Source organism: Brachymonas sp. J145 (assembly GCF_036312245.1).
In the GTDB taxonomy this organism is placed as follows: Bacteria; Pseudomonadota; Gammaproteobacteria; order Burkholderiales; family Burkholderiaceae_C; genus Brachymonas; species Brachymonas wangyanguii.
The window spans coordinates 1-42,732 of record NZ_JAZDCI010000014.1; the positions used below are offsets into that span (position 1 = coordinate 1).

At 62.4% G+C, this 42,732-nt stretch carries 46 protein-coding genes; 19 read left to right on the top strand and 27 right to left on the bottom strand.

The genetic code is table 11. The features are described 5' to 3' along the window. The 9 genes from tuf to V1261_RS10860 form a co-directional block, all read right to left on the bottom strand. The coding region (tuf, locus tag V1261_RS10820) for an elongation factor Tu (RefSeq protein ID WP_329771776.1) at nucleotides 1-1,187 on the bottom strand (1,187 nt) is incomplete at its 3' end. A 146-nt stretch (nucleotides 1,188-1,333) separates the two neighbouring features. Next, nucleotides 1,334-3,436: an elongation factor G gene (fusA, locus tag V1261_RS10825; RefSeq protein ID WP_329771777.1), complete on the bottom strand. Its 2,103-nt coding sequence runs from the start codon at nucleotides 3,434-3,436 to the stop codon at nucleotides 1,334-1,336. Nucleotides 3,437-3,582: 146 nt separating this feature from the next. Further along, nucleotides 3,583-4,053 carry a 30S ribosomal protein S7 gene (rpsG, locus tag V1261_RS10830; protein WP_018714927.1) on the bottom strand — a complete coding sequence of 157 codons (471 nt, stop codon included), beginning with the start codon at nucleotides 4,051-4,053 and terminating at the stop codon, nucleotides 3,583-3,585. Nucleotides 4,054-4,219: 166 nt separating this feature from the next. Further along, complete coding sequence (rpsL, locus tag V1261_RS10835; RefSeq protein ID WP_018714926.1) at nucleotides 4,220-4,597, bottom strand: 30S ribosomal protein S12; 378 nt, start codon at nucleotides 4,595-4,597, stop codon at nucleotides 4,220-4,222. Nucleotides 4,598-4,819: 222 nt separating this feature from the next. Then, nucleotides 4,820-6,097 (bottom strand): D-alanyl-D-alanine carboxypeptidase family protein, encoded by a 1,278-nt coding sequence (locus tag V1261_RS10840; protein ID WP_329771779.1) that lies wholly within the window; start codon nucleotides 6,095-6,097, stop codon nucleotides 4,820-4,822. Nucleotides 6,098-6,147: 50 nt separating this feature from the next. Further along, on the bottom strand, nucleotides 6,148-6,798 hold the full coding sequence (locus tag V1261_RS10845) for an alpha/beta hydrolase (protein ID WP_329771780.1): 651 nt from the start codon (nucleotides 6,796-6,798) through the stop codon (nucleotides 6,148-6,150). 1 nt (nucleotide 6,799) lies between these two features. Beyond that, a complete protein-coding gene (locus tag V1261_RS10850) occupies nucleotides 6,800-7,177 on the bottom strand; it encodes a (2Fe-2S) ferredoxin domain-containing protein (protein ID WP_329771781.1) in 378 nt (125 codons plus the stop codon). A 58-nt stretch (nucleotides 7,178-7,235) separates the two neighbouring features. Then, nucleotides 7,236-8,378 (bottom strand): VanZ family protein, encoded by a 1,143-nt coding sequence (locus tag V1261_RS10855; protein WP_329771783.1) that lies wholly within the window; start codon nucleotides 8,376-8,378, stop codon nucleotides 7,236-7,238. Between the two features lie 32 nt (nucleotides 8,379-8,410). Next, complete coding sequence (locus tag V1261_RS10860; RefSeq protein WP_329771784.1) at nucleotides 8,411-8,848, bottom strand: CopD family protein; 438 nt, start codon at nucleotides 8,846-8,848, stop codon at nucleotides 8,411-8,413. Between the two features lie 367 nt (nucleotides 8,849-9,215). Here V1261_RS10860 and hemB point away from each other — a divergent pair, with 367 nt between their 5' ends. Together hemB and V1261_RS10870 are read left to right on the top strand one after the other, a co-directional pair. Next, nucleotides 9,216-10,244, top strand: a complete 1,029-nt coding sequence (hemB, locus tag V1261_RS10865; RefSeq protein WP_405198051.1) for a porphobilinogen synthase — start codon at nucleotides 9,216-9,218, stop codon at nucleotides 10,242-10,244. 16 nt (nucleotides 10,245-10,260) lie between these two features. After that, entirely contained in the window at nucleotides 10,261-11,388 is a 1,128-nt protein-coding gene (locus V1261_RS10870; protein WP_329771786.1) for a magnesium transporter CorA family protein, read from the top strand. A gap of 199 nt (nucleotides 11,389-11,587) precedes the next feature. On the opposite strand, the gene V1261_RS10875 is transcribed toward V1261_RS10870, so the two are convergent. From V1261_RS10875 to V1261_RS10885, 3 genes are read right to left on the bottom strand one after another with little or no spacing between them, the layout of a single operon-like run. Next, nucleotides 11,588-12,910, bottom strand: coding sequence for an ammonium transporter (locus tag V1261_RS10875; RefSeq protein ID WP_329771787.1), 1,323 nt, complete (start codon nucleotides 12,908-12,910; stop codon nucleotides 11,588-11,590). Nucleotides 12,911-12,937: 27 nt separating this feature from the next. Next, a complete protein-coding gene (glnK, locus tag V1261_RS10880; RefSeq protein ID WP_329771788.1) occupies nucleotides 12,938-13,276 on the bottom strand; it encodes a P-II family nitrogen regulator in 339 nt (112 codons plus the stop codon). A gap of 57 nt (nucleotides 13,277-13,333) precedes the next feature. Next, on the bottom strand, nucleotides 13,334-14,092 hold the full coding sequence (locus V1261_RS10885; protein ID WP_329771790.1) for a TorF family putative porin: 759 nt from the start codon (nucleotides 14,090-14,092) through the stop codon (nucleotides 13,334-13,336). A gap of 286 nt (nucleotides 14,093-14,378) precedes the next feature. Here V1261_RS10885 and V1261_RS10890 point away from each other — a divergent pair, with 286 nt between their 5' ends. The 4 genes from V1261_RS10890 (at nucleotide 14,379) to V1261_RS10905 (ending at nucleotide 17,578) form a co-directional block, all read left to right on the top strand. Continuing rightward, a complete protein-coding gene (locus tag V1261_RS10890; RefSeq protein WP_329771791.1) occupies nucleotides 14,379-15,086 on the top strand; it encodes a dienelactone hydrolase family protein in 708 nt (235 codons plus the stop codon). A 155-nt stretch (nucleotides 15,087-15,241) separates the two neighbouring features. Then, nucleotides 15,242-15,460 carry a CsbD family protein gene (locus tag V1261_RS10895; RefSeq protein WP_329771834.1) on the top strand — a complete coding sequence of 73 codons (219 nt, stop codon included), beginning with the start codon at nucleotides 15,242-15,244 and terminating at the stop codon, nucleotides 15,458-15,460. A gap of 139 nt (nucleotides 15,461-15,599) precedes the next feature. After that, the gene (locus V1261_RS10900; RefSeq protein ID WP_329771792.1) at nucleotides 15,600-17,132 is read left to right on the top strand and encodes a YifB family Mg chelatase-like AAA ATPase; all 1,533 of its coding nucleotides are present in this window, start codon (nucleotides 15,600-15,602) and stop codon (nucleotides 17,130-17,132) included. Beyond that, nucleotides 17,129-17,578, top strand: a complete 450-nt coding sequence (locus V1261_RS10905; protein ID WP_329771794.1) for a BLUF domain-containing protein — start codon at nucleotides 17,129-17,131, stop codon at nucleotides 17,576-17,578. The genes V1261_RS10900 and V1261_RS10905 overlap by 4 nt, the downstream gene beginning before the upstream one ends. A gap of 9 nt (nucleotides 17,579-17,587) precedes the next feature. Here V1261_RS10905 and metH read toward each other — a convergent pair whose 3' ends face one another. Further along, complete coding sequence (gene metH / locus V1261_RS10910) at nucleotides 17,588-20,341, bottom strand: methionine synthase (protein WP_329771795.1); 2,754 nt, start codon at nucleotides 20,339-20,341, stop codon at nucleotides 17,588-17,590. Nucleotides 20,342-20,385: 44 nt separating this feature from the next. Continuing rightward, on the bottom strand, nucleotides 20,386-21,432 hold the full coding sequence (locus V1261_RS10915; protein WP_329771796.1) for a homocysteine S-methyltransferase family protein: 1,047 nt from the start codon (nucleotides 21,430-21,432) through the stop codon (nucleotides 20,386-20,388). A gap of 112 nt (nucleotides 21,433-21,544) precedes the next feature. Between V1261_RS10915 and V1261_RS10920 the strand changes: the two genes are divergently transcribed. Next, nucleotides 21,545-21,970: a universal stress protein gene (locus tag V1261_RS10920; protein ID WP_329771797.1), complete on the top strand. Its 426-nt coding sequence runs from the start codon at nucleotides 21,545-21,547 to the stop codon at nucleotides 21,968-21,970. Between the two features lie 104 nt (nucleotides 21,971-22,074). Beyond that, nucleotides 22,075-23,364 carry a solute carrier family 23 protein gene (locus tag V1261_RS10925; RefSeq protein ID WP_329771799.1) on the top strand — a complete coding sequence of 430 codons (1,290 nt, stop codon included), beginning with the start codon at nucleotides 22,075-22,077 and terminating at the stop codon, nucleotides 23,362-23,364. A gap of 70 nt (nucleotides 23,365-23,434) precedes the next feature. On the opposite strand, the gene V1261_RS10930 is transcribed toward V1261_RS10925, so the two are convergent. The 5 genes from V1261_RS10930 to mnmG all read right to left on the bottom strand — a co-directional run bounded on the left by V1261_RS10930 (nucleotide 23,435) and on the right by mnmG (nucleotide 28,412). Beyond that, a complete protein-coding gene (locus tag V1261_RS10930) occupies nucleotides 23,435-24,376 on the bottom strand; it encodes a ParB/RepB/Spo0J family partition protein (RefSeq protein ID WP_329771801.1) in 942 nt (313 codons plus the stop codon). 11 nt (nucleotides 24,377-24,387) lie between these two features. Then, a complete protein-coding gene (locus V1261_RS10935; RefSeq protein ID WP_329771803.1) occupies nucleotides 24,388-24,918 on the bottom strand; it encodes an RBBP9/YdeN family alpha/beta hydrolase in 531 nt (176 codons plus the stop codon). Between the two features lie 9 nt (nucleotides 24,919-24,927). Beyond that, on the bottom strand, nucleotides 24,928-25,698 hold the full coding sequence (locus V1261_RS10940; protein WP_329771804.1) for a ParA family protein: 771 nt from the start codon (nucleotides 25,696-25,698) through the stop codon (nucleotides 24,928-24,930). 99 nt (nucleotides 25,699-25,797) lie between these two features. Beyond that, nucleotides 25,798-26,454, bottom strand: a complete 657-nt coding sequence (rsmG, locus tag V1261_RS10945; protein ID WP_329771805.1) for a 16S rRNA (guanine(527)-N(7))-methyltransferase RsmG — start codon at nucleotides 26,452-26,454, stop codon at nucleotides 25,798-25,800. Next, on the bottom strand, nucleotides 26,451-28,412 hold the full coding sequence (gene mnmG, locus V1261_RS10950) for a tRNA uridine-5-carboxymethylaminomethyl(34) synthesis enzyme MnmG (RefSeq protein WP_329771806.1): 1,962 nt from the start codon (nucleotides 28,410-28,412) through the stop codon (nucleotides 26,451-26,453). The genes rsmG and mnmG overlap by 4 nt, the downstream gene beginning before the upstream one ends. Nucleotides 28,413-28,569: 157 nt before the next feature. On the opposite strand from mnmG, the gene V1261_RS10955 reads away from it, so the two are divergent. The 7 genes from V1261_RS10955 to V1261_RS10985 all read left to right on the top strand — a co-directional run bounded on the left by V1261_RS10955 (nucleotide 28,570) and on the right by V1261_RS10985 (nucleotide 32,428). Beyond that, complete coding sequence (locus tag V1261_RS10955; RefSeq protein WP_329771807.1) at nucleotides 28,570-28,902, top strand: YkgJ family cysteine cluster protein; 333 nt, start codon at nucleotides 28,570-28,572, stop codon at nucleotides 28,900-28,902. A 247-nt stretch (nucleotides 28,903-29,149) separates the two neighbouring features. After that, on the top strand, nucleotides 29,150-29,806 hold the full coding sequence (locus V1261_RS10960; protein ID WP_329771809.1) for a trimeric intracellular cation channel family protein: 657 nt from the start codon (nucleotides 29,150-29,152) through the stop codon (nucleotides 29,804-29,806). 222 nt (nucleotides 29,807-30,028) lie between these two features. Beyond that, a complete protein-coding gene (locus tag V1261_RS10965) occupies nucleotides 30,029-30,667 on the top strand; it encodes a flavin reductase family protein (RefSeq protein WP_329771811.1) in 639 nt (212 codons plus the stop codon). A gap of 141 nt (nucleotides 30,668-30,808) precedes the next feature. Further along, nucleotides 30,809-31,021, top strand: a complete 213-nt coding sequence (locus V1261_RS10970; RefSeq protein ID WP_329771812.1) for a heavy-metal-associated domain-containing protein — start codon at nucleotides 30,809-30,811, stop codon at nucleotides 31,019-31,021. Beyond that, a complete protein-coding gene (cueR, locus tag V1261_RS10975; RefSeq protein ID WP_329771813.1) occupies nucleotides 31,014-31,475 on the top strand; it encodes a Cu(I)-responsive transcriptional regulator in 462 nt (153 codons plus the stop codon). Before V1261_RS10970 ends, cueR begins: the two co-directional genes overlap by 8 nt. 136 nt (nucleotides 31,476-31,611) lie before the next feature. After that, nucleotides 31,612-32,028 carry a Spy/CpxP family protein refolding chaperone gene (locus tag V1261_RS10980; RefSeq protein WP_329771814.1) on the top strand — a complete coding sequence of 139 codons (417 nt, stop codon included), beginning with the start codon at nucleotides 31,612-31,614 and terminating at the stop codon, nucleotides 32,026-32,028. Between the two features lie 178 nt (nucleotides 32,029-32,206). Continuing rightward, nucleotides 32,207-32,428 (top strand): DUF2788 domain-containing protein, encoded by a 222-nt coding sequence (locus V1261_RS10985; RefSeq protein ID WP_329771816.1) that lies wholly within the window; start codon nucleotides 32,207-32,209, stop codon nucleotides 32,426-32,428. Between the two features lie 48 nt (nucleotides 32,429-32,476). Here V1261_RS10985 and V1261_RS10990 read toward each other — a convergent pair whose 3' ends face one another. Further along, nucleotides 32,477-32,785, bottom strand: a complete 309-nt coding sequence (locus tag V1261_RS10990) for a ferritin-like domain-containing protein (protein WP_329771817.1) — start codon at nucleotides 32,783-32,785, stop codon at nucleotides 32,477-32,479. A gap of 101 nt (nucleotides 32,786-32,886) precedes the next feature. Then, nucleotides 32,887-33,528, bottom strand: a complete 642-nt coding sequence (locus V1261_RS10995; protein WP_329771819.1) for a DUF2238 domain-containing protein — start codon at nucleotides 33,526-33,528, stop codon at nucleotides 32,887-32,889. 73 nt (nucleotides 33,529-33,601) lie between these two features. Here V1261_RS10995 and V1261_RS11000 point away from each other — a divergent pair, with 73 nt between their 5' ends. Then, nucleotides 33,602-34,204 carry a P-loop nucleotide/nucleoside kinase family protein gene (locus tag V1261_RS11000; protein ID WP_329771821.1) on the top strand — a complete coding sequence of 201 codons (603 nt, stop codon included), beginning with the start codon at nucleotides 33,602-33,604 and terminating at the stop codon, nucleotides 34,202-34,204. Between the two features lie 54 nt (nucleotides 34,205-34,258). Next, nucleotides 34,259-35,131, top strand: a complete 873-nt coding sequence (locus tag V1261_RS11005; RefSeq protein ID WP_329771822.1) for a pirin family protein — start codon at nucleotides 34,259-34,261, stop codon at nucleotides 35,129-35,131. A gap of 82 nt (nucleotides 35,132-35,213) precedes the next feature. On the opposite strand, the gene V1261_RS11010 is transcribed toward V1261_RS11005, so the two are convergent. The 4 genes from V1261_RS11010 to V1261_RS11025 form a co-directional block, all read right to left on the bottom strand. Further along, nucleotides 35,214-36,437 carry an MFS transporter gene (locus V1261_RS11010; protein ID WP_329771824.1) on the bottom strand — a complete coding sequence of 408 codons (1,224 nt, stop codon included), beginning with the start codon at nucleotides 36,435-36,437 and terminating at the stop codon, nucleotides 35,214-35,216. Between the two features lie 57 nt (nucleotides 36,438-36,494). Then, complete coding sequence (locus tag V1261_RS11015) at nucleotides 36,495-37,019, bottom strand: retropepsin-like aspartic protease family protein (RefSeq protein ID WP_329771826.1); 525 nt, start codon at nucleotides 37,017-37,019, stop codon at nucleotides 36,495-36,497. Between the two features lie 18 nt (nucleotides 37,020-37,037). Next, entirely contained in the window at nucleotides 37,038-37,391 is a 354-nt protein-coding gene (locus tag V1261_RS11020) for a zinc ribbon domain-containing protein YjdM (RefSeq protein ID WP_329771827.1), read from the bottom strand. Between the two features lie 64 nt (nucleotides 37,392-37,455). Next, entirely contained in the window at nucleotides 37,456-38,856 is a 1,401-nt protein-coding gene (locus V1261_RS11025; protein WP_329771829.1) for an aspartate kinase, read from the bottom strand. Between the two features lie 216 nt (nucleotides 38,857-39,072). Between V1261_RS11025 and V1261_RS11030 the strand changes: the two genes are divergently transcribed. Together V1261_RS11030 and V1261_RS11035 are read left to right on the top strand one after the other, a co-directional pair. Next, entirely contained in the window at nucleotides 39,073-40,194 is a 1,122-nt protein-coding gene (locus V1261_RS11030; RefSeq protein ID WP_329771831.1) for a beta-ketoacyl-ACP synthase III, read from the top strand. Nucleotides 40,195-40,347: 153 nt separating this feature from the next. Beyond that, the gene (locus V1261_RS11035) at nucleotides 40,348-40,503 is read left to right on the top strand and encodes a DUF1328 domain-containing protein (protein ID WP_329771832.1); all 156 of its coding nucleotides are present in this window, start codon (nucleotides 40,348-40,350) and stop codon (nucleotides 40,501-40,503) included. A 194-nt stretch (nucleotides 40,504-40,697) separates the two neighbouring features. Here the strand turns inward: V1261_RS11035 and V1261_RS11040 are convergent, their stop codons facing one another. After that, a complete protein-coding gene (locus V1261_RS11040) occupies nucleotides 40,698-41,132 on the bottom strand; it encodes an organic hydroperoxide resistance protein (protein WP_329771833.1) in 435 nt (144 codons plus the stop codon). A gap of 317 nt (nucleotides 41,133-41,449) precedes the next feature. Then, nucleotides 41,450-42,681, bottom strand: a protein-coding gene (locus tag V1261_RS11045) for an IS3 family transposase (protein ID WP_405197982.1) whose coding sequence is annotated in 2 segments (ribosomal slippage) — nucleotides 41,450-42,414 and nucleotides 42,414-42,681 — 1,233 coding nt in all. Because the reading frame shifts where the segments join, the coding sequence is not laid out codon by codon here. Nucleotides 42,682-42,732 lie beyond the last annotated feature (51 nt).

The following is a 42,732-nucleotide window of genomic DNA, read 5'->3' on the forward strand; positions in this document are numbered from 1 at the left end:
GCGATGATCTTGGCAACCACGCCAGCGCCCACGGTACGGCCACCTTCGCGGATGGCGAAACGCAGGCCTTCTTCCATGGCGATCGGGGCGATCAGCTTCACGGTGATGGACACGTTGTCACCCGGCATCACCATTTCCTTGTCGGCCGGCAGCTCGATGGAACCGGTCACGTCCGTGGTACGGAAGTAGAACTGGGGACGGTAGTTGTTGAAGAACGGCGTGTGACGGCCACCTTCGTCCTTGGACAGCACGTACACCTCGGCGGTGAACTCGGTGTGCGGCTTGATGGAGCCCGGCTTGCACAGCACCTGGCCGCGCTCGACGTCTTCACGCTTGGTGCCACGCAGCAGGATACCGACGTTGTCGCCAGCCTGACCCTGGTCCAGCAGCTTGCGGAACATTTCCACGCCCGTGCAGGTCGTCTTCTGGGTGTCCTTGATACCCACGATCTCGATTTCCTCGCCGACCTTGATAATGCCGCGCTCGACGCGACCGGTCACCACGGTACCACGGCCGGAGATGGAGAACACGTCTTCCACCGGCATCAGGAAAGTGCCGTCCACGGCGCGCTCGGGCGTCGGGATGTAGCTATCCAGGGCTTCGGCCAGCTTCATGATGGCGCCTTCGCCCAGGTCGCCGGTGTCGCCTTCCAGCGCCATCTTGGCAGAACCCTTCACGATCGGGGTGTCGTCACCCGGGAAGTCGTACTTGCTCAGCAGCTCGCGCACTTCCATCTCGACCAGCTCCAGCAGCTCCTCGTCGTCCACCATGTCGCACTTGTTCAGGAACACGATGATGTAGGGCACGCCAACCTGACGGGACAGCAGGATGTGCTCGCGCGTCTGGGGCATCGGGCCGTCAGCAGCGGAACAGACCAGGATAGCGCCGTCCATCTGGGCCGCACCGGTAATCATGTTCTTCACATAGTCCGCGTGGCCGGGGCAGTCCACGTGTGCGTAGTGGCGGTTGGCCGTTTCGTACTCGACGTGGGAAGTGTTGATAGTGATGCCGCGGGCCTTTTCTTCGGGCGCGTTATCGATCTGGCTGTAGTCGCGGGCGTCGCCGCCGAACTTCCTGGCCAGCACGGTAGCGATCGCTGCCGTCAGGGTGGTCTTGCCGTGGTCCACGTGACCGATGGTGCCTACGTTGACGTGCGGCTTGCTCCGTTCAAACTTTTCTTTTGCCATGATTGGCTTCCTTTCAAATAAATGAGCTATGCCCGTGAACTGGTTTTACGTCTGCATGCTGTCACGGTATCTCTGGCCACGGGCAGCCGGAGGTGCAGCATCACAGACAAACGGAAGCCCGGCTACAGGTAGCCGGGCACTTGTGCTTACTTGGAACGTGCAGCGATGATCGCTTCGGACACGTTGCGCGGAGCTTCAGAGTAGTGCTTGAACTCCATCGTGTAGTTGGCACGACCTTGCGTCATGGAGCGCAGTGCCGTAGCGTAGCCGAACATTTCGGACAGCGGAACTTCAGCCTTGATCGCCTTGCCGCCGCCTACCATGTCGTCCATGCCCTGCACCATGCCGCGCTTGGAAGACAGGTCGCCCATCACGGTACCAGCGTACTCTTCAGGGGTTTCCACTTCCACGGCCATCATGGGCTCCAGGATCACCGGGTTGGCCTTCTTGCAGGCTTCCTTGAAACCGAAGATGGCGGCCATCTTGAACGCCTGCTCGGACGAGTCCACATCGTGGTAGGAACCGAAGGTCAGGGCGACCTTCACGTCAACCACCGGGTAGCCTGCCAGCACGCCGGCGTTCAGGGCTTCTTCGACACCCTTCTGCACCGCAGGGATGTATTCGCGCGGAACCACGCCACCCTTGATCTCGTCCAGGAACTCGAAGCCCTTGCCGGTCTCGTTGGGTTCGACGCGGAACACCACGTGACCGTACTGACCCTTACCACCGGACTGACGCACGAACTTGCCGTCGACATCGACCACCTGCTTGCGGATGGTCTCGCGGTAGGCCACTTGCGGCTTGCCCACGTTGGCTTCCACGTTGAACTCGCGCTTCATGCGGTCCACGATAATCTCGAGGTGCAGCTCGCCCATGCCGGCGATGATGGTCTGACCGGATTCTTCGTCGGTACGGACGCGGAAGGACGGGTCTTCTGCAGCCAGGCGGGACAGGGCGATACCCATCTTTTCCTGGTCAGCCTTGGTCTTGGGCTCGACGGCCTGGGCAATCACGGGCTCGGGGAACACCATGCGCTCCAGGATCACCGGGGCAGACAGGTCACACAGGGTTTCACCGGTGGTGACTTCCTTCAGGCCCACGCAAGCAGCGATGTCGCCGGCGCGGATCTCTTCGATTTCCTGACGCTCGTTGGCGTGCATCTGCACGATACGGCCGATACGCTCTTTCTTGCCCTTGGTGGAGTTCAGCACCGTGTCACCCTTGTTCAGCACGCCGGAGTAGACACGCACAAAGGTCAGCTGGCCGACGAAGGGGTCGGTCATCAACTTGAATGCCAGGGCAGAGAACTTCTCGTTGTCGTCGGCTTCACGCGTGACGGGGTTCTCGTCTTCGTCGGTACCGGCAACCGGGGGGATGTCCTTCGGAGAGGGCAGCAGGTCCAGCACGGCGTCCAGCATGCGCTGCACACCCTTGTTCTTGAACGCGGAACCGCACAGCATCGGCTGGATTTCGGTAGCGATGGTACGCTGGCGCAGACCGGCGATGATGTCTTCTTCGGACAGGTCACCTTCTTCCAGGTACTTGTTCATCAGCTCTTCAGTGGCTTCCGCTGCGGACTCGACCATCTTTTCGCGCCATTCCTTGGCGGTATCTTCCAGCTCAGCAGGGATGTCGATGTACTCGAACTTCATGCCCTGGGAAGCCTCGTCCCACAGGATGCCCTTCATCTTGATCAGGTCGATCACGCCCTTGAAGCCGTCTTCGGCACCAACGGGAATAACGATCGGCACCGGGTTGGCCTTCAGGCGCAGCTTCATCTGGTCCACGACCTTGAAGAAGTTGGCACCAGTACGGTCCATCTTGTTCACGAAGGCCAGACGCGGCACCTTGTGCTTGTTGGCCTGACGCCACACGGTTTCGGACTGCGGCTGCACGCCACCCACGGCACAGTAGACCATCACGGCACCGTCCAGCACGCGCATGGAACGCTCCACCTCAATGGTGAAGTCCACGTGGCCAGGAGTGTCGATGATGTTGATGCGGTGTTCGGGGCGAGACAGGTCCATGCCCTTCCAGAAGCAGGTCACGGCAGAGGAGGTAATCGTGATGCCACGCTCCTGCTCCTGCTCCATCCAGTCGGTAGTAGCAGCGCCATCGTGCACTTCACCCAGCTTGTGGGTCACACCGGTGTAGAACAGGATACGCTCGGACGTGGTGGTCTTGCCGGCGTCAATGTGCGCAGAAATACCGATGTTGCGGTAGCGCTCGATAGGAGTCTTGCGGGCCATGATGAACCTTTGGATGTACTTGAGAAAAAGATATTTTACTAGAACCGCCGTACGGCGGCATGACGATCCCATGATGCAGCACAGGGCTTGCGGCAGCCATGCCGCCGAAGCCCTGTTCCTGGATCGTCTTCCGGACGAAAATCCGATTAGAAGCGGAAGTGCGAGAAGGCCTTGTTGGCTTCGGCCATGCGGTGCACTTCGTCACGACGCTTCATGGCGCCACCGCGGCCTTCGCAGGCTTCCAGCATCTCGTTGGCCAGGCGTGCGGCCATGGACTTCTCGCCACGCTTGCGGGCGGCGTCCTTGATCCAGCGCATCGACAGGGCCAGACGACGCACCGGGCGCACTTCGACCGGCACCTGGTAGTTGGCACCACCCACGCGGCGGGATTTCACTTCCACCATGGGCTTGACGTTGTTGATGGCGGTGTTGAACAGCTCCAGCGGATCCTTGCCGGCCTTCTTTTCCATCTGCTCCAGAGCGCCGTAGATGATGCGCTCGGCAACCGCCTTCTTGCCGCCTTCCATGATCACGTTCATGAATTTGGACAGCTCTACGCTACCGAACTTGGGATCCGGCAGGATTTCACGTTTAGGGACTTCACGACGACGTGGCATTTTCTTAACCTCTTGCTTCAGTTGGCACCATTTCAGGTACCGCGAGTGCCATCAGGACACCCACTTACTCGACCCGCATGCACGAAAAAACGGTTGGCACGCTTTCCGGGTCACTACGCCTGTTGCAGCCTGCCTGGCCGCACAAGCACCGAATGACGAAAACCTATCAGGCCTTCTTGGGACGCTTGGCACCGTACTTGGAACGGGACTGCTTGCGGTCCTTCACGCCCTGCAGGTCCAGGGAACCGCGGACGATGTGGTAACGCACACCGGGAAGGTCTTTCACACGACCGCCGCGAACCAGCACCACGCTGTGTTCCTGCAGGTTGTGGCCTTCACCACCGATGTAGGAGATGACCTCGAAACCATTGGTCAGGCGCACCTTGGCAACCTTACGCATGGCGGAGTTGGGCTTCTTGGGAGTGGTGGTGTACACACGGGTGCACACGCCACGGCGCTGCGGGCAGTTCTCCATCGCAGGGCTCTTGGATTTGACGACTTCGACCGTACGTCCTTGACGCACGAGCTGGTTGATAGTTGGCACTGATGCCTCCCTCTCAGGATGTGTAATTCCCTAAACGTGAACGAATTACGGGTTGATGAACGTGAATTCTCCGGCGGGCGCACAGGGCATGACCCCGGCAATATTCCGCGGAGCCTGACAGTTTAGCCTGCATGTTGTTGTCTTGGCAAGCCCTTTTGTCTGGCGCAGACAGCAGAACGCCCCGGCTGGCGGGGCGTTCTGGCTGGAAAACAACACTGCGGCTTACTTGAACCACAGCATGATGGTGTCCCAGAGGCGACGGAAGAAGCCGGCTTCGTTGACCGCCTGCAGCGCCAGCAGCGGACGCGTGGCGAGTACCTGATCGCCCAGCTTCACCTGCAGCGTGCCGACCTGCTGGTCCTTGGCGACTGGCGCCAGCAGCGGATCGGGGCGTTCGACCTGGGTGCTCAGCTCGCCGGCGCGGCCAGTCGGTACGGCAACGGCAATCGCCTCGTGACGACCAAGTCCGACTTCGCTCTGCTCGCCCTTCCAGATGCGCGCCTGCACCGCCGCCTGTTCGGCACCGAACAGCTGGATGCCCTCGAAGGCGGTGTAGCCCCAGTTCAGCAGCTTCTGCGTCTCGTTGGCGCGGGCCGCTTCGCTGGCAGTGCCGAACACGATGGCCAGGATGCGGCGGCCTTCGGGCATGTTGGGGAAGTCACGCTTGGCGGTGGCGATCAGGTTGTAGCCGGCCGCATTGGTGTGGCCGGTCTTCAGGCCGTCCACGGTGGGATCACGGAACAGCAGGCTGTTGCGGTTGTTGGCGTTGGATTCGGGCGTGCCGGGATAGCTGTACTGCTTGATGGCGTAGTAGTGCACGTATTCCGGAAAGTCGTTCAGCAGACGCGTGGACAGGATCGCCATGTCACGCGCGGTGGTGGTGTGGCCTTCGGCCGTGAGGCCCTCGGCGTTGCGGTAGCCGGTGTTGTTCATGCCGAGCGTGCGGGCCGCATCGTTCATTTTCTGCACAAAGGCTTCCTCGCTGCCGGCCAGGCCTTCGGCCAGGGCCATGGTGGCATCGTTGCCGGACTGCACGATCATGCCCTTGATCAGGTCTTCCACGCGGACCTGCATGCTGGGCTCGATGAACATGCGCGAACCGGGCATCTTCCAGGCCTTCTGGCTGACGCCAAAGGTCTGGTCGAGCGTGATCTGCTTGTTGCGCAGCGCGTCGAACACGATGTAAGCGGTCATCAGCTTGGTCAGCGAGGCCGGCTCCATCGGTACGTCCATGTCCTTGGCGGCCAGCACCTGGTTGCCGGCGCTGATATCGATCAGCATGTAGCTGCGCGCGGCGATTTCGGGTGGCACCGGAAAGCCCTGGGTGGCACCCACCGCGGTAGCGGCAGAAGCTGGCAGGGCGGGCTGGCTGGCCGCAGCAGAGGCGGTGGCAGCTGCCGGGGCGGTCTGGGCGATGACGGTGCCGCTGGCGGCAAACAGGCTGGCCGCTGCAATCAGGGCGGCCTGGCAGCGGAGGGAACGGAATCGGGACATGGACATGGGAATGGCTGTGGCGCCCATCAGCATGACGGGCGCCAGAAGGAAAGGACTCAGGACTGGACAGGGACAACTTGCAGATGGCGCAACACGATCTGCCTCAGCAAGGGCAATTGTCCATGAAAGAAGTGGCCGACACCGGGAACAACGGTGACAGGAAGTGACTGCGGGCGCGCCCAGTCCATGACGGAAGCGAGTGGCACGACATCATCTTCCTCGCCGTGCACCACCAGGGTGCGGGCGTGCCAGTCGGCAGCGACCGGCTCGACCGGGAAACGGCTGGTGGCCGGACCGACCAGCACCAGCTGCTCGGGCAGGCGCGGGGCGGCTTCAGCAGTCAGGCGTGCCATGGCGTTGGCCGTGACAAAGGCGCCGAAGGAGAAGCCGGCCAGTGCCAGTGGACCTTGCGGTGCCACCTGCTGGATCACCTGCAGCAGGTCGTCGAGTTCGCCGCGGCCATCGTCATGCGTGCCGGCGCTGGCGCCGACACCGCGGAAATTGTAGCGCACCGCATTCCAGCCAGCCAGCACGAAGGCGCGCGCCAGCGTCTGCACCACCTTGTTCTGCATGGTGCCACCAAACAGCGGGTGCGGGTGGGAAATCACGGCCGTGCCCTTGGGCGTGGCGTCTGCAGGACGGTCCAGCAGGGCCTCGATCAGGCCGGCAGCACCCTGCAGCTGCAGGGCTTCGGTCTTGGCGTTCATCTCAGCGTCCTACAGTGGGCGGCAGCAGCAGGCGCTCGACCACCTGGCCATCCTGCAAATGGCTTTGCACGATCTCGTCGATATCGCTCTGGTCGACAAAGGTGTACCAGACGGCTTCGGGATAGACCACGGCGACCGGGGCACCGGCGCAGCGGTCCAGGCAACCGGCCTTGTTGACGCGCACCTTGCCGGCACCAGCCAGCCCCAATTCCTTGACGCGCTGCTTGCAGTAGGCGAAGGATTCCTCGGCCTTGTGGTCGGCGCAGCAGGCCTCTCCGTTGTCCCGCTGGTTGAGACAGAAGAAGATGTGGCGCTGGTAGTAGGAGCCCGGCTGGGAGGATTCTGCCGGTGCGGCGGACGGCGTTTGCGGTGTAGTCATGCAGGGAATTGTATGTGCTTGCGGCCACTTGCACAGGGGCAGCGGCACGGATCTGCACTCAACGCGGGGGCTTGAGCGTACGTCGGGCCAGCAGCAGCAGGGCCAGCCAGGGCCAGCACCAGCCCAGCCACTGCGCCATGCCGTAGAAGCGGCGGAAATCGGCACGCATGGCGGTGGACAGCATCCAGTCGTGGTAGACCGGAATGGCGGCCTGGTTGAGCAGGTAGAGCTGTGCCAGCAAGAGCAGCAGCGCCAGCGCAGCACACAGGCGCGGCGGCAGCCACAAGCAGGCGATGGCGGCGGCGACGGCTGCCGCCAGACTGATCTGCAGCGGCTGCCAGCTCCAGGCCCAGCTGACATCGGCACGCAAGGACAACTTGAGCGCCAGTCCGGTGGCCAGCACGCCGGCCAGCGCCAGCAGCAGCAAGGCCAGCAGGCGCTCCGCGCGCCCACGCAGGATGCCAAAGGCGAGCAGGCAGACGGCCAGCAGGCCCAGCGCCATCACCACGTACTCGATTTCCGGCAACATGGGCTGGAACTCAATGGCGCGCATCGGCAGCCAGTCGAGGAACGGCGTGTCCTGCAGCCATTCGGCCAGCAGTTTTTCCAGTCGCTCCAGGATCTGGCCGAGACCGAAAGGTACCGGTAGCGGGTAGAGCAAGGCCAGCGGCCAGACCAGCAGCAGTGCCAGTTCGCCCTGGTAGCCCGGCACCAGCCCCTCGCTGGCCCAGCGCTGCCAGCGGCCAAAGACGCCGAGCTTCTCGATCAGCCAGGCCAGCAGGCCGCCGCTGAGCGCACCCGCGCTATTGAGCGCCAGATCCAGATTCGAGCTGGTACGCTGCGGCAGCCAGCACTGGGTGGTCTCCATGGTGAAGGACATGGCGACACCAGCCAGCGCGGCCAGCAGCGGCCCCCAGCGGCGCAGTTCTGGACTGTCGCTGCGCAGCATGGCCAGCGCCAGCAGGAAACCGAACGGGATATAGCCTAGGTAGTTGGTGATGATGTCGAACCAGGTCCAGTAGCGCGGCGGCGATGCCAGCAGGTAGGCGGTACAGGACAGGCCGCTGTCACGCCAGCCGGTAAAGGGATAGAGCGACAGGTAGAGGATCAGCGCCAGGCACAGCAATGCCAGCGGCCAGGCCGTGCTCCCGCCCGGCCTGGCGGTCTGCGTGGCAGCTGGCTTGGCGGGGCGCTGTGTCATGGGTGTCTATCCCGTGGCGTGACGGGTCGGGTTCAGAAGGGCTTGAGGACGACCAGCAGCACGATGAACAGCATCAGCACGATCGGTGCCTCGTTGTACCAGCGATACCAGACGTGGCTGCGGTGGTTGATGCCGGCCTGCCAATTCTTGAGGATGCGCACGCAGCTGACCTGGTAGGCCAGCACCAGTGCCACCAGCGTGAGCTTGGCGTGCATCCAGCCGTTGCCCGGGCCGCGCAGGCCGATGCCGTAGCCCAGCCAGAGCCAGAGGCCGAAGGCCACGGCCACCACCATCAGGATGTGGGTGAAACGCAGCAGCTTGCCGGCCATCAGCAGCAGGCGATCACGTTCGGCATGGGAATCGGCCGGCACCATGGCCAGGTTGACGAAGATGCGCGGCAGGTAGAACAGGCCGGCAAACCAGCTGGCGATAAAGATGATGTGAAAGGCCTTGGCCAACAGATATCCCATGCGACTTCCTTGGGCAGCAGCACGACGGACTACCCCATGGCGGCCTTCTTGCACTGCAACAGATAACGCCAAATGATAGCGCGCCCGCTGCGGGCAGCGCCCGATCCGAAAAAAAACCCCGGCAGCAATGTCCGGGGTGCAAGTGCATTCCGCTACCAGGGGCAGCGAAATCCCGCCCAGGGAGGAAGGCGGGGAAGCCCGAAAGCTCCGGGAACCAATCTAGCACGGGCCGGCTGGCCCGGGGCGCCGGATTTGCGTCTGCAAATGCAACTTGCAAGCTGTTGCAGGATGCCGCACCTGGCTGCCGGCTTGCCGGTGGCGGTTCAGGTCCTAGAATGTCCGCATGCCCGATCCGGGCCTGTTCCTGATGATTCCTGTGAGCGACATGACCACTCCCTACGCCTCTTTTCCCGCCGGCCGTCCGCGCCGCCTGCGTTTTGATACTGCCACGCGCAACCTGGTGCGCGAGCACAGCGTCACGGCGCATGACTTCATCTACCCGGTGTTCGTACACGAAGGCACGAACCTGCGCCAGCCGGTAGCCAGCATGCCGGGCGTGGAGCGCCTGAGCATCGACCTGCTGCTGCCGGTGGCCGAGCGCTGCCTGAAGCTGGGTGTGCCCTTTATCGACCTGTTCCCGGCGATTGACGCCTCGCTGAAAACCGAAGACGGCAGCGAAGCGCTGAACCCGGACGGCCTGATCCCGCGCACGATCCAGGCGCTGAAGCGCGAGTTTCCCGAGCTGGGCGTAATGACGGACGTGGCGCTCGATCCCTACACCAGCCATGGCCAGGACGGCGTGATCGACGAGACCGGCTATATCCTGAACGACCGCACGGTCGAGATCCTGACGCAGCAGTCAGTGCTGCATGCACAGGCCGGCGCTGACATCATCTCGCCGAGCGACATGATGGACGGTCGCATTGGCGCGATCCGCCAGGCCTTCGAAGCCCAGGGCCTGATCAACACGCGCCTGATGGCCTACAGCGCCAAGTACGCCAGCAGTTTCTACGGCCCGTTCCGCGATGCCGTGGGCTCTTCGGCCAACCTTGGCAAGAGCAACAAGAAGGTCTACCAGATGGATCCGGCCAACTCCGACGAGGCGCTGCGCGAAGTCGCCATGGACATCGCCGAGGGTGCCGACATGGTGATGGTCAAGCCCGGCCTGCCGTATCTGGACGTGCTTTACCGCGTGAAGCAGACCTTCCGCGTGCCGACCTTTGCCTACCAGGTGAGCGGCGAATACGCCATGATCAAGGCGGCGGCTCAGAACGGCTGGATCGATCACGATGCGGTGATGATGGAATCGCTGCTGGCGTTCAAGCGCGCCGGTGCCGACGGCATCCTGACCTATTTTGCGCTGGATGCGGCCGAATGGCTGCGCCAGCAGGCCTGATGCGCTGAGACCTGCCATGGTGCCTGCGCACGTTACCGCGGTCGAGTTCCACGGCAACACGCTGCGTTTTCTGGAGGCGCTGCCCACGACAGCGCCGGAGCAGGGCTTTGTCTGGATTTTCCTGGGACGCGAGCAGCTGCCGGACACGCTGCCCTGGCTGCAACAGGCCGCCAGCCGCCTGGGCGGCTCACCGATGCTGGACCTGCACTGCCAGGACCTGGCTACCGAGGAGCATCCCTCGCGCTACGACTACACCTCGGTCTATGACCTGATCGTGTTCCGCCGGCTGCCGTTTGCTTCCGAGCTGGCGGCACAGGGACAGCTGCCCAGCCACGGCACGGCCGATCCGCTGGTCTGGGGCCAACTGCATTCGCTGGCGGTGGGTTTTGTCGTCTACGACCGGTTGCTGATCAGCGTGCATCCGGACGGCTGCCAGTCGGCACGCCAGTTCGTGCAGCGCTTTCTGGCGGATGTGCAACTGGGCGTGGACGTGAGCACGGCGCGGAATCGCATGCCGCTGAACCCGAGCGACCTGGTGCTGCGCATGATCAACCAGATGGTGGACAGCTACCTGGACCTGCGCAAGCAGCTGGCCGACCGGCTGGAACGCTGGCAGCAGCAACTGTTGCAGACCAACGCCGGCTTTGCCAACTGGAATGCGCTGATGGCAGCGCGCAACCAGCTGCATGCGCTGGAAGACCTGTGTGAGGAACAGCACGATGCGATGCAGGAATGGCTGGACAGCCTGGCCGAACACCTGCCAGCCGCGCAGGCCGGCCTGTCGGGCAAGGAGCTGACCGCGCACCACGACCTGCTGATTGCACGCGGACGTGACGTGATCGAGCATATCCAGCGTGTGCTGCACCATGTGCGCCGGCTGGAACAATCGGCCGAAACTGCAGTGCAGATCCATTTCAGCGCACAGGGCAATCGCACCAACGACATCATGCGCGTGCTGACCACGCTGACCGCGATTTTCCTGCCGCTGAACCTGATCGCCGGCATTTTCGGCATGAACTTTCTGGAGATGCCGCTGCTCAAGCTCAACATCGGCTTCTGGATTGCCATTGGCAGCATGCTGTCGATTGCGGTGCTGCTGAGCCTGTGGTTCTGGCGCAAGCACTATCTGCGTAGCGACGATTGATGCCTGGCGGGTGTAATTAATAGCATTTCAGGGTTTTACCTAGGATGGTTGCGAGGGCAATCTCGCTATAGTTCCGGGACACGCTGATGCACACGCTGCAGCAGCACAGAGGCCGAGGAGACACAGCCCAAAAAATAGTGCAACAGCACACCCGAATGCCGACAGCTAGCGCTGTCGGCATTTTTCATGGGCGGCTGGATCAACGGCTGTAGGCAGATTCGCCATGGCTGCTGATGTCCAGCCCCTGGCGCTCGTCCTCTTCACTGACGCGCAGGCCGATGGTCATGCCGATCAGCTTGCAGAGCACGACCGTGACTACGCCGGACCAGACGATGGTGATCAGCACGCCTTCGATCTGGACCCAGAGCTGGTGCAGCATGTCAAAGTCTGCCGCGCCCATGCCACCCAGCGCCGGCGCAGTGAACACGCCCACCAGCACGGCGCCAACGATGCCGCCAACCCCATGGATGCCAAAGGCATCGAAGGCATCATCGACCTTGAGCAGGCGCTTCAGGCCGGTCACGCCCCAGAAACAGATCGGGGACACTAGCAGACCCATGGCGATGCCACCCATCACGCCTACGCTGCCGGCTGCAGGGGTAATCACGACCAGGCCGGCGATGGCACCAGAGGCAGCGCCCAGCATGGAAGGCTTGCGGCCCAGCACGACTTCGGTCAGCAGCCAGCCCAGCACGGCAGCAGCCGTAGCCATCAGGGTGTTCACGAAGGCCAGTGCCGCCGTACCATTGGCTTCCAGGGCAGAGCCACCATTGAAGCCGAACCAGCCCACCCACAGCAGGGCAGCGCCCACCATGGTCAGCGTCAGGCTGTGCGGCATCAGCGCCTCACGGCCATAGCCGATACGCTTGCCCAGCACATAGGCTGCCACCAGGCCGGCAACACCGGCGTTGATGTGCACCACGGTACCACCGGCAAAATCCAGTGCGCCCTTGCCGAACAGGTAGCCGTTGCCGGACCAGACCATGTGCGCGATCGGCAAGTAGCTGAGCGTGAACCACAGGCCGATGAAGGTCATCAGCGCGGCAAAGCGCATGCGCTCGGCTAGCGAGCCGACGATGATGGCGCAGCTGATGGCGGCGAACGAACACTGGAAGGCGACAAAGGCCAGTTCCGGGATCTTGGCATCGGCACTGAAGGTATCACCCAGGGCGTCCACACCGACACCGCTCAGGAACAGCTTGCCGAAATCGCCGTAGATGGCACCACCACCGCTGAAGGCGAGGCTGTAGCCGTAGAAGGCCCACAGCACGGCAACCATGGAAAACACGGCAAAGACCTGCATCAGCACGGACAGCATGTTCTTGCTGCGCGCCAGGCCGCCGTAGAACAGCGCGATACCGGGCAGGCTCATCATGATCACGAGTAGGGTGGAGGTGAGCAGCCAGGCCACGTCACCCTTGTTGACGGTAGCTTCGACGGCCGGGGTCTGGGCCAGTGCGCTGGCACTGGTCAATGCCAGCGCCATGACAGCGGCCAGCCGGGAGGGAAGGGACTTCATCATGGAGATTCTCCTGTTGGGGGGATGGCCTCAGAGGGCGATGCTGCCGGACTCGCCGGTACGGATGCGGATGACCTGTTCCAGCTCAGTGACGAAAATCTTGCCGTCACCGATCTTGCCGGTACGGGCGCTGGCCTGGATGGTCTCGAGTACCTGCTCGACGATGGCATCGTCCACCGCAGCTTCGAGCTTGATCTTGGGCAGAAAATCGACGACATATTCGGCGCCGCGGTAGAGCTCGGTATGGCCTTTCTGACGGCCAAAGCCTTTCACTTCGGTGACGGTGACGCCGCGCACACCGATGTCTGACAGGGCTTCACGCACGTCGTCGAGCTTGAAGGGTTTGATGATCACGGTGATGAGCTTCATGTTCGGGTACTCCTGGTGAGGGTCTGCAGGTGACGCGTATGGCGCGTCGCACAGGAATCAAAAAGCATATTTCATGCCAATAATGGCCTTGGGCTTGTTCACATAGCCCCAGGCATCGTCCTGGTTGGCACCCGCCACGGCTGCCGTCACGGTCAGCCCGGGCTGAGCCGTCCAGGCCAGGCCCAGGCTGTAATCGGTGTAATCGGGCAGGCCGCTGGCCTGGCGCGCACCGCCATCCAGCATGGTGTGACCGACACTGGCCTGCAGCGCCACGGCCTCGCTGACCGGGTAATTCACAGCCAGGTTGAGATAGCCGGTGTTCTTGCCACCCTCCAAGCCGAAGTAGCGGTCGGACACGGTATGCGAATACTTGAGCGTGGCCGGGCCATAGGTGGCACCGGCATAGACCTCGGTGGTGTTGAGCACGCCGGAGCCGGGATACTGGTAGCGCAGCGCGCCTACGTCCCAGGCCAGCAGGCCGGTCTCGAAACGGTAGCCACCGTAAAAGTCCATTTCGAGATGGGCGGTGCCGCTGCTACTGGGCAAGCGCACGCTGGAGTTCCAGTTGCCCACGTAAAAGCCGTTGCCGAAGTCATGGTCCAAGCCGGCTTGCAGGGCCGGGCGCAGCTTCTTCTCTTCGCCGCTGTGGTTGATGTACTGGTCCTGGCCACGGTACTTATACAGTGTGACCGCACCCATATTGGCACTGAGGCCGCCAGCCGACGGTGCGGCCTCCTGGGCCAGGGCCCTGGTGGCAGACAGGCCGGACAACAGTGTGATGACCAGAACCGCAGGGATTGCAGGGATAGTGCGCATGATGATCCTCCCGATCGCGTATGAGTGAATGACTGCATGCGATATCAAGCAAGATATGTGCCAAGTCTGTAAGCAGGCGTTTTTTGCCGCGATGCAGCAAGAGGCACACGAAACATGCACTGCATTGGTGCGTTTCGCCCGGGTTTGGTGCTTTTCCCGACACACTCTGACACATGGCAGCGGGAAGCTGTCATGTTGTCGGCAAGTTTCCCCCGTCATAATCGATCGGGACAACCTGCCATGTGCCTGGTGGCGGGTCCTTACCAAGAACCATGAAGGAGACAGCATGAGCTACACCATCGAGATCCAGTCCACCGACGGCACCGGCACTTTCAGCGCCTATGTCGCCGAACCTGCATCGGGCAAGGGCCCGGCCCTGGTCATCTGCCAGGAAATCTTTGGCGTGAACGAGACCATGCGCCAGGTGGCCGACCGCTATGCCGAGGAAGGCTATGTGGCCATCGTGCCGGACCTGTTCTGGCGGCTGGAGCCGGGCGTGGAGCTGGACTATTCGCCGGAAGGCTGGGAGAAGGCCTTCGGCTTCTTCAACAACTTTGACCAGAATGTGGGCGCACAGGACATTGGCACCGTGCTGATGACGGCGCGCACCAGCCTGGAGGCCTGCAATGACTACCCCAAGGCCGGCGTGGTGGGCTACTGCCTGGGCGGCAAGATGGCGTATCTGGCGGCCTGCCGCACCGATGCCGACGTGTCGGTGGGCTATTACGGTACCGGCATCGAAGCCAGGCTGGACGAGATGGTCAACATCAAGGGCCAGCTGGTGCTGCACTTTGCCGGCCAGGACGAATACTGCCCGGCCGAAGCGCAGGAGCAGATCAAGGCTGCTGCCGCCCAGCACGACAACGTGCAGGTGTTCGAGTACCCGGGCGTGCAACACGCCTTCGCGCGCCCAAACGGCAACCACTATGATGCCGCAGCCGACGCCATCGCCATGGAGCGCACGCTGCAGGCGCTGTCGGCCCTGAAGGCCTGATCCTACGTCTGCTTGCAAGCTTGTCCCACCCGCCGCAAGTCAGGGCTTTTCTACACTGAACCCAGTGCTGCTGCAGATGACAGACGTCACCGCAGCAGTCCTTTCACCCGGATGCACTGACATCCCTATTGAATGGAGATAAAGCAATGACCGCCATCAACAAGGACACCATCGAAGGCAACTGGAAGCAATTCAAGGGCAAGATCAAGGAACAGTGGGGCAAGCTCACCGACGACGATCTGGACGTGATCGACGGCAAGCGCCAGCAGCTGGTCGGCAAGATCCAGGAGCGCGCCGGCATTGCCCGCGACGAAGCTGAAAAGCAGCTGGCCGACTGGGAAGCGCGTCACCCTGACGCCCGTTTCCACGACTAAGTCCTGCTGACGACGGTACCCGCTGCCGTCTGCATGACAACCGTCCTGCTGCTAGCAGGGCGGTTTTTTCTTGCCTGGCGCAGATCAGCTTGGCAAGAATCATGGCATGATATAGTTATTTAGTATTCATATTATCGCCATGTCCCTCGCCTTTGTCCCCAGTCGTGCCCTGCTCGGGCTGGAAGCGCCACCGGTCATGGTCGAGGTGCATCTGGCACCCGGCCTGCCCAGTTTCACCCTGGTCGGGCTAGCCGATACCGAGGTCAAGGAAGCGCGTGAACGCGTGCGTTGCGCGATCCAGAATGCCGGACTGGACTTTCCGCACAACCGGCGCATCACGGTCAATCTGGCTCCGGCCGACCTGCCCAAGGATTCCGGCCGCTTCGACCTGCCGATCGCCATGGGGATTCTGGCGGCCAGCGACCAGGTCGATGCGAGTCGGCTGGCGGATCATGTGTTTGCCGGTGAGCTGTCGCTGTCCGGCGAGCTGAAGCCGGTACGCGGCGCGCTCGCCATGGCGGCCGCGCATTGCCAGCAGGGCGATTCCGCCGCGCTGGTCCTGCCGCACGACAGCGCCTGCGAGGCCGCGCTGGTGCCCGGCCTGCAGGTCTATGGCGCCCGCACGCTGGGTGATGTGGTGCAGGCCTTTGCGCCCGCTGGATCACAACAGGAACTGCCTGAAGGCTGGTACCGCATGCAGCCGGATCCGGCACGCCAGTCCACGCCGCGCTATCCGGATCTGGCCGATGTGAAAGGCCAGGCCGCAGCGCGCCGGGCATTGGAGATTGCCGCCGCCGGCCAGCATTCGATGCTGCTGCTGGGCCCGCCAGGATCGGGCAAGTCCATGCTGGCACAGCGCTTTGCCGGCCTGCTGCCACCGATGCAGCCGCAACAGGCGCTGGCTGCCGCGGCCGTGGCCAGCCTGGCCGGACACTTCACGCCAGAGCAGTGGGGGCAGCGGCCGATGCGCTCGCCGCACCACACTTCCAGTGCGGTGGCATTGGTCGGTGGTGGCTCACCCCCACGCCCTGGCGAGATCTCGCTCGCTTGCCACGGCACACTATTTCTCGACGAGATCCCCGAATTTCCACGCCCCGCACTGGAGGCCTTGCGCGAGCCATTGGAGACCGGAAAAATCCATATCTCGCGCGCCGGCCGGCAAGCGGTGTTTCCGGCGCACTTCCAGCTGATCGCCGCGATGAATCCCTGCCCCTGCGGCTATCTGGGCAGCCGCATCCGGCCCTGCCGCTGTACGCCAGACCAGGTACGGCGTTACCAGGGCAAACTTAGCGGCCCCTTGCTGGACCGGATCGACCTGCAACTGGAAGTGCAGGCCTTGCCACCCGAAGAGCTGCTGACCGCCAGCGCCGGAGAGAACAGTGCCACCGTGCAGCAACGCGTGGTGGCAGCACGCGAGCGCGCCCTGCAGCGTCAGGGCAGCCCGAACCAGTTGCTGGAGGGGCTGGCACTGGAAGCCAGTGCGCAGCTCGATGGCGCCGCCAGCGGCTTTCTGCAGAAGGCGGCACGCCAACTCGGCTGGAGTGCGCGCAGCACGCATCGCACCCTGCGCGTGGCGCGCACGATTGCCGACCTGGCCGAAAGTGACAGCATCTCGATTCCGCATCTGGCCGAGGCCATGCAATTGCGGCGCGGATTGCTGCACCAGCATTGACGGGGCGCGAATGTCGGGCAAAATCAGGGCTTTACACGACCCATACCAGACCCTGCCCCATACATTGCATTCTCTACATCAGCGACATGGCCCCAGACGAATCGGCCCTGTGCGTTCCCGACATCCTGAAAGTGGCCCGCAAGGCCAACCAGGACTTCCAGATCACCGGCGTGCTGCTGTTTGACGGCGAACACTTCATCCAGTATATCGAAGGCCCGCCCGAAGCCATCCACCAGCTGATGGACAACATCCGGGGCGATGCACGACACCAGCAGGTCGAAGTGCTGGTCGATGCGCCACTGCAAGGCCTGCGCCGCTTTGCCGACTGGCGCATGGGCTATGTCTATCGCGAAGATGGCAGCATCCACAACCGGCTGAAGCAGGCCAACGCCGAGCAGGCGCTGCAGCAGTTCGCAGAGGACATCGCCGACTGCGATCTGCTGTAAGGCAGCGCCTTACAGGCCCAGGTTGGGCGACAGCGCGCGCTCGACCTCTGCCAGCGGTGCGCCGCTGCGTGCGGCCATGTCCTGCACCTGTTCCTCGTTGATCTTGCCAACGTTGAAGTAGGTGCTGTCCGGGTGGCTGAAGTAGAAGCCGCTGACGCTGGAAGCCGGCGTCATGGCATAGCTGTCGGTCAGGCCCATACCGATGTCCTCGGCGCGCAGCAACTCGAACAGCGGGCGCTTGACGCGGTGGTCCGGGCAAGCCGGATAGCCCGGTGCCGGGCGGATGCCGACGTACTTTTCAGCGATCAGCTGGGCGTTGTCCAGCGTCTCGTCAGCAGCGTAACCCCACAGGTCGGTACGCACGCGCTGGTGCAGGCATTCGGCAAAGGCCTCGGCCAGGCGATCGGCCAGCGCCTTGAACATGATGCTGCTGTAGTCGTCATGGGTGGCGGCAAATACCGCTTCCTGCTTCTCGGCACCGATACCGGCGGTCACGGCAAAGGCGCCAATGTAATCTGGCGCCACGCCCTGCGGCGCGATGAAATCGGACAGGCAGCGGCTCGGACGCATCACGCCGTCCACCGCCTGCTTCTCGGCCTGCTGGCGCAAGCCATACCAGGTCAGCACGGCCTGCTCGCGCTGCTCGTCGGCGTACAGCTCGATATCGTCATCGCGCACGGTGTTGGCCGGCCAGAAACCCATCACGCCATTCGCGGTCAGCCATTTCTGTTCGATGATCTGCTTGAGCATGGCCTGCGCATCGGCATAGACCTTGCGCGCTTCCTCGCCCACCACCTCATCGTCGAGGATGTTGGGAAACTTGCCGGCCAGATCCCAGGTCTGGAAGAACGGGCCCCAGTCGAGGAAACGCACCAGTTCGGCCAGATCGAAATTGCGGAATTCGCGGCGGCCGATGAACTTGGGCACCGGCGGCTGGTAGCCGTTCCAGTCAATCGCCGTCTTGTTGGCACGCGCCTGGGCCAGCGGCCACAGCGGCTGCTGCTTCTTGCCGGCGTGCAACTGGCGCACGCGCTCGTAGTCGGTGCGCACCTCCTCCAGGTAGCTGTCCAGCGATTCGCCCAGCAGGTTCTGCGCCACGCCCACGCTGCGCGAGGCATCGGGCACATAGACCACCGGGCCTTCGTACTTGGGCGCAATCTTGACCGCCGTGTGCACGCGGCTGGTGGTGGCGCCGCCGATCAGCAGCGGAATGCCACGCGTGCGGAAGTAGTCGTCCTTCTGCATCTCGCCAGCCACGTACTGCATCTCTTCCAGGCTCGGCGTGATCAGGCCGCTGACACCGACGATATCGGCGCCTTCTTCCTTGGCCTTGGCCAGGATCTCGTGGCAGGGCACCATCACGCCCATGTTGACCACGTCAAAGTTGTTGCACTGGAGCACCACGGTGACGATGTTCTTGCCAATGTCGTGCACGTCGCCCTTGACCGTGGCCATGACGATCTTGCCGCGCGACTTCACGTCCATGCCGGCGGCTTCCTGCTGGCGCTTTTCTTCCTCGATATAGGGCACCAGGTGCGCCACCGCCTGCTTCATCACGCGCGCCGATTTCACCACCTGCGGCAGGAACATCTTGCCGGCACCGAACAGGTCGCCGACCACGTTCATGCCGTCCATCAGCGGACCCTCGATCACGTGCAGCGGACGGCCACCGTCGGCCTGGATCAGCTGCCAGGTTTCCTCGGTATCCTCGACGATGAAATCGGTGATGCCGTGCACCAGCGCGTGGCTCAGGCGCTGCTTGACCGGCAGATTGCGCCATTCCAGCTTCTTGCTGTCGTCCTTGGCCGCGCCCTTGGCACGCTCGGCGATTTCCAGCAGGCGTTCGGCGGCATCGGGGCGGCGGTTCAGTACCACGTCCTCGACGCGCTCACGCAGTTCGGCATCAAGCTCGTCATAGACACCCACCATGCCGGCGTTGACGATGCCCATGTCCATGCCAGCCTGGATCGCGTGGTACAGGAACACGGTGTGGATTGCCTCGCGCACCGGCTCGTTGCCGCGGAAGCTGAAGCTCACGTTGGAGACACCGCCGCTGACCTTGGCACCGGGCAGGCTCTGCTTGATCCAGCGCACCGCGTTGATGAAGTCCACCGCATAGTTGCTGTGCTCCTCGATGCCGGTGGCAATCGCGAAGATGTTCGGGTCGAAAATGATGTCCTCGGGCGGGAAGCCGACCTCGTCGACCAGCACGCGGTAGGCACGTTCGCAGATCTCGGTCTTGCGCTCGAAGGTATCGGCCTGGCCCTTCTCGTCAAACGCCATCACCACGGCGGCCGCGCCATAGCGCTTGATCAGCCTGGCCTGGCGCTTGAACTCGTCCACGCCTTCCTTCATGCTAATCGAGTTGACAATCGGCTTGCCCTGGATGCAGCGCAAGCCAGCCTCGATCACCGACCACTTGGAGCTGTCCACCATGATCGGCACGCGTGCGATATCGGGCTCGCTGGCGATCAGGTTCAGGAAGCGCACCATGGCGGCCTCGCTGTCCAGCATCGCCTCGTCCATGTTGATGTCGATCACCTGCGCGCCGTTCTCGACCTGCTGGCGTGCCACGGCCAGCGCTTCCTCGTACTGGTCGTTCAGGATCATGCGCGCGAAGGCCTTGGAGCCGGTCACGTTGGTGCGTTCACCGACGTTGATGAACAGGCTGCTGGCATCGACCGACAGCGGCTCGAGGCCGGACAGGCGCATCGGCGGCAGCGGGGCAGACGGGTTGGCGGTGGGCAAATCGGAGGCAGACATGGCGAAACTTTCAGGCATACAGGCGGCAGGAGGACGGCGGAAGGTCAGGCAGCATCGCTGGCAAAACGCGCCAGCATCACGCCGCGCGGACGCAGCGGCTGCACTTTCTCGCCGATCGCGGCGATGTGGTCCGGCGTGGTGCCGCAGCAGCCGCCGACGATGTTGACCAGGCCTTCGGCCGCAAATTCATGCACCAGGCGGCTGGTGACTTCCGGCGTCTCGTCAAAGCCGGTCTCGCTCATCGGATTGGGCAGGCCGGCGTTGGGGTAGCAGCTGATGAAGGTATCGCCGGCAATCTGGTTCAGCTCCTGGATGTAGGGACGCATCAGCGCCGCACCCAGCGCGCAGTTCAGGCCGATGGACAGCGGCTGCACATGGCGCACGCTGTACCAGAAGGCGGTCACAGTCTGGCCGCTCAGCACGCGGCCGGAGGCGTCGGTCACGGTACCGCTGATCATGATCGGCAGGCGTTCGCCGGAATCGTCGAAGAACTCCTCGATGGCGAACAGCGCCGCCTTGGCGTTGAGCGTGTCGAAGATCGTCTCGACCAGCAGCACGTCGGCACCACCATCGACCAGGCCCTTGACCTGCTCGTAGTAGGAGGCCCGCAGCGACTCGAAGGTGACATTGCGTGCTGCCGGATCGTTCACGTCCGGGCTGATGCTGGCGGTCTTGGGCGTGGGGCCTAGGGCACCCGCCACATAGCGTGGCTTGTCCGGTGTGCTGTACTTGTCGCAGGCAGCACGTGCCAGCTTGGCCGATTCCAGGTTCATCTCGTAGGCCAGCTCACCCATGCCGTAGTCGTCCTGGGCGATGCTGGTGGCACCAAAGGTGTTGGTCTCGATGATGTCGGCACCGGCGGCCAGATAGCCTTCGTGGATCTGGCGGATGATGTCCGGCTGCGTCAGGCTGAGCAGTTCGTTGTTGCCCTTGACGTCACGCGGGAAATCCTTGAAACGCTCGCCACGGTACTGTTCCTCGGTCAGCTTGAAACGCTGCACCATGGTGCCCATCGCTCCATCCAGGATGACGATGCGCTGGCGCAGGATATCGGGCAGGGCTTGGGCACGGGTATAGCGGGGCAGATTCATGCCCGAATTGTAAGCTGCCGGGCATGTGCGGGCTTGCAAGCGGTCATTTATCTCCTACACTGAAAACAGGTCCTGCGCGGACGTCTTGCTTCCCCCTGTTCAAGGAGTCGCCATGAAGATCCTGCTGGCTGTCGATGGCAGCACCTATACCAAGAAGATGCTGGTCTATCTGGTCCAGAACCGCGACATGTTCGCCACGCACAACCAGAGCCACACGCTGCTGACCGTGCTGCCAGCCCTGCCGGCACGCGTGCGCAACGCCCTGAGCAAGGAACAACTGCTGCAGTACCAGGCCGAGGAAACCGACAAGGTGCTGGAGCCGGTGCTGACCTACCTGGCGCGCCACGACATCCGTCCGCACGTGCTGAGCCGGGTCGGCGATCCGGGCAGCACGATTGCCGAGATTGCCAGGGAAGAAAAATTCGGCATGGTGATCATGGGTTCGCACGGCCAGGGCGCTTTAGGCAACCTGCTGATGGGCTCGGTCGCCACGCGCGTGCTGGCCGAGTGCGAGGTGCCGGTACTGCTGGTGCGCTGATTCCCCAACCGCACCAAAAAAATCTGCACGCCCGTACGGGCCAGGCACCACGGCAGCAGCCGGAAAAGTTACCATGTGCAACATCTCAGCACAAGGACATTCCCATGGGACTTTTTCAATGGACAGAACGCAGCAGTGAGGTGCTGCGTCAGGGTGGCAGCATTGCCCCCGATGAACGCCTGCCCTGGCCGCAGACCGGGCTGATGGGCATCCAGCACGTGATCGCCATGTTTGGCTCGACCGTGCTGGCCCCCATCCTGATGGGTTTCGACCCGAACCTGGCGATCTTCATGAGCGGCATCGGCACGCTCATCTTCTTCCTGTTTACCGGCGGCAAGGTGCCGAGCTATCTGGGCAGCAGCTTTGCCTTTATCGGCGTGGTGGTGGCTGCCACCGGCTATGGTGGCAGCGGGCCCAACCTGAACCTGGCGGTGGCGCTGGGTGGCATCATCGTCTGCGGCCTGGTCTACATGCTGATCGGCCTGCTGGTGCAACTGATCGGCACGCGCTGGATCGAGAGCCTGATGCCGCCAGTCGTCACCGGTGCCGTGGTGGCGGTGATCGGCCTGAACCTGGCCGCGATTCCGGTGAAGAACATGGCTGCCAGCAACTTTGACAGCTGGATGCAGGCCGTCACCTTCATCTGCGTGGCGCTGGTCGCCGTGCTGACGCGCGGCATGCTGCAGCGCCTGCTGATCCTGTTTGGCCTGCTGGTCGCCACCGTGGTCTACGTGATGCTGACCAACGGCCTGGGCATGGGCAAGCCGATGGATTTTTCCGGCATCGTCGCCGCGCCCTGGTTCGGCCTGCCGCAGTTCACCGCGCCGGTGTTTGACAGCCGGGCGATCCTGCTGATCGTGCCGGTGGTGTTCATCCTGGTGGCAGAAAACCTGGGCCATATCAAGGCGGTGAGCGCCATGTCCGGGCGCAATGTGGACGGCTACATGGGCCGCGCCTTTATCGGCGATGGCATTGCCACCATGGTCAGCGGCTCGGCTGGTGGCACCGGCGTCACCACCTATGCCGAGAACATCGGCGTGATGGCGGCGACCCGCATCTACTCCACTGCGGTGTTCGTGGCGGCTGCGCTGATCGCGCTGCTGCTCGGCTTCAGTCCCAAGTTCGGTGCCGTGATCCAGGCGATTCCGCTGCCGGTGATGGGCGGCGTCAGCATCGTGGTGTTCGGCCTGATTGCCGTCTCCGGCGCCAATATCTGGGTGCGCAACCAGGTCGATTTCGGCAATACCAGCAACCTGATGGTGGCCGCCATCACGCTGGTGCTGGGCACCGGCGACTTCACGCTGGCCTTTGGCGACTTCAGGCTCGGCGGCATCGGCACCGCCACCTTTGGCGCGATCTTGCTGCACCAGCTGCTGCGACTGCGGCGCAACTGAGGGGCGTCACCCCCCAATGCAAGAGGCTGCCGATTTGCATCGGCAGCCTCTTTTTTCCTGTTCCGGCGGATCAGCCGCGCAAACGGTCGATCAGGCCGTTCAGCGCTTCCAGCGAGCCGAAGTGGATCGCCAGCTCGCCAACCTCCTCGATACGGCCGTTGCGCTTGACGCGCTTTTTCACGCGTACTTCGACCTCGGCCGCCAGCAGGTCCGACAGCTCTTCTTCCACGCTACGCACATCACCGGATTTTTCACGGCGCACACGCTGCGGCTTGAGCTCGAATTCCTCGCCCAGCTTCTTCACCAGCTTCTCGGCCTCGCGCACCGACAGCTTCTTGTTGGCAATCTGCTGCGCCGCCGTGATCTGGTGCGCCTTGTCCAGACTCAACAAGGCACGTGCATGGCCCATGTCCAGGTCGCCGGCCATCAGCATGGTCTGTACCGGATCGGCCAGCTGCAGCAGGCGCAGCAGGTTGCTGGCGGCGCTGCGGCTGCGACCCACGGCCTGCGCCGCCTGCTCGTGCGTCAGGCCAAACTCGCGCACCAGGCGCTGCAGGCCCTGGGCTTCTTCCAGCGGGTTCAGGTCCTCGCGCTGCATGTTCTCGATCAGCGCCATCACGGCAGCCGCTTCGTCGGCCACCTCGCGTACCAGCACCGGCACGCTGTCCAGGCCAGCCAGGCCGGCGGCGCGGAAACGCCGCTCGCCAGCGATGATCTCGTACTTGCCGGCATTGTCGCCACCAATCAGCGGGCGCACCAGAATCGGCTGCATGACACCTTGCGACTTGATGCTTTCGGCCAGCTCGTAGAGCGCGCCTTCGTCCATGTGCGTGCGCGGCTGGTAGACGCCGGGCACCAGCTGTGTCAGCGGCAGGGTACCGGGCTGGCCATCGGCCAGCACCGTCGTGCTGTCATCGGTGGTCAGGTCGATACCGGCCTTGCCACTGACCTTGGGGCCCAGCAGTGCCTCCAGACCACGTCCCAGACCCTTGTTGCGTTTCGTCGTTGCCATTTCTTGTTCCTTCAGGCTGCTGCCAGCAGTTGGCGCAGCAGCAGCTGGCCCTGCGGCCAATCTCCCAATCCACTGTCGGCATTCACATGCCCCAGCGCCCCGACATCCTGCCATTGGCTGCCCCATTGCCGCGCCAGATCGCGTGAACGCTCCAGCGTGCAGAAGGGATCATCGCGGCTGGCCAGCAGCAGGCTGGGAAAAGGCAAGGCCCGGGTATCGGTGCCTTTCCAGCTGTGCAGCTGCGGTAGCGGCTGTTGCTGCAGATCCGGCGGTGCCACCAGCAGCGCCGCCTTGACGCGCGCCGTGTGCTGCGAATGGCCGGCCCAGGCCGCCACCAGCCAGCATCCCAGGCTGTGCGCCACCAGCACCGCAGGCTGTTCCGACTGCAGCAGCTGTTCTTCCAGCTGCATCATCCAGTCGCCACGCAGCGGCTGTTCCCAGTCATGCTGCTGCACGCGCTGGTAACCAGACTGCTGTTCCCACAGCGTCTGCCAGTGCTCCGGGCCACTGCCATGCCAACCGGGGAGTGTCAGGACGCGCATGCCACTGCCTCAGTCATTCTGCACGCGCTGCACCATCTCCCGGGCAAACTCGACAAAGGCCTTGCTGCCCTTGGCCGAGGCATCGAACACGACGCCAGGCAGGCCATAGCTGGGCGCTTCGGCCAGACGCACGTTGCGCGGGATCACGGTCTCGAACACCTTGTCGCCAAAGTGTTCCTTGAGCTGTTCGCTGACCTGCTGCTGCAGCGTGATGCGCGGATCGTACATCACGCGCAACAGGCCGATCACCTTGAGCTCCGGATTCAGGTTGGCGTGTACCTGGCGGATCGTGTTGACCAGATCGGTCAGGCCTTCGAGCGCAAAGTATTCACACTGCATCGGCACGATCACGCCATGGGCACAGCACAAGCCATTCAGTGTCAGCAGCGACAAGGCCGGCGGGCAGTCGATCAGGATGAAATCGTAGTTCTTCTTGACCTTGGACAGCGCCAGTTTCAGGCGCTTTTCACGGCGGTCCTGCGTCACCAGTTCCACTTCGGCACCTGCCAGTTCACGGTTGGCACCCAGTACATCGTAGCCGACCTGCTCCGGACTGACCACGGCATCAGCCACCTTGCAGTCTTCCAGCAGCACGTCGTACACGCTGTGTTCGAGCTGGCGCTTGTCCACGTTCGACCCCATGGTGGCATTGCCCTGCGGGTCCAGGTCAATCAGCAGTACCCGCTGACCCAGTCGTGCCAGTCCAGCCGCCAGGTTGACGGTCGTGGTGGTCTTGCCTACTCCACCTTTCTGGTTGGCAATACAGAATATGCGGGCCATGGGGAATGCTCTTCCTTTGAATGCTGGGATGAGGGGATTGTACGGGTCAGCTGCCGCAGCCCGATGAAAGCTGCGTCATGCTGGTACGCTTCGCTGCGATTAAGCTGCAGTATTGTCGGCCTGCAACCGCATCCAGACGATGCAGCGCTCGGCATCAAGCTGCGGCACCTGCAGTTGTTCCACGTGAAACACGGCGATACCCTGCGGCAGCGCATCGATCTCCGGCTGCGGATGCTTGCCCTTGAGCGCCATCCAGCAACCATTGTCTGCCAGCGCCTGGCGCGACCAGGCAGTGAAATCGGCCAGCGTGGCAAAGGCACGACTGCTGATCAGGTCGTAACGATCCTGCAGCTGCTCGACGCGGGCATGGATGGATTTCAGATTCGGCAGGCGCAGCTGGGTCGCGGCGGTCTGGATGAAGGCAGCCTTCTTGCCGACAGTGTCCACGCAATGCACCTGCAGCTTCGGGCAACAGATGGCAAACACCACGCCCGGCAGGCCACCACCGGAACCGACATCCAGCAAGCTGCTGGCTGCATACTGCTGATGATATGCCAGCAAGGACGGTACGGCGGCCAGGCTGTCCAGCAGGTGGTGCGTCAGCATTTGCTGCGGATCGCGTACTGCCGTCAGGTTGTAGACGCGGTTCCATTTTTGCAGCAGCTCCAGATAGGCCAGCAGCTGGCTCACCTGTTCATCGCTCAAGGGCAGGGACAGCGCTGCCAGACCCTGGCGCAGCTCGGCTTCCATGCTCATGCCCGATCCTCCTGCTGTTCCGGCAGTTGCCGGGATTTTTTCAGATGGATCAGCAACAGCGAAATCGCCGCCGGGGTCACGCCACTGATGCGCGAGGCTTGGCCCAAGGTAGCCGGCTTGTGCTGGTTCAGCTTCTGGCGCACCTCGAAGCTCAGAGCCGGCACCTGCATGTAGTCGTAATCCCGTGGCAACGCCAGATGCTCGTAGTAGGCAGCGCGCTCCACCTCGGTCTTCTGGCGATCGATATACCCGGCGTACTTGATGCCGATCTCGACCTGCTCGATGATGGCGGCCTGGTCATCCGCTGCCGCTGTTTCACGTGAAACAGGCAGCTCGGGATGGGCGTACTTGCCGCCATCCAGCGACATCAGGCTGGCATAAGTCACTTCAGGTCGTCGCAACAGGTCGGCCAGGTTGTATTCATGGTCGATCGCCTTGCCCAGCACGCGCACCGCTTCTTCTGCCGGCAAGGTCTTCGGATTGACCCAGGTCGACTTGAGACGCTCTGTTTCACGTGAAACAGCATCGCGCTTGCGGTTGAAGGCATCCCAGCGGGCATCGTCCACCAGGCCCAGTTCACGGCCTGTTTCAGTCAGGCGCATGTCGGCATTGTCTTCACGCAACTGCAGGCGGAATTCGGCACGGCTGGTGAACATGCGATAGGGTTCGGTCACGCCCTTGGTGATCAGGTCATCAACCAGCACACCGAGATAGGCCTGGTCACGACCCGGCAACCAGGCCGGCTTGCCCAGGCATTGCAGCGCGGCATTGCAGCCGGCAAACAGGCCTTGCGCCGCTGCCTCTTCATAACCGGTGGTGCCATTGATCTGGCCGGCAAAGAACAGGCCGTTGATCTGCTGCGTCTCGAAGCTGGCCTTGAGGCTGCGCGGATCGAAGTAGTCGTATTCGATGGCGTAGCCAGGACGCAGGATGTGCGCATTTTCCAGGCCCGGCATGGAACGCACCAGCGCGTACTGGATATCGAAAGGCAGGCTGGTGGAGATACCGTTGGGGTAGATCTCGTGCGTATCCAGGCCTTCCGGCTCCAGGAAGATCTGGTGGCTGTCCTTGTCGGCAAAGCGGTTGATCTTGTCTTCCACGCTCGGGCAGTAGCGCGGGCCAACCCCTTCGATCTTGCCGGTGAACATCGGGCTGCGGTCAAAACCACTGCGGATGATGTCGTGCGTGCGCGCATTGGTATGCGTGATCCAGCACGGCACCTGGCGCGGGTGCATGGCGACCGAGCCCATATAGCTGAACACCGGCAGCTGCGGATTCAGGCCACCTGGCATGCCATCACCCGGCTGTGCCTCGAGCTTGTTGTAATCGATGCTGCGGCCATCCAGGCGCGGCGGCGTGCCGGTCTTGAGGCGACCTTGCGGCAGCTGCAGTTCCTTGAGGCGCGCCGACAGCGACACCGCCGGCGGATCACCGGCACGGCCGGCCTGGTAGTTGTTCAGGCCCACGTGGATGCGGCCATCCAGGAAGGTACCAGCCGTCAGCACCACGGTACGACCGCGGAACTGGATGCCGACTTCAGTCACGGCACCGGTGACGCGATCACCTTCCACCATCAGGTCGGTCACGGCCTGCTGGAACAGCGAGAGATTGGGCTGGTTTTCCAGCACGCGGCGGATGGCCGCCTTGTACAGTGCACGATCCGCCTGGGCACGCGTGGCTCGCACGGCCGGGCCCTTGCTGGAATTGAGCGTGCGGAACTGGATACCGGCTTCGTCCGTGGCCAGTGCCATGGCGCCACCCAGCGCATCTACTTCCTTGACCAGATGGCCCTTGCCGATACCGCCAATGCTGGGGTTGCAACTCATGGCACCCAGGGTATCGATGTTGTGCGTGAGCAGCAGGGTCTGACAACCCATGCGGGCCGCAGCCAGCGCCGCTTCGGTACCGGCATGGCCGCCACCGACCACGATGACGTCGAATTCCTGTGGATAAATCATGTATAACCGCTTGACAAGGACTGGACAAAAAAGCACGCCAACACACCGGACCGGGTTGCCGGAGAGGGGACGTGCCTGGAAAAAAAGCTTCCGGGACGCCATTTTAGCGGCTGGGGCTGATCCTGTCTGCACACCGACTGTTCACTCTGGAACTCCGATGACCAATCAACAACCTGCGATAGCCTGCCGGCCTGGCTGTGCTGCCTGCTGCATCGCGCCCAGCATCAGCAGCCCGATTCCGGATCCGCAGGGTGGTCCGGCCAGGCCCAAACCGGCTGGCATTCCCTGTGGACAACTGGATGAACAACTGCGCTGCCGCCTGTTTGGCCAACCCGGCAGACCGGCCGTCTGCAGCCAATTGGCCCCGGCTGTGGATATGTGCGGCAGCGATCCCGATCCGGCGCGCGCCCGGGTCCATGCCATGCAGTTTCTCGACCAACTGGAGCGACTTACTGCCCCATCCTGGGCACGTCAAGGTACAACCCTGTAGACAAGTTTTGCATAAGCAGGGACTTATCCACAGATTCCGGATCGGGGTGACAATTGTTGTCGGTGACTCCACAGCCCGGATACGCGATCATGCACCTGTTGTGGCAAAGGCCAAGCTATTGAATCAGAAAGCAAAAAAGTGCTTATCCACAGGAACCGTCTGCCCTCTATTACTACTACTACTTATATATATAAGATTCTTTAAAAGACAGGGGACAAGTTCGCCCTGAACAAAAAGACGCCACGCCATGTTCTCCGTACCTGTTCCAACCATCCCCATCGACGTAAAGACCGTGTTCTTTGCGTTCGAAGTCATTGCGACCTTTGCCTTTGCCTTGTCGGGCCTGTTCGTCGCGCGTGACAACAAGCTTGATGCCGTCGGCACCTTCATCGCCACCTTTCTGGCAGCCTTTGGTGGTGGAACCCTGCGCGACATCATGCTGATGCAGCGTCCGTTCTACTGGGTCACGCAAAGCGAACTGCTTTGGGGCATCCTGTTCATGTCGGTGCTGTCCAGCGTGACGCTGAAAGTCACGAAACTGCTGTCGAACCGCATCATCATGGTGGCTGATGCCATCGGCCTGGGCATCTTCAGTGCCACCGGTACGCACCTGGCCCTGCTGATGGGCTGGCCACCCATGCCTTGCGTGATGATTGGCGTGATCACCGCCACCTTTGGTGGCCTGCTGCGTGATGTCGTCTGCAACCAGAAGCCAATGCTGATGAGCGATCCCTCGCCTTATGCCAGCGTGGCCTTTGTCGGCAACTGGCTGCTGCTGGGCCTGATCCATCTGAACTGGATGAATACCTTCTGGAACATCGTGGTGGCAGCCAGCGTGATTGCCGGTGGTCGCCTGCTGCTGGCCTTCTTTGGTGTCAAGCTGCCGCAGCTGGATGGCCACTGACCCGGTCTGATCCTGGCTTGCAACGCCTCCGGCAGGCCGCTGGAGGCGTTTTTTCATGCTGATGCTGGCATGGATGGCCTGACAGGCCAAAAAACGCGCCAGGGAGCTGGAAAGGCTGCAAGCAGCTTTCAGGCTGTCTGCTCTGGCCGAAATCCACTGATTTGCCTGTTTATTAGGCAATTTCAGATGTTATATTGATGGATATATTAAGAGAGACCCACCATGTTTTTTGATCTGACCCAGGCGGATGCCCCGCTGGCTCCGCGCCATGTCTACCAGCTGCTGGTTGGTGGCATCGTTCCTCGCCCGATTGCCTGGATCAGCACGCGCAGTGCTGCCGGCATCGCCAACCTGGCACCGTACTCCTTCTTCAACGTGGCCAGCGTGAATCCGCCAGTGCTGTGCGTCACCCAGGTGAATCCGCCCAACGCAAGCGAAGCACGACCGCACAAGGACACGCTGAGCAATCTGCTCGAAACCCGGGAATGCGTGGTGCAGATTGCAGCCTCTTCGCAGTTGCAGGTGCTGAATACGTCGGCTGGCCTGTATCCACCAGACGTTGACGAATTTGAATTGGCTGGATTGCAGCCTGTGCCGAGTCAGCTGGTCGATGTGCCAGCGGTGGCTGATGCGCCGGTGCGCTACGAATGCCGCTTGCGCGAGGTGCTGCCGATTTCGACGCTGCCCATGGGAGGCACCATGATGCTGCTCGATGTGATCGGCATTGAAGTCCATGACAGCGTGGCCAGCGAACAGGGTATTGATCCGAAAAAACACGATGCGCTCGGCAAGCTGGGTGGCGATGGCTATAGCACCACGCGCGAACAGCAGTACCTGTCGCGCCCGGTGGTCAAGGCCTGAACACCAGGTTCATGTTCCACGTGAAACACCATGCTGGCAAGGCCGACAAATTAGCCGGCTTGACATTGACATGCTGGCAAGGTGCATCATGTGTCCATGGCTGCTGCATCGGGTAGTGGCCACACACTGAAAGGAAGAACCATGTCCCAGATCCAGCGTTTCCAGGTTACCGGCATGACTTGTGGCCATTGCGAAAAAGCCGTGACGCAGGCAATCCAGCAGGTGGATGCCGCCGCACAAGTGCGCATTGACCGCGCTGCCAATCTTGTTGAAGTCGAGTCTGGTGCCGATGCGGCTGCGCTGCGTGCTGCCATCATCGAGGAAGGTTACGAGACCGAGATCCTGAATGGCTGACCAGCCCTTGCCGGATACCGTGCAGTGGCCCGTGCATATCAGCACGGCCACGCGCCTGTCCGGCCTGTCGGCGCGCATGATCCGCCACTATGAATCACTAGGCCTGTTGCCCGGCATTGCGCGCAGCGAGAGCGGTTACCGGCTCTACGACGAGAACGATATCCACACGCTGCGTTTTATCCAGCGCGGGCGAAGCTTGGGCTTTGGGATGGAGCAGCTGACCGAGTTGCTCGGCCTGTGGCGTGACCAGGGACGCAGCAGCGCCCAGGTGCGGCAACTGGCACAACGCCATGCAGATGCCTTGGCACAGCGCATTGCCGATATGCAGGCGATGCAGGACACGCTGCGCACGCTGATCCATGCCTGCCATGGCGATGCGCGTCCCGAGTGCCCGATCCTGGACTCGCTGGCAGACCATGGTGGCAACCATGGCAGCCAGGCTTGCGGAGCGTGACCGATGGCACGGATGGCAGGTTTGGTTACAAAACTTCAGGCCTGATAACGCATGGCCATGCCATTCCGGGCAATACTGCAAGGTATGCGGAGCGCCACGGTGGTGACCGCGCAAGTGTCCAAGGACAAGGAAAGATATGACTATCAGCAAGATGATCAGCAAGACAGCCATGGCGATTGCCCTGACCGCCGGTGTCGGCCTGGCCGGCGTGGCACACGCTCAGCAGGGCGCTGCGCCCATGCAGCAGGCCAAGGCTGCGCTGAAGATCACCGCTGCCCAGGAAGGTGCCTGGAACAGCTTCATGAACACCTACGGCCAGGACTTCCGCCCGAGCGCCACGCCGTCTGCCAAGCAGTTCAACGCCATGAACACGACGCAGCGCATCGCCTTCCTGAAGCAGCGCATGAGCGAGGAAAGCGCCTTCATGAATCGCCGCTATGACGCCAACCTGGCGCTGTACAACGCGCTCGACGCCAACCAGAAGAAGGTGTTTGATGACATGACGGCCCAGCCCGAGCCGCAGCCGCGCAAGGCACCTGCCAAGAAGAAGTAAGCAGCCGCTGCCCTTCACCCAGTCAATGGCCTGCATCAGCAGGCCATTGCTGTTTCTGGCGGCTGCAACAGGCCGGGAGTGCCGACAACGCCATCATGGTCATGAAGGGCTGGATTACACTAGCGGCACGGTTTTCGGGCGCTCGGCGCCCTTGCAGCACGAGATGGGAGTACACGGCATGTTTGGATACAACGAAGAGCAGATCGCCTGGTTTGGCCTTACGTTTGGCGTGGGTGCCTTCATGCTGTACATGGTGTTCATCATTGCGCAGCTGGCCTGGGAGTCCAAGGCCGGCAAGACCGGCACCTTCTGGCTGTTCCTGGCGCTGGGCCTGGGTTTCACCGGCTTTGTCGCCAAGCTCCTGATCGAGTACATCATCGAAAAGGGCCAGATCCTGTAAGGCGCATGCCGCCGCCGGTGCGTGCAGCATGCGTAGCCCGCACGCCGATTATTTCTTGTGCATCTGGGCTTCGGCGTCCAGAACGTCGCCGTCGGTAAACAGGAATTCACGCAGGTACTCGTCAAACTTGGGGTCCTGGCGGCGGATCCACTCCAGCGTCATGGCGGCGTGTTCCTTCTCCTCGTCCCGGTTGTGCTCCAGGATCTTCTTCAGCCCCTGATCCTTGCAGGCATCGGCGCGCTGGTTGTACCAGTCTACGGCTTCCAGCTCTTCCATCAGGGACACGATAGCGCGGTGCATGTCGCGCGTGGCGTCGGTCAGTTCGTTGATTGGCTCGTGATAACCTTCGTTAGACATGTAGCCTCCTTTGGCAGTTGGCCCACGACAGTGTGGAAAACCCACTATAGCCCGGTTATGTTGCAGCGCATGTCAGCATTAACCGCATGCTGGCCGGCGCATCAGCGCCGAATGGCACGCAGCCGCCGCAACTGCCGGTCGTGTAGGCAGGACAGCAGCAACAAGGCGCAGATACTGCCGAGCAGGGCAAATGCCATGTCGGACTGGGTATCCCACGGATCACCCTGGGTACCGAGGAAGGCCTCGGCCGATTCGCCGCTCAGCAGGGCCACCCACCACTCCAGCAGCTCGTAGAAGGAGCTGATGAACATCACCACGCAGACGATCAGGAAGGCGCGCAGTTTCGGTCCTTGTACATGGTCACCGCGCAGCAGGATCTCGCGCGCGATCATGGCCGGCACAAAACCTTGCACGAAGTGGCCGATCTTGTCATAGGGGTTGCGCATGGTGCCAAGCCAGTCCTGCAGCCAGAAGCCGAATGGCGTCTTGGCGTAAGTGTAGATGCCACCATAGATCAGGATCACGCAGTGCAGGAAGATCAGCCCGTAGAGCAGGCTGGTGAGCGGATAGCGCCGGTGCGTGGCCCAGAGCAGTGGCAGCGCGATCATCACCGGCAGGGTTTCGAGCAGCCAGGTCATGCGGTCGCTGGTCAGCCACCAGGAAATGGCGAGAATCAGCAGCATGGCCAGTGAGGCCAGCATCAGGGCCGGCTGACGCGGATCAGAAGGGCTGGTGGACGACATGGTTGCAGGAACTCCAGATAATGGGTGCATGGCGCTGATCAGGCGCGTCGATTTTTTCCACGATACCACTGCCATGCCCCATCTCATCTTTTTGTGCGGACACGCCGGTACCGGCAAGACCACGCTGGCCAAGCGGCTGGTACGTGAACTCAATGACCGCAGCGAGGATTCCTATTGCATGCTGGACAAGGACACCTTGTACGGCAATTTCAGCTCGGCCGTGATGGGCGTGCTGACGGGCAACCCGAACGACCGCGACAGCCCAGTCTATCTGGACAACCTGCGCAATCCGGAATATGCGGGCCTGCTGGATACGGCGCGCGACAACCTGGAGCTGGGTACACATGTGCTGGTGGTGGCGCCGCTGTCGCGCGAGATCAAGGCGCACCAGCTGATCGATCGCGACTGGTTGCGCGTCGGGCCGGAGGTGCAGATCACCGTGGTCTGGGTGCATCTGCAGGAAGCCGAGGCGCGTCGACGTATCGAGCTGCGCGGCAACCCGAACGACGAATGGAAGCTGCAGCACTGGGATCAGTACCGCACGCGGCTGTTCCAGCCGAATCCGGATGAGTACCCGGAGCTGTTCCAGTTCGACAACACGCAGGATGACGGTACGCGCTACCGTGAACTGCTGGAAATGTTGCTGCTGGTGGAACAGCAGGGCCGCACGGCATAGCGTATTGCAATCGCTGCAAGTGCATCCATGTACGAAGACAAAGGAGAATTGTTCATGAGCACAGACACCACGATCCAGACCCCGCGCCAGTTGGAGCATATTGTGGCCGGCCAGCCCACTTCCGATGGTGCCGGCGTGCAGTTGACGCGCGTGATTGCACAGGAGCTGCAACAGCGGCTGGATCCGTTCCTGATGATGGACCAGTTTGGCAGCGACAACCCGGATGACTACATCGCCGGTTTTCCGAACCACCCCCACCGGGGATTCGAGACCATCACCTACATGATTGCCGGCCGCATGAAGCACAACGACAGTGGCGGCAACGAAGGCATACTGGAAAACGGCGGCGTGCAGTGGATGACGGCCGGCAGCGGCGTGATCCACTCCGAGCTGCCGCAACAGGAAGAAGGCACGATGGAAGGCTTTCAGCTCTGGCTGAACCTGCCGGCCAGCGACAAGATGTGTGCGCCCTGGTACCAGGACTTCCAGGCGGATGACCTGCCGCAGCTGACCACGCCCGAAGGCGTGAAAGTGATCGTGATTGCCGGTGAAAGCCATGGTGCGGCCAGCACGGTGCAGCGCCCGGTGACGCAGCCGCTGTATCTGGACTTGCACATGCCGGCCGGCAGCCGCTTTGAGCAGCCGATTCCGGAAGGCCACCATGCCTTTGTCTATGTCTACCGTGGCAAGGTACTAGTAGGCGGCCAGGCCGTGGGCACGCAGCGTCTGGGCATCCTGGCGCAGACACCGGGATCGGATGGCGTGGTGCTGGAGACCAGCGTGGACAGCAAGGTGCTGCTGATTGCCGGCAAGCCGCTGCACGAGCCTATCGTGCAGTACGGTCCGTTCGTGATGAACACGCAGGAGCAGATCTTCCAGGCGTTGCGCGACATGCAGAGCGGCAAGCTGGTGCAGCAGCCGGCCTGAATGGGTAAAAAAAACGGCTGCTTCCTGAGGAGCAGCCGGTTAGCCAAAGACGCCTGCCACAATCGTGCGCAGGCGTTTTTTGTCAGGCCAGTTCCTGCCCTTTCGTTTCCTTGCCCAGCAGCAGCACCGCCAGCGCACCGATACTGATCGATACCGCAAACAGCGTGAAGATGGCGCTGGTGTTCCAGCCGGCGCCGCCGAGCATGGGGATCATCAGCGGGCCGAGGATGCCACCGACGCGGCCAATGGCGGCTGCGGTGCCGACGCCGCTGCCACGGATGGCGGTGGGGTAGTTCTCGGGCGTGTAGGCGTACAGGCCGCCCCAGGCACCGAGGTTGAAGAAGGACAGCAGCACGCCGTAGAGCAGCAGCGTGCTTTCGGTGCTGGCATTGCCAAAGGCCCAGGCACTGGCGGCGGTGCCGAGCAGATAGACCACCAGCACGAACTTGCGGCCGGCACGCTCGATCAGCCAGGCCGCGGTGAAATAGCCGGGCAGCTGTGCCAGCGTCATGATCAGCACGTATTCGAAGCTCTTGATCAGGGTGTAGCCCTTGCCCACCATCACGCTGGGCAGCCAGAGGAACATGCCGTAGTAGGAGAACACCACCATGAACCACAGCACCCACAGCATCAGCGTGTTGCGGCGGTAGGGAGCCGACCAGAGCAGCGCCAGGCGCTGCGTCCAGGGCGGCACGCTGGCGCGTTCCAGCATCGGTTCGTCCTGCGGCAGGCTGCGGCGCAGGTAGAGCGCGTACAGTGCCGGCAGCGCGCCCAGCAGCATGGCCACGCGCCAGCCGGTATCGGGCTCGAACTGCGGGATCACGAAATAGGCGATCAGTGCGGCCAGCAGCCAGCCGGCGGCCCAGAAGCTTTCCAGCAGCACCACGACGCGGCCACGCTCATGCGTGGGTACGCGCTCGGACACATAGGTGGATGCCACCGGCAGCTCGCCGCCCAGGCCGGCGCCAATCAGGAAGCGTAGCAGCATCAGCACCACCAGGCTGGTGGCCAAGGCGCTCAGGCCGCTGGCCAGCGAGAACAGCAGCAGCGTGATGATGAAGACGCGGCGGCGGCCAATGCGGTCGGCCCAGATGCCGAATACCAGCGCCCCCACGGCCATGCCGATCGAGTTGATGCTGCCAAGCCAGCCCATTTGCGCCGGCGTCAGGTCCCAGCTCAGCTTGAGTGCGGCCAGAACAAAGGACAGCAGGCCCACATCCATGGCGTCGAATAGCCAGGCCGTGCCCGAGGTGAACAACAGGCGGTTGCGGGAAGCGGGAGGGGTGGGGGTGTTGGAGGCTTGCATGCAGCCGATTCTGCCGCATCTGGTGCCTGCTGCGCCATAGCCGTGAGCCGGGCAGGGTCAGCGGCTGTTGCCGCGTGGGCGCAGCACCATCTGGCGATCCTGGATCAGCAGGTCAAACTGCGACAGAAAGCTCTGGCCGAGCAGGCCGAAATCGTCATTGTCCATGATCAGGCCGATGCCGACTTCGGTGCGGCTGTGGCTGAGGCCGCCGGCCAGTACCGGCACGTCGCGCAGCACGCGGCCTGGGCGCTCGCCGTTGGCGGTCTGGAAGATCGCCCTGGCACCGCCTTGCAGGCCGGCGCGGTCGGCGAAGGCATCGCTGACCACCACCATGCTGGCACCGGTATCGACCATGAAGCGCAGCGGCTCGCCGTTGATCTCGCCCTTGACGTAGAAATGGCCGTCCGGGCTGCGCGGGATCACCAGCTCGCCGACGCTGTTGGTATAGGACTGGTAGCGATCCTGTTGCCGCTGCTCCTGGAGCTGGAACACGTAGTAGAGACCGGCACCGAGCAGCAGCCAGAACAGCAGGATCCAGACCGTGCCGAGGCGGGCAGTGCGGGCGACGGAGGGCGGCGGCATGGGGTGCAAAGGCCCGGATCAGGCCTTTTTCAGGAATTCGGACTTGAGCATGATGCTGCCATGCTCGGTCTTGCAGTCCACATCGTGGCCACCGCCGCCATCGGCAATGCGGATGCTCTTGATCTTGGTGCCTTTCTTGAGCACCAGCGAGCTGCCCTTGACCTTCAGGTCCTTCACCAGGATCACGGCATCGCCATCGGCCAGCGGTGTGCCGTTGGCGTCGCGAATCACGTCGGCGGCTTCTGCGCTGTCGGCCTCATCGGCCTGCATCGGCCATTCATGGCCGCAATCGGGGCAGAAGTAGCTGATGGTATCGGTATAGGTATGGGACTGGCCGCACTGCGGACAGTCGGGGTAGGTACTGTCAGTCATGGCCGGATTGTCGCCGCGCCTGGGGGAAAGTCAAACGCGGCGAAAGGGCGGGGAACCGCAGCGGTCAGGCCACCGGCACCGGGATGCGCGGCTGCACGCAGAGCGCCTGGTTCAGCGCCTTGATGGCCGGCTTGTAGTCGTCGCGATCGACGATGAACTGCATGTTGACCTGGCGCAGCGTCTGCGAGATGGCGTTGACGTTGACGTTGGCATCGGCCAGCGCCTGCGCGGCACGCGCCAGCACGCCCGGAATCGCGATATTGGAGCCGATCACGCAGGCGATGGCGCTGGGCTTGACCGTGACCACCTGGAAGCGGCCCTGCAGCTCCTCGATCAGTTCCGGCGTGACGCACTTGTCCCACATCAGGTGGGCGATGGAGTTGGCGTTAGTGGCCTTGACCATGTAGGAGATCTTGTGGCGGCGCAGGATTTCCAGCACGCTGAGGTCGAAGCCGACTTCACCGACCATGTCGGGCTCGTGGATCTCGATCAGGGTGACCTTGTCGCTGCCGGTGATGATCTCGACGCGGGCGCGTTCGCCGACGTAGTCCTTGGTGATCAGGGTGCCGGGGTGGTCCGGTTCGAAGGTGTTCTTCAGGCGGATCGGGATACCGGCGTGCTCCATCGGCTTGGAGGCCTTGGGGTGGATCGCTTCCATGCCGACATCGGCCAGCTGGTCGGCCACGTCGTAGTTGGTAGCGCCGACGATGACGGCGTTTTCCAGGCCGACGATGTTGGGGTCGGCGGAGGACAGGTGGAATTCCTTGTGGATCACGGCCTCGTCGGGCTTGATCTCGACGGCGATCTTGCTGAAGGTGACTTCGGAATAGCCGCGGTCAAACTCGCGCATGATGCCTTCCGTGCCCTTGGTGTAGCCGGTGGCGACGATCACGCTGTTGGCCACATCCACGCCCTTGAAGCTGTGGTGGATGCGCTCGTCAATGGTCCAGGCCTCGTGATCGTCAAAACCGGCCAGGTCCATCAGCACGGCGGGTACGCCATTGGCCTTGAGGATCTCGACCGAGTTGAAGGCGCTGTGCGATTCGCCGATGGAAGCGAGGATCTCGCGTGCTGCCAGCAGCACGTTGTCGCGGTTCAGGTAGCCACTGGCCAGCACGCGGTGCAGCGCCTGCAGGTGGTCACGCGCCTGGCCGATGCGCTGGTCGACGAAGGCATCGGCAACGTCGAGCGGCAGGCCGATATCGGCAAAGCCGGCGTTGATCTGCTTCAGGCTGGCGCCCAGGTTAGCCAGCGCGCCAGCGTAATCCTTGTTGTGCGCGAACAGGGCGTAGATGCCGGGCTCGCCGGTCTTCTTGTGTTCCAGCAGCTGGTTGGTGACGCCGGAGTAGGCAGACACCACGTAGATGCGACCGTAGATGCGGGACTTGTCGTACAGCATGATGTGACGCAGCACATCGCCAAAGGCCGTCATCGACGTTCCACCAATTTTTTCAACCGAAATCATGCTTTCCTCTTGTGCGTGTCGCCTGTATGGGGCCATACCGGGCTGGTTCGATCCATTCTAGCTAACCCGTTATTTTCACGTGATTTTGCTGCCGTTGACAGGGGGAATGGCGAAAAAACAGGCAGATATCGGCGGCAATGTGGGTGAACGATCGTTCGTAAACAGGGTGGGCGACCTACAATGGAGGGATTACTGTCATTCCTGTTTCATATTGCCATGCACCAAGTCACCATCAGCGGCACCGGTTTGTGGGTTGCCCCCCAGGTCATCAGCAACGCAGAGCTGGTGGAGTCGTACAACGCCTATGCCGAGCAGTTCAACCAGCAGAATGCGGCGCGCATCGAGGCTGGCGAAGTGGCGGCGATGCCGCCATCCAGCGAGGAATTCATCCTCAAGGCATCGGGCATTCGCCAGCGTTACGTGATCGACAAGGCCGGCGTGCTGGATCCGAACCGCATGCGTCCCAAGCTGACGCCGCGCCCGGATGAGCAGATCTCGCTGATGGCCGAGATTGCCGTGGAAGCTGCGCAGCAGGCGCTGCAGAATGCCGGCGTGCAGGGCAGCGAGATCGAGATGGTGATTTGCGCGGCATCGAACATGCAGCGCCAGTATCCGGCGATGGCGGTGGAAATCCAGCATGCGCTGGGCGCGCAGGGCTATGGCTTTGACATGAACGTGGCCTGTTCTTCTGCCACTTTTGGCCTGGAACAGGCGATCAACGCGATCAAGACCGGCCAGGTGAAGAAGGCGCTGGTGGTGAACCCGGAGATTACTTCTGCCCACCACTGCTGGACCGATCGCGATTGCCACTTCATCTTTGGTGATGTGTGCACGGCGGTGGTGCTGGAGCGCAGCGAGGATGCGACGTCTGCCAACCGCTGGGAGGTGCTGGGTACGCGTGCGGCAACGCAGTTCTCCAACAATATCCGCAACAATGCCGGCTTCATGAGCCGTTCGGAAGACCGCAATCCGGAAGACCGCGACCAGGTGTTCCGACAGGAAGGCCGCAAGGTGTTCAAGGAAGTCTGCCCGATGGCGGCCGAGCACATCAGCGCGCAGCTGGAAACGCTGGGGCTGGACGCTGCCGGCGTGCGCCGCTTCTGGCTGCACCAGGCCAACCTGAGCATGAACCAGCTGATTGGCAAGCGCCTGCTGGGCCATGAGCCGAGCTTTGACGAGGCACCGGTGATCCTGGACGAGTTTGCCAACACGGCATCAGCAGGTTCCATCATTGCCTTTCACCGCCACAGCGAGGACTTGCAGGCGAGCGATCTGGGCGTGATCTGCTCGTTTGGTGCCGGTTATTCGATTGGCAGCGTGGTGGTACGCAAGGCCTGATCGCGCATAGCTCCAGTCCTACACACGGCAGCGATTCTGGCTGATGGGGCGTGCGCAGCCGCGCATTTACAGTGAAGTCATGGCGATTCGCAAAGGGTGCAGACAGACAGTCTGCGGTGCGGATGGCTCAACGGGGAAACCAAGGAGAACACCATGCTTCACTACGCTGTCGTCTTTTTCGTGATTGCCATCATCGCTGCCGTACTGGGCTTTGGCGGTATCGCCTCCAGTGCTGCCGGCATTGCCAAGATTCTGTTCGTGGTCTTCCTGATCCTGGCGGTGGTGTCGCTGCTGTTCAAGAAGCGCTGACGATGAGGGTTGCCTGACGTGTGGCGTTGGGGAGCCTTGAACAAAGAACGGCTGTTGCCTGTTGGGGCGACAGCCGTTTTGTTTTGTGCAGGATAAGTGCACTGTCCAGTCAGGCACAAGCCAGGATCGGACTTCCGTTTGCACAGGTGTCAGCTCGCTTCCGGTTGTTCGACACCTGCCGTGCGGTAACTTGCTCAGGCGATCGTCAGCGTGACGTCGATATTGCCACGGGTGGCATTGCTGTACGGGCAGACTTCGTGCGCTGCGGCGACGAGGGATTCCAGCGCGGCGCGCTCCATGCCCGGTACCGATACCTGCATGGCCACGGCGATGCTGAACGTGCCGGGCTTTTCAGCGTACGGGCCAATGGCCACATCGCTGGTAATGGAGACCTCGGCAGGCAGCTGGATTTTTTCGCGCGCAGCGACCGCTTTCATGGCGCCGATGAAGCAGGCGCTGTAGCCGGCGGCAAAGAGCTGCTCGGGGTTGGTGCCAGGGCCGCCGTCACCGCCCAGTTCCTTGGGCGTGGACAGCGCAACCTGCAGGGCACCGTCGGAAGATTGTGCGGTACCGGCACGGCCACCGGTGGCGGTTGCGGTGGCGGTGTAGAGGATTTTTTCGAGGGACATAGGGGAACTCCTTGAGGGCACTGGAAGTGGGGACTTGGGCAGAATAGCAGCATTGGTGGGTTCGGGGGTATGGGCTGCTACCCTCAAGGTCTTTGCGCTACTGCTTGGCAGAGTAGCTTGTATACCTACAGGTCCACGATTGTCTGTTTTTGTCTGATGATTGCCTGCTAAAGCTAAGAATTGCTGGGCTGGCATCTGAGCCGCAGCGGCGAAGTCAGGACGGCAGAGAGTGCGTTGGAGCAGGTGCCAAGCACCAGAAATAGCTGCCTGGGCAAGGTCCAGAGTTCGTTCCTGCTGGAGTTGGAGTTCCCCCTATCTCACGGACGGTTGAGCGCTGAAGAATTCAGCGCGGTAACGGTGGTATTTTCTACCGGGGACTGCCCGGATTGTGCATTGATTTGCTCGAATTCGTTGGGAGCAAGGTAGCCCAGTGCGCTGTGCAACCGATGTGGGTTGTACCAGCCCTCTATCCAGGTAAACACGGCATGCCTGGCCTCGGTCTGGCTTTTCCAGCTTCTTCGGTTGACCAGTTCGCATTCCAGGCTGGCAAAGAAACTCTCGGCCATGGCGTTGTCGTAAGCATCCCCCACCGATCCCATGCTTGGGCGCACGCCCATTTCCTCGCAACGCTTGCCAAACACCGTGCTGGTGTATTGGCTGCCCTGATCGGAGTGGTGGATGACGCCCTGGGGCTTGCGCGTGAAGGCGGCCATCTCCAACGCCTGCACCACCAGATCGGCCGTCATGCGCGTGCCAAAGGCCCAACCCACTACTTTGCGGCTGTATACGTCGATGACTACCGCCAGATAGGCAAACCCGCTCCAGGTAGGCAGGTAGGTCATGTCTGCCACCCAAAGTTGGTTAGGAGCATCCGCCGCAAAGCGGCGATTGACCAGATCGCTGGCCAGCCCAGCCTCTCGATCACGGCGCGTTGTCACGCACCAGCCGCGCCGGCGGCTGACACCCTTCAGACTCGCCTGACGCATCAGGCGTTCGACGCGCTTCTTGTTGACGATCACCCCATCGCGCGCCAGTTGCGCGACCATGCGCGGCACGCCGTAGGTGGTATCGCTCATCTGATGGATGGCTTTGATGCGCAGCAGCAGCTCGGCATTGGCCTGATCGCGTGCACTGGGTCGGCGATTTAGCCAGTCGTGGTAACCACTGCTGGACACACCCAACACCCGGGCCATGGTGCGTATTGGGAGATCGGCCTGGTTCGCCTGCATCAGCGCGTAGACGGCGTGGACGTCTTCTCGCTTTGTCCGGCAAACCAGGCCGTAGCCTTTGCCAGGATGTCGCGCTCCGTTTGAAGACGCTTGACCTCCCGGCGCAAGCGGACGAGTTCCTCGCGCTCGGACGTTGTCAACACATCCTTGCCGGATAACGGCTTGCCAGCATCGGCTGCAGCGCGTGCAACCCAGTTGGCAATGCTCACCGCTGACACATCGAACTCACGTGCCAGCTCGGATTGGCTGCGACCGGAATGAAACAGCTCGACGATCTGCTGTTTGAATGCCTCGGGGTACGGGGGCTTGGTTTTTCCCATGGGGGCTCCTTTCTTCTCAGTGAAAGTGTCCGTCAAATGGGGGGAACTCCA

Excerpts from the sequence above, each read along its gene's own strand:
- fusA (WP_329771777.1), bottom strand. The coding sequence starts at position 3,436 with ATGGCCCGCAAGACTCCTATCGAGCGCTACCGCAACATCGGTATTTCT.
- rpsG (WP_018714927.1), bottom strand. The coding sequence starts at position 4,053 with ATGCCACGTCGTCGTGAAGTCCCTAAACGTGAAATCCTGCCGGATCCC.
- V1261_RS10840 (WP_329771779.1), bottom strand. The coding sequence starts at position 6,097 with ATGTCCATGTCCCGATTCCGTTCCCTCCGCTGCCAGGCCGCCCTGATT.
- V1261_RS10845 (WP_329771780.1), bottom strand. The coding sequence starts at position 6,798 with ATGAACGCCAAGACCGAAGCCCTGCAGCTGCAGGGTGCTGCCGGCCTG.
- V1261_RS10850 (WP_329771781.1), bottom strand. The coding sequence starts at position 7,177 with ATGACTACACCGCAAACGCCGTCCGCCGCACCGGCAGAATCCTCCCAG.
- V1261_RS10855 (WP_329771783.1), bottom strand. The coding sequence starts at position 8,378 with ATGACACAGCGCCCCGCCAAGCCAGCTGCCACGCAGACCGCCAGGCCG.
- V1261_RS10860 (WP_329771784.1), bottom strand. The coding sequence starts at position 8,848 with ATGGGATATCTGTTGGCCAAGGCCTTTCACATCATCTTTATCGCCAGC.
- hemB (WP_405198051.1), top strand. The coding sequence starts at position 9,216 with ATGATTCCTGTGAGCGACATGACCACTCCCTACGCCTCTTTTCCCGCC.
- V1261_RS10870 (WP_329771786.1), top strand. The coding sequence starts at position 10,261 with ATGGTGCCTGCGCACGTTACCGCGGTCGAGTTCCACGGCAACACGCTG.
- V1261_RS10875 (WP_329771787.1), bottom strand. The coding sequence starts at position 12,910 with ATGATGAAGTCCCTTCCCTCCCGGCTGGCCGCTGTCATGGCGCTGGCA.
- glnK (WP_329771788.1), bottom strand. The coding sequence starts at position 13,276 with ATGAAGCTCATCACCGTGATCATCAAACCCTTCAAGCTCGACGACGTG.
- V1261_RS10885 (WP_329771790.1), bottom strand. The coding sequence starts at position 14,092 with ATGCGCACTATCCCTGCAATCCCTGCGGTTCTGGTCATCACACTGTTG.
- V1261_RS10890 (WP_329771791.1), top strand. The coding sequence starts at position 14,379 with ATGAGCTACACCATCGAGATCCAGTCCACCGACGGCACCGGCACTTTC.
- V1261_RS10900 (WP_329771792.1), top strand. The coding sequence starts at position 15,600 with ATGTCCCTCGCCTTTGTCCCCAGTCGTGCCCTGCTCGGGCTGGAAGCG.
- metH (WP_329771795.1), bottom strand. The coding sequence starts at position 20,341 with ATGTCTGCCTCCGATTTGCCCACCGCCAACCCGTCTGCCCCGCTGCCG.
- V1261_RS10915 (WP_329771796.1), bottom strand. The coding sequence starts at position 21,432 with ATGAATCTGCCCCGCTATACCCGTGCCCAAGCCCTGCCCGATATCCTG.
- V1261_RS10920 (WP_329771797.1), top strand. The coding sequence starts at position 21,545 with ATGAAGATCCTGCTGGCTGTCGATGGCAGCACCTATACCAAGAAGATG.
- V1261_RS10925 (WP_329771799.1), top strand. The coding sequence starts at position 22,075 with ATGGGACTTTTTCAATGGACAGAACGCAGCAGTGAGGTGCTGCGTCAG.
- V1261_RS10930 (WP_329771801.1), bottom strand. The coding sequence starts at position 24,376 with ATGGCAACGACGAAACGCAACAAGGGTCTGGGACGTGGTCTGGAGGCA.
- V1261_RS10935 (WP_329771803.1), bottom strand. The coding sequence starts at position 24,918 with ATGCGCGTCCTGACACTCCCCGGTTGGCATGGCAGTGGCCCGGAGCAC.
- V1261_RS10940 (WP_329771804.1), bottom strand. The coding sequence starts at position 25,698 with ATGGCCCGCATATTCTGTATTGCCAACCAGAAAGGTGGAGTAGGCAAG.
- rsmG (WP_329771805.1), bottom strand. The coding sequence starts at position 26,454 with ATGAGCATGGAAGCCGAGCTGCGCCAGGGTCTGGCAGCGCTGTCCCTG.
- mnmG (WP_329771806.1), bottom strand. The coding sequence starts at position 28,412 with ATGATTTATCCACAGGAATTCGACGTCATCGTGGTCGGTGGCGGCCAT.
- V1261_RS10955 (WP_329771807.1), top strand. The coding sequence starts at position 28,570 with ATGACCAATCAACAACCTGCGATAGCCTGCCGGCCTGGCTGTGCTGCC.
- V1261_RS10960 (WP_329771809.1), top strand. The coding sequence starts at position 29,150 with ATGTTCTCCGTACCTGTTCCAACCATCCCCATCGACGTAAAGACCGTG.
- V1261_RS10965 (WP_329771811.1), top strand. The coding sequence starts at position 30,029 with ATGTTTTTTGATCTGACCCAGGCGGATGCCCCGCTGGCTCCGCGCCAT.
- V1261_RS10970 (WP_329771812.1), top strand. The coding sequence starts at position 30,809 with ATGTCCCAGATCCAGCGTTTCCAGGTTACCGGCATGACTTGTGGCCAT.
- cueR (WP_329771813.1), top strand. The coding sequence starts at position 31,014 with ATGGCTGACCAGCCCTTGCCGGATACCGTGCAGTGGCCCGTGCATATC.
- V1261_RS10980 (WP_329771814.1), top strand. The coding sequence starts at position 31,612 with ATGACTATCAGCAAGATGATCAGCAAGACAGCCATGGCGATTGCCCTG.
- V1261_RS10985 (WP_329771816.1), top strand. The coding sequence starts at position 32,207 with ATGTTTGGATACAACGAAGAGCAGATCGCCTGGTTTGGCCTTACGTTT.
- V1261_RS10990 (WP_329771817.1), bottom strand. The coding sequence starts at position 32,785 with ATGTCTAACGAAGGTTATCACGAGCCAATCAACGAACTGACCGACGCC.
- V1261_RS10995 (WP_329771819.1), bottom strand. The coding sequence starts at position 33,528 with ATGTCGTCCACCAGCCCTTCTGATCCGCGTCAGCCGGCCCTGATGCTG.
- V1261_RS11000 (WP_329771821.1), top strand. The coding sequence starts at position 33,602 with ATGCCCCATCTCATCTTTTTGTGCGGACACGCCGGTACCGGCAAGACC.
- V1261_RS11005 (WP_329771822.1), top strand. The coding sequence starts at position 34,259 with ATGAGCACAGACACCACGATCCAGACCCCGCGCCAGTTGGAGCATATT.
- V1261_RS11010 (WP_329771824.1), bottom strand. The coding sequence starts at position 36,437 with ATGCAAGCCTCCAACACCCCCACCCCTCCCGCTTCCCGCAACCGCCTG.
- V1261_RS11015 (WP_329771826.1), bottom strand. The coding sequence starts at position 37,019 with ATGCCGCCGCCCTCCGTCGCCCGCACTGCCCGCCTCGGCACGGTCTGG.
- V1261_RS11020 (WP_329771827.1), bottom strand. The coding sequence starts at position 37,391 with ATGACTGACAGTACCTACCCCGACTGTCCGCAGTGCGGCCAGTCCCAT.
- V1261_RS11025 (WP_329771829.1), bottom strand. The coding sequence starts at position 38,856 with ATGATTTCGGTTGAAAAAATTGGTGGAACGTCGATGACGGCCTTTGGC.
- V1261_RS11030 (WP_329771831.1), top strand. The coding sequence starts at position 39,073 with ATGCACCAAGTCACCATCAGCGGCACCGGTTTGTGGGTTGCCCCCCAG.
- V1261_RS11035 (WP_329771832.1), top strand. The coding sequence starts at position 40,348 with ATGCTTCACTACGCTGTCGTCTTTTTCGTGATTGCCATCATCGCTGCC.
- V1261_RS11040 (WP_329771833.1), bottom strand. The coding sequence starts at position 41,132 with ATGTCCCTCGAAAAAATCCTCTACACCGCCACCGCAACCGCCACCGGT.